26 protein-coding genes and 7 pseudogenes are annotated in these 40,468 nt (G+C 60.9%); 10 read left to right on the forward strand and 23 right to left on the reverse strand.

The genetic code is table 11. From position 1 onward, the window contains the following. The first annotated feature begins 171 nt into the window (after nt 1–171). From AC0V2S_RS24520 to AC0V2S_RS24535, 4 genes are all read left to right on the forward strand, one after another. The gene (locus AC0V2S_RS24520; RefSeq protein WP_475512020.1) at nt 172–795 is read left to right on the forward strand and encodes a cysteine hydrolase family protein; all 624 of its coding nucleotides are present in this window, start codon (nt 172–174) and stop codon (nt 793–795) included. A 58-nt stretch (nt 796–853) separates the two neighbouring features. Next, nucleotides 854–2,443, forward strand: coding sequence for a hypothetical protein (locus tag AC0V2S_RS24525; RefSeq protein ID WP_475511998.1), 1,590 nt, complete (start codon nt 854–856; stop codon nt 2,441–2,443). A 10-nt stretch (nt 2,444–2,453) separates the two neighbouring features. Next, complete coding sequence (gene biuH, locus AC0V2S_RS24530; RefSeq protein WP_475511999.1) at nt 2,454–3,134, forward strand: biuret amidohydrolase; 681 nt, start codon at nt 2,454–2,456, stop codon at nt 3,132–3,134. A 142-nt stretch (nt 3,135–3,276) separates the two neighbouring features. After that, nucleotides 3,277–3,498 carry a cupin domain-containing protein gene (locus AC0V2S_RS24535; RefSeq protein ID WP_475512000.1) on the forward strand — a complete coding sequence of 74 codons (222 nt, stop codon included), beginning with the start codon at nt 3,277–3,279 and terminating at the stop codon, nt 3,496–3,498. Between the two features lie 75 nt (nt 3,499–3,573). On the opposite strand, the gene AC0V2S_RS24540 is transcribed toward AC0V2S_RS24535, so the two are convergent. The 5 genes and pseudogenes from AC0V2S_RS24540 to AC0V2S_RS24560 form a co-directional block, all read right to left on the reverse strand. Next, nucleotides 3,574–3,924: a nuclear transport factor 2 family protein gene (locus tag AC0V2S_RS24540; protein WP_475512001.1), complete on the reverse strand. Its 351-nt coding sequence runs from the start codon at nt 3,922–3,924 to the stop codon at nt 3,574–3,576. An 18-nt stretch (nt 3,925–3,942) separates the two neighbouring features. After that, nucleotides 3,943–5,223 carry an MFS transporter gene (locus tag AC0V2S_RS24545; protein ID WP_475512002.1) on the reverse strand — a complete coding sequence of 427 codons (1,281 nt, stop codon included), beginning with the start codon at nt 5,221–5,223 and terminating at the stop codon, nt 3,943–3,945. Nucleotides 5,224–5,244: 21 nt separating this feature from the next. Next, nucleotides 5,245–6,033, reverse strand: coding sequence for an SDR family NAD(P)-dependent oxidoreductase (locus tag AC0V2S_RS24550; RefSeq protein WP_475512003.1), 789 nt, complete (start codon nt 6,031–6,033; stop codon nt 5,245–5,247). Nucleotides 6,034–6,152: 119 nt separating this feature from the next. After that, nucleotides 6,153–7,183 (reverse strand): annotated as a pseudogene (locus tag AC0V2S_RS24555) (hypothetical protein). 51 nt (nt 7,184–7,234) lie between these two features. Continuing rightward, the gene (locus tag AC0V2S_RS24560; protein WP_475512004.1) at nt 7,235–8,512 is read right to left on the reverse strand and encodes a cytochrome P450; all 1,278 of its coding nucleotides are present in this window, start codon (nt 8,510–8,512) and stop codon (nt 7,235–7,237) included. A 285-nt stretch (nt 8,513–8,797) separates the two neighbouring features. On the opposite strand from AC0V2S_RS24560, the gene AC0V2S_RS24565 reads away from it, so the two are divergent. The 3 genes and pseudogenes from AC0V2S_RS24565 to AC0V2S_RS24575 form a co-directional block, all read left to right on the forward strand. Next, on the forward strand, nt 8,798–9,412 hold the full coding sequence (locus AC0V2S_RS24565; protein WP_475512021.1) for a TetR/AcrR family transcriptional regulator: 615 nt from the start codon (nt 8,798–8,800) through the stop codon (nt 9,410–9,412). Between the two features lie 250 nt (nt 9,413–9,662). After that, nucleotides 9,663–14,048 carry an NACHT domain-containing protein gene (locus AC0V2S_RS24570; RefSeq protein ID WP_475512005.1) on the forward strand — a complete coding sequence of 1,462 codons (4,386 nt, stop codon included), beginning with the start codon at nt 9,663–9,665 and terminating at the stop codon, nt 14,046–14,048. Nucleotides 14,049–14,103: 55 nt separating this feature from the next. Next, nucleotides 14,104–14,589: pseudogene (locus AC0V2S_RS24575) on the forward strand (TetR/AcrR family transcriptional regulator); the annotation flags it as partial. Between the two features lie 154 nt (nt 14,590–14,743). On the opposite strand, the gene AC0V2S_RS24580 reads toward AC0V2S_RS24575, so the two are convergent. The 8 genes and pseudogenes from AC0V2S_RS24580 to AC0V2S_RS24615 form a co-directional block, all read right to left on the reverse strand. Further along, nucleotides 14,744–16,333 (reverse strand): phytoene desaturase family protein, encoded by a 1,590-nt coding sequence (locus AC0V2S_RS24580; protein ID WP_475512006.1) that lies wholly within the window; start codon nt 16,331–16,333, stop codon nt 14,744–14,746. A 74-nt stretch (nt 16,334–16,407) separates the two neighbouring features. Further along, the gene (locus AC0V2S_RS24585; protein ID WP_475512007.1) at nt 16,408–17,178 is read right to left on the reverse strand and encodes an SDR family NAD(P)-dependent oxidoreductase; all 771 of its coding nucleotides are present in this window, start codon (nt 17,176–17,178) and stop codon (nt 16,408–16,410) included. A gap of 96 nt (nt 17,179–17,274) precedes the next feature. Beyond that, nucleotides 17,275–18,093, reverse strand: a complete 819-nt coding sequence (locus AC0V2S_RS24590; RefSeq protein WP_475512008.1) for an enoyl-CoA hydratase/isomerase family protein — start codon at nt 18,091–18,093, stop codon at nt 17,275–17,277. Beyond that, on the reverse strand, nt 18,090–19,061 hold the full coding sequence (locus tag AC0V2S_RS24595) for a VOC family protein (protein WP_271194907.1): 972 nt from the start codon (nt 19,059–19,061) through the stop codon (nt 18,090–18,092). The genes AC0V2S_RS24590 and AC0V2S_RS24595 overlap by 4 nt, the downstream gene beginning before the upstream one ends. Before the next feature lie 48 nt (nt 19,062–19,109). Then, nucleotides 19,110–21,640, reverse strand: a pseudogene (locus AC0V2S_RS24600) (efflux RND transporter permease subunit). 36 nt (nt 21,641–21,676) lie between these two features. Then, a complete protein-coding gene (locus AC0V2S_RS24605; RefSeq protein WP_475512009.1) occupies nt 21,677–22,810 on the reverse strand; it encodes a WD40/YVTN/BNR-like repeat-containing protein in 1,134 nt (377 codons plus the stop codon). Nucleotides 22,811–22,931: 121 nt separating this feature from the next. Further along, nucleotides 22,932–24,295 (reverse strand): annotated as a pseudogene (locus AC0V2S_RS24610) (DUF1329 domain-containing protein). Nucleotides 24,296–24,322: 27 nt separating this feature from the next. Continuing rightward, entirely contained in the window at nt 24,323–25,978 is a 1,656-nt protein-coding gene (locus AC0V2S_RS24615; protein ID WP_475512010.1) for a DUF1302 domain-containing protein, read from the reverse strand. A 409-nt stretch (nt 25,979–26,387) separates the two neighbouring features. On the opposite strand from AC0V2S_RS24615, the gene AC0V2S_RS24620 reads away from it, so the two are divergent. After that, a complete protein-coding gene (locus tag AC0V2S_RS24620; RefSeq protein ID WP_475512011.1) occupies nt 26,388–27,233 on the forward strand; it encodes an SDR family oxidoreductase in 846 nt (281 codons plus the stop codon). Between the two features lie 103 nt (nt 27,234–27,336). Further along, entirely contained in the window at nt 27,337–28,203 is an 867-nt protein-coding gene (locus AC0V2S_RS24625) for a DMT family transporter (RefSeq protein WP_475512022.1), read from the forward strand. Between the two features lie 74 nt (nt 28,204–28,277). Here AC0V2S_RS24625 and AC0V2S_RS24630 read toward each other — a convergent pair whose 3' ends face one another. From AC0V2S_RS24630 to AC0V2S_RS24670, 9 genes and pseudogenes are all read right to left on the reverse strand, one after another. Next, nucleotides 28,278–29,051, reverse strand: a complete 774-nt coding sequence (locus AC0V2S_RS24630) for a tyrosine-protein phosphatase (RefSeq protein WP_475512012.1) — start codon at nt 29,049–29,051, stop codon at nt 28,278–28,280. Between the two features lie 2 nt (nt 29,052–29,053). Further along, a complete protein-coding gene (locus AC0V2S_RS24635) occupies nt 29,054–30,253 on the reverse strand; it encodes a phosphotransferase (RefSeq protein ID WP_475512013.1) in 1,200 nt (399 codons plus the stop codon). Beyond that, nucleotides 30,250–31,287, reverse strand: coding sequence for an amidohydrolase family protein (locus tag AC0V2S_RS24640; protein WP_475512014.1), 1,038 nt, complete (start codon nt 31,285–31,287; stop codon nt 30,250–30,252). Before AC0V2S_RS24640 ends, AC0V2S_RS24635 begins: the two co-directional genes overlap by 4 nt. Before the next feature lie 232 nt (nt 31,288–31,519). Continuing rightward, nucleotides 31,520–32,880: pseudogene (locus tag AC0V2S_RS24645) on the reverse strand (DUF1329 domain-containing protein). Between the two features lie 27 nt (nt 32,881–32,907). Further along, complete coding sequence (locus AC0V2S_RS24650) at nt 32,908–34,569, reverse strand: DUF1302 domain-containing protein (RefSeq protein WP_475512015.1); 1,662 nt, start codon at nt 34,567–34,569, stop codon at nt 32,908–32,910. A 66-nt stretch (nt 34,570–34,635) separates the two neighbouring features. Beyond that, on the reverse strand, nt 34,636–36,126 hold the full coding sequence (locus AC0V2S_RS24655; protein ID WP_475512016.1) for an aldehyde dehydrogenase family protein: 1,491 nt from the start codon (nt 36,124–36,126) through the stop codon (nt 34,636–34,638). After that, a complete protein-coding gene (locus AC0V2S_RS24660; RefSeq protein ID WP_475512017.1) occupies nt 36,123–37,742 on the reverse strand; it encodes a GMC family oxidoreductase in 1,620 nt (539 codons plus the stop codon). Before AC0V2S_RS24660 ends, AC0V2S_RS24655 begins: the two co-directional genes overlap by 4 nt. A 27-nt stretch (nt 37,743–37,769) precedes the next feature. After that, nucleotides 37,770–37,976, reverse strand: a complete 207-nt coding sequence (locus tag AC0V2S_RS24665; protein WP_475512018.1) for a ferredoxin — start codon at nt 37,974–37,976, stop codon at nt 37,770–37,772. Next, nucleotides 37,973–39,240: pseudogene (locus AC0V2S_RS24670) on the reverse strand (cytochrome P450). Before AC0V2S_RS24670 ends, AC0V2S_RS24665 begins: the two are co-directional and overlap by 4 nt. Before the next feature lie 246 nt (nt 39,241–39,486). Here AC0V2S_RS24670 and AC0V2S_RS24675 point away from each other — a divergent pair. Further along, nucleotides 39,487–40,110, forward strand: coding sequence for a TetR/AcrR family transcriptional regulator (locus AC0V2S_RS24675; protein WP_475512019.1), 624 nt, complete (start codon nt 39,487–39,489; stop codon nt 40,108–40,110). Here AC0V2S_RS24675 and AC0V2S_RS24680 read toward each other — a convergent pair. Next, a pseudogene (locus AC0V2S_RS24680) lies at nt 40,107–40,468 on the reverse strand (LysR substrate-binding domain-containing protein); the annotation flags it as partial. The gene AC0V2S_RS24675 and the pseudogene AC0V2S_RS24680 overlap by 4 nt on opposite strands.

A 40,468-nucleotide genomic window follows, 5' to 3' on the forward strand; every position in this document is an offset into this window, starting at 1 on the left:
TTGTTCATCATCGTTGTATACAACAATGAGTTCATGGTTGGACTTTTGCGCACAACAAGCGGGCGCTGAACGGGTTTGCACACCTTACCGTCAGCGCTGATCAGTAATGCCTGGAGGAACTGGAATGGCGTCGATCATGCTGCAGGCCGAACCCGGCCGGTTTCGCTCGACCTGTCGAGCACCGCGCTGGTGATCATCGATATGCAGCGCGACTTCGTGGAGCCGGGCGGCTTCGGCGAAACGCTGGGCAATGATGTGTCGTTGCTGCGCAGCGCCATCGCGCCCTGCGGCCGTGTGCTGGCCGCAGCACGAGCGCTGGGAATGATGGTGATCCATACCCGCGAAGGGCATCGCCCTGATCTGTCCGACGCACCGCCTGCAAAGGTGCTGCGTGGTGAGCCGAGCAAGCGCATCGGCGACCTCGGCCCGATGGGCCGCATCCTCGTTCGTGGCGAGCCGGGCCACGACATCATCGCCGAGCTGTATCCGCTGCCTGGCGAGGTGGTGATCGACAAGCCGGGCAAGGGCTCGTTTTACGCCACCGACCTGGGCGCGATTTTGCTCAATCGCGGCATCAAGAACCTGCTGGTCTGCGGCGTTACTACGGAGGTGTGCGTCCACACCACCGTGCGCGAGGGCAATGATCGCGGCTACCGCTGCGTGGTCCTCGGCGATTGCTGCGCCTCTTATTTCCCTGCGTTCCATGAGTCGGCGCTGCACATGGTGTCGGCCCAGGGCGGGATATTCGGCTGGGTGTCGGATTCAGAAAAACTGCTGGAAGCGTTGGAGCGTTGAGCCGGTAACGCCCTGTGCGGCCGGGTTGGTCTGGATAGTACCATTGGAGGATTAAGGCATGGCAAGCGTAGAAACGTTCAAACCCCGGCTGTGGACCCCAGGCGACTGGAATGCGCTGTTCGGCTTCGGCACGAACATCCTCGTCAACGTATTGGTGATGACTGGCCTGCTGCTTTATGTGGTGAAGATGCCGGCGGACATCGTCTTCGGGCGCATTCTGCCGGCGACCGGCCTGATGCTGTGCCTGAGCACGCTGTACTACGCCTGGCTGGCGTACCGCCTGGCGCAGAAGACCGGGCGCAGCGATGTATGCGCCCTGCCCTCGGGCATCAGCGTGCCGCATATGTTCGTCGTCACCTTCGTCATCATGCTGCCGATTGCACTCACCACCGGTGACCCCATTCGCGGCTGGGAAGCCGGCCTGACGTGGGTGTTCATTCAGAGCTTCGTGCTGATGCTCGGCGCTTTTATCGCGCCAGTTATCCGCAAAATCACCCCGCGCGCGGCGCTGCTCGGCACGCTGGCCGGTGTTTCGGTGGCGTTTATCTCGCTGCGGCCGGCGCTGGAGATGTACATGACGCCGATAATCGGCGTGGTCTGCTTCGCCATCATTCTCGCCAGCTGGTTCGGCAATGTGCGGTACTTCCGCGGCATTCCGGCCGGGCTGGTGGCCATCGCCGTGGGTACGCTGATCGCCTGGGGCAGCACGGCGCTGGGCTACAACTTCGGCGGCATGAGCCTGGCAAAAGTCTCCCAGGCCATCACCAGCTTCGGCTTTTCAGTACCGCTGCCTGCCTTCGGCCATGTGTTCTCCGGTTTCGAGTTCCTCGGCGTAATTCTGGTGACCGCGATTCCGTTCGGTATCTATGACCTAGTTGAAGCCATGGACAACGTGGAGAGCGCCGCCGTGGCGGGCGACAGCTTTCCGACCACGCAGGTGCTGACCGCCGATGGCGTTATCAGCCTGGTCGGCTGCCTGATGGGCAACCCGTTTATCAACGCGGTGTACATCGGCCATCCGGGCTGGAAGGCCATGGGCGGACGGATCGGTTACTCGGCAGCGACTGGCGTCATCGTGCTGCTGCTGTGCACTTTTGGCGTCATCGCGCTGATGAGCTCGGTGATTCCGGTGGTCGCCATTTCGCCGATCCTGCTCTATATCGGCATGCTGATCGGCGCCCAGGCTTTCCAGGAAACTCCGAAAAGCCATGCGCCCGCCATCATTCTGGCCTTGATGCCGCACCTCGCGGCCTGGGGCAAATTGCAGATCGACAATGCGCTGGGCGCCGCTGGCACCAGCGCGGCCGCCGTCGGGTTCGACAAGCTCGGCCAGACTGGCGTGCTGTATGAAGGCCTGGCGGTGCTGGGCGGCGGCGCGATTCTGGGTGGCTTGATCTTGGGTGCCATCGCGGCATTTGTGATTGAGCGGCAGCTCTGGCGTGCTTCGGCGTTCGCCTTGGCCGGCTCGCTGCTGACCTTCTTCGGCTTTATGCACGGCGAACACATCGGCATCGCCCAGACGCCGCTGGTGGCGCTGGCTTATCTGATGGTGGCGGGCACGCTGGCCAGTTGTGCGTACTTTGTCGGTGAAAAGCAGCCCTCCCCCCTGCCGATGCCAATGCATGGCGAAAGCGAAACGGCGGCATAGGAGAGCAGCCATGACCCGATATCTCGAAAGCACGCCCTACGCCTGGCCCTTCGATGGTGACCTGCGGCCGGACAACACCGCGCTGATTATCATCGACATGCAGATCGACTTTTGTGGCGCGGGTGGCTACGTCGACACCATGGGCTACGACATCGCCCTGACGCGCGCGCCGATTGCTCCGATCAACAACGTGTTGCAGCGCCTGCGTGAGCTGGGCTTTTTTATCATCCACACCCGCGAGGGGCATCGCCCGGACCTGGCCGATCTGCCCGCCAACAAACGCTGGCGCTCGCGGCAAATCGGCGCGGGCATCGGCGATGCGGGGCCCTGCGGGAAGATTCTGGTGCGCGGCGAGCCGGGCTGGGAAATCATTCCCGAACTGGCACCTGCACCGGGCGAAGTGATCATCGATAAACCCGGCAAAGGCTCGTTCTGCGCCACCGACCTCGACCTGATCCTGCGCACGCAGGGCATCCGTAATCTGATTCTTACCGGCATCACCACCGACGTGTGCGTGCACACCACCATGCGTGAAGGCAACGACCGCGGCTACGAATGCGTGCTGCTGGCTGACTGCTGCGCCGCGACAGACCCGGCAAATCACCGGGCCGCACTACACATGATCCACATGCAAGGTGGCGTGTTCGGCGCGGTGGCCAATTCAATGAACCTGCTGGCGGCGCTGGCCTGATGGGAGCACGAGCTATGGGAGACTTCCCGCTACTGTGGCGTAACTTGTTGCGCCTTGACCCAGGCGATCCACAACTGGCCTGGGAGCCCTTTCGCGAGGGTGTGGAAATAGTGCCGCTGCACACGGTGCCAGGCCGGGGCGTGTGCTGCGCGCTGTTGCGCTATGCCCCGGTGCCGCCGTGCCAAGCCACACCCACACCGGCCTTGAATACCTGATGGTGCTACGCGGCGAACAGGGCGATGAGCGCGGCAGTTACGGCGAGGGCGCGCTGTGCATCAACGAGCCCGGCACGTCGCATCAGGTCAGTAGCCGCGAAGGTTGCGTGTTGCTGGCGATATGGGAGGCGCCGGTGAAGTTTGATTAGAAAACCGGTGGGCGGTTCGAGCTATGGCGTGCACGCTCTGCCGCCATAACGATCGGACTGAACAACACTCAACCCCTACATATTGATGAAATACCGCACCGCCAATTTCCCCTCTTCAAACTTGTACAACTCAATCGTCTCGATGCCCCCTTCCCCTTCGCGAAACGCGTTGAGGTGGTGACACGCCGCCTCGGTGCCGTTGACGATGCATTGGCGCACTTCCACACGAATTTTGGGCTGTTGCTGCGCCCACATGCCTTCAAGAATCTGCCAGGCGTCGTGTAGCGGTTTGCCGACGTATTCGATGCTCAACCCGTTGGGTGACACGCTGCGGTAGTGGGCGAAAAAGGCTTCTTTGTCGCCGCTATTCCACGCATCGATCTGGCCGTGCAGGAAGTGTTCGATGGCCTGTTTGTCCATGCTCATATCTCGGTCGTCCTTTGCTTAGGCGTGTTGTTGGTGGAGTTGGCGTTGGCGGGCTTGAAAGGCGGGTTCCATTTTCAGCCAGAGTAAAATGCCGGGGCCGATCAGGGCGCAGCAGAAGCAGCACACCAGCACGGCCGAGTAGCTGCCGTACACGTCATACAGGTGGCCGAACAGCATGGGCACCAGGCCGGAGACGATGGTGATCAGGCACAGGTGCAGGCCGAAGATGCGCGCGTAGTCCTTCAGGCCGAAGTAGCGGGCCATCAAGAAGGCCGCCAGGTCGAATTCGGCGCCGGCGCTGGCGCCGATGCACAGGGTGGCGAGTATCAGCAGCGGAATGCTATGCGCGCCGCCGAACAGGAAAATCAGACAGCCCACGGCCGGCAGCGCCAGGCTGATGGCGGCCACCAGGGATGGCGAGTAGCGGTCGAGCAGGTAACCCACCAGCAAGCGCCCACCGATGATGGAAATGCCGAAGGTGCTGAACACCTGGGCGGCGTCCTGCGCGGTCAGGCCTTTGCTGATCAGCATCGGCACCATGTTGGTGACCATGCCGACGGTGAGCGATACCGACAGAATCAGCGCGACGTTAAAGCCCCAGTACACGCCGGAGCGCAGCGCTTCTTTGAAGGTGACGCCGTGCAGTTCTACGGTTTTTTCCTGGGTGACGGCATCCACGCTCACGCGCTCGGCCGGTAGGCGCAGCCACAGCAGCGAGAGCGGCAAGGTGAACAGCAGCGGCATGGCGCCCAAGGCGATAAAACCGGCTTGCCAGCCGTAGGCGGCGATCAGGCGCGAGAGCAGCGGTGGCAGCACCATGGCCATCAGGCCGGTGCCGCAGAGAATCACCGCCAGGGCCAGGCCACGGTTACGTTCGAACCAGAGGTTGACCAGCTGCGTCCAGGTGATGGCGATGGTGCCGGCGCACACGATGGGCATGGTGAAAAACGCAAAATACAGCCAGCCGATCGAGCCCTGAATCTGGGTGATGGCGAAGTAGCCGACTATCTGCAGCACGATGGAAAACAGCGCCACCCGGCGCAGGCCAAAGCGGCGGTAGAGCCAGCCCACCACCTGGGTGGAAATGGCCACGCCGGCGAACAGAAAGGTGATGGAGGCTTGCAGGTCGCCACGGCTCCAGCCGAAGGCTTGTTCCAGCGGAATTACCAGGGTGCCGAAGGCGTAGAGCAAGGCGGCGGTGATGCTGGTGCAGATGCCGAACAGGCCCAGCAGCACCACGCGCCAGCCGCGTTTGAATTCGGAAAAATCGTTGCCGTGTTCGTTCTTGTTGTTATGCATGACCCGTTCTCCTGCAACTGCTTAGTGGCCCTTGAGGATTTCGTCGATTTTCGGCAGGGCAATCATGGTGGCGCCGCCGTCGACCAGCAGCGAAGTGCCGGTGATATACGAGGCTTCGTTGGAGGTGAGAAACAGCACGGCGTTGGCGATGTCTTGCGACTGCCCCAAACGCCCGACCGGAAAGTGCGCGGCGATTTTATGCGGCAGGTCATCGCCCAGGGTTTCGTGCATATGGTCGGTGCCGATCAGGCCGGGCTCGACCACGTTGACGAGGATATTCATCGCGCCGAATTCCACGGCCAGGCCGCGGGCAAAGGCGTTCATAAAGGCTTTGGTGGAGCCGTAGGCGATTAGTCGCGGGGTGTATTTGCGGTTGGCTTCGCCGGAGGAAATAAAGATGAGCCGGCCTTTGTCGACGGCTTTGGACAGGTATGGCGCGCTGTCTTTGGCCAGCCAGAACAGCGATTGCACGTTGCTGCGCACGATATGGTCGAACACGTCGTCGGCCATCTCGGCCATCAGGCCGCTGCTGGTGTCGGCAGCGCAGTGCACCACGATATCCAGGCCGCCAAAGCGCTCGACGCCGCCCTGCACCATGGCCTTGATGGCTTCACGGTCGGCGATATCGCCACCGACCAGGCAGGCTTCGCCGCCGATGTCGATGATTTGCTGGATGGTTTCTTCGCCGTATTTGGCAGTGCGCGCGCTGACCACCAATTTGGCGCCTTCGCGGGCGTAGGCCAGGGCAATGGCCCGGCCCATGCCACGGCCGGCGCCGGTGATGAGGACGACTTTGTCACGGAATTTCATCGCGGGTCCTTGTTGTTATGGTTTGTCGAATGCCGCTAAGAGCATCGAGGCTGAAGCCTCTCCCACAAGAGATTGCGGTCCATTGTGGGAGAGGCTTCAGCCTCGATGTTTTTGATCTTTTACAGATCTTTACCCGGCACATTGCGCGCCGACCCATTGCGCCGATCCGATTCCCCCCAACCCAACCAGTGCGACGGCTCGCGGGTGTCGCCCACTTTGCGCCAGCGCCCTTCTTGCTGCGCGGTAATCGGGAAGCCGCCGACGAAGTCGATCATCTCGCCCTTCTCGTCGGGCAAAAATTCCCACTGCTCGTTGCCTTCCAGGGTGATGACCGCGCTCTTCAGAAAGTAGCTGCCGTCTTTATGCTCAGTCTTGCCTTCGATATCGGTGGTCACCCGCACTTCGCCTTTTTCGTTGTTGAAAATGGCGTAGCCAAGGTGGTCGTGGCCGACCATAACGAGCCGGTGTCCCAGGTGCCGTCTTTGTAAACGGTGACGAACGACCACCAGATCACGTGCTTGTTGTTGTTCACCACCAGGTCTTTCTTGAAGTGGATGGCGCCGCCTTCGGCCATATAGAACTGGTCCAGGGCCATGGCGCCTTTCACTGGGCGGCCTTCGCAAACACCGGCGATGTCCCACAGCTGCGACACGTAAAACGTGCCCCACTCCACGCCCGGCAAATACCACTGCAGGCCCGGGCCGAGCAGACGGCCTTCGAGGTGAAACAGACCCTCTTCTTTCCAGGTCAGGCGCTCGCTGTTGGCGGTGATTTCCCAGCCGTTGCCTTCTTCGCCCGGCTGGTTGGTCCAGCGCACGGTGTCGCCTTCCAGGGTTTGCACCGGCATCGGCGTCAGCGCCTGCTTGGCCATCTTGGGATAGTCCATGCGCAGGTTGACGTTATCGACGTGGTTGTTGAGGTAGAAGAATTTGGTCGGGTTCGGCGTGCCAGTGGGGGCCATCAGCGAGCGCACGAAGGAATAAATGTTGCCCTCCTCGTCACGCACCGAGCCGAACGGCGAACTTTTGCTCAGCTGCAGGCCGAAGAAGCCGCGCTCGGCGGCCATGGAGGCGCCGGTCACCTTGTGCGGGCCGACCAGTTGCTGAAAGCCGAAGTCGCCGCGTTCCGGGATGGTTTTGAACGTTCTCATAATGCCCTCTGTTGTTTTTGTAAGGCTTGAAGGTGAGGTTGTAGTGCGCTGTTAGTCCCAGATCACCGGCAGCTTGGAAACACCGCGCAGTTGCGCGCCGCTGATCACCGGCACCGGCTGGGTCGGGTCCAGGCGCAGGTTGGGGAACAGGTCGAGAATGGCGTTTACCGCGCTGCTGATTTCCAGCTTGGCGACGAATTGGCCGATGCACATATGCGGGCCGAAACCGAACCCGAAGGAGGGTTTTGGCTTGCGGTCGATGTCGAAGGTGTGGGCGTTTTCGAAGGCCTCTTCGTCGCGGTTGGCGGAGATCACCATGCATTGCACGAACGAGCCTTTGGGGATGATCACACCGTGGAATTCCACTTCCTTGGCGGTTTCGCGCACCTTGAAGGTGGCCACCGGTTCAAAGCGGGTGGTTTCGTCCATCAGCTTGTTGATCAGGGTGCGATCGGCTTTGACGCGCTCCAGCAGGCCTGGGGTGGTCAGCAGCAGGGTCATCACCGAACCGAACATACGGGTGGTGGTTTCGCCGGCGGCGGGCAACAAGGAGCGAGTGAAAGTAATCACCTCGTGGTCGTCCAGCGTGCGGCCTTCGTATTCGGCGCGCAGCAGGCGCCCGACTACGTCGTCGCCCTGGCTGCCTTCGGCGCGGCGTTTGACCACCACGTCGGCCAGCGCGTCGTAGAGGCCTTTTACGGCCAGACCCGCCTGGCGACGCGCTTCGTCCATCTTGGCCGGGTCGATCTGGTTGCCGCCGACAATGGCCAACGCCCAGGCGGCGTATTGCTTGTATTTGGACGGGTCGTCGGAGGGAAAGCCCATCAGCGCGTACATCACGCGAATCGGCAGCTCGAGGCCGAACTTCATCAGGTCGGCTTTCTTGTCCGGCAACATTTTCTGGATGTAGTCCTCGCGGATGATCTGGTCGATCTGCGGGCGCCACTTGTTCACGGTCTCTGGCATAAACGCCGGTTGCAGCAGCGCACGCACTTTGCGGTGTTCGTCGCCGTCCATGGCCAGAATGATCAGGCCATCGAAAAACGCGCCCAGGCCTTCGGCGATAAAGCCGCTGGTGTAGGTGGCGCCGTCACGCAGCACGGTCATCACGTCCTGGTATTTGAACAAGGCGTAGGTGGGCTTGGTGCCCTGTTTGGTGCCGGCGTTGGTGGGCACGCCGAACTGGGTAATGAAGTCGCCTTCATAGATCGGCGAAATCTGGCGCTGCTGGCGGCACACCTCGTGAATGTCCAATTCGGTACCGCGGTACAAATCCGATACGGCGGAATAGGCGGTTGCCAGGTCCAGGGCGGCGCTGTCGTTGCTCATCAGGATCTCCTACAGTCTCTTGTTTTTATTGTTCATCGCGCCAAGACTGTCCGCCTTGCGGCGCCTCGGTGCTTGAGCGTGCCAACAGGTGTTGTGGGCAAGCCCGAACCTGTGAACCGATGGTATGCGCATGTGGTTTTGGCGGTGCGGCACTTCGTTTGACCTGGGGTCAAACGATGGCCGGCAAGCAAATGCTTCAAGGTATGAATCACGCGGCACAAGGAGCGCGATGTGGCGGTAAAGGGCAAGACGGCCGAAGGCGGCGAACAGGGCAAACGCAACACCATGAACCGCCTGCTCGCAGCGGCACGCATCGAGTTCGCCAGCAAAGGCCTGGCGGGCGCACGGGTGGAAGAAATTGCCCGCGAGGCCGGGGTGACCAAGCAGTTGGTGTACCACTACTACGGCTCGAAAGAAGGCTTGTTTGTGGCGGTGCTGGATGAATCTTCGGACAACATCATGTCCGAGCTGGTGAACCTCAGCGTCGAGCAACTGCCACCGCCCCAGGCCATGCGCGCCCTGCTCAATCACTTCTTTGACCAGTACCGGTTTGACCCTTTTCTGGGCAGCCTGGCGCTGGAAGGCATCCGCTACCACGACGCCCACCAGACACCGCGCAACCGCTTTCTGGAGCTGGCGCCGGCATTGATTGGCAAGCTGGAAGCGATATTGGTGCGTGGGGCGGCGAGCGGGGATTTTCGGCCGGGGATCAATCCGCGGTTGCTGCTGGCCAGTGCGTCGTTGGTGACCACGGGGTGGTTTACCAACAGCTATTCGATGTCGGCGTTGGCGGGGGTGGATACCGATTCAGAAGAAGGGATGGCGACGTGGCGCGAGTATTCGGCGGATTTTGTGTTGGCGAGTATTTCGTTGGGGCAGGAAGAGCTACCGATTCTTTAAACATGCTTTCATCCACCCGCTAACAAATAAGCAGCGTGACATACCTTATCTATCCTCAGGTTCTAGACTAACGCTCAACTTAGAGAAGACGTGAACGCTTCGGGAATCAGATATGAGAAATGGACGCCATCGACAAAAGTGCCATTCGCTTTTAACTATTACTGGCTCGGTTACAGCGTCTTTCGAAGCATTCTATGATGATCGGCTGAATGTCATTTCGGTCCTAAAAACTCTGGTGCAATAATCTCAAATGTCCGTGCGCGACAACTTCTCGGCAAAAACTATTCGTGCCCTTGCCGCAAGGGTTGGATATCACTGTTCGAACCCGACCTGCATGAGCTCGACGTCCGGCCCTGCCCACGATGAAGAGCGCAGCGTCAACATTGGCGTAGCTGCACACGTCGCAGCTGCCGCTGCAGGCGGCAAACGCTATGACCCGAATATGAGCTCAGGCGAACGCAGCAGCGGATCAAATGGGATATGGCTGTGCCAGAGCTGCTCTAAACTCATCGACTCAGACGATATCCGCTACACAGTAACGCTGCTCCATCAGTGGAAAGCGGATGCTATCCAACACGCCCTCAGCTCCATCTCTGGCGGTCGGCCCCTCGGGCCGGTTAAACCTTCGGACGCGCTAGACGCAGCAGACGAAGAGTTTCTTCGTGGACTGGATTTTCCCAGTGCAGACGCCGTCAATGGAGCTGGGGCGAAGCTTCGCGCGACTACGATCACGGACATTGCATCGTTTCGCGCGGCGCGAGGGCGACCCATAAGAACTATCGAGCGGACGTTTAGACTTGAAAGTGGACTTACGCACTACATCACACTTGATAGTGTGGCGGAACTCACAGCGCTCGCGGAGCCGGTCGCTGTCATCGCGCCAGGTGGCGTTGGAAAATCGACCACACTTGTGCAACTCGCAGAGTGTTTGGTCGCGCAGGACCGTGCGATCCCACTTCTCGTACCGTTAGGTGAGTGGTCAGACCGCCAGGAAGACTTTTTCGATTTTATCTTACGGCGTAACGCCTTCGCAGCCTTCAGACGTCAGCACTTAATGGCGCTAGCCTACCAAGGACAGCTTGTGCTGCTACTTGATGGCTGGAATGAGCTGACTACCGAAGCACGTCTTCGGGCAACAAACGATCTTACCGCCCTGCAGCGTGACTATCCTCAACTCGGTATTGTTATTAGCTCTCGGCGCCAAACCCTGCCAAGCATCGGTCCAATCGTAAAGATCGAAGCATTTTCATATGACCAACAGATGGAGCTTGCACGCTCAGCACGTGGTCATGATGGCGAAGAGCTTGTTGACAGGGCGTGGCGCACAGCAGGCGTTCGTGAACTTGTCGGCAACCCTCTCTATCTGAACGCTTTATTGACCTTACCCCGTGAAGTTGCGTTCCCCGAAACCAAGGAAGCCGTGCTGGGAATTTTCGTACGACACAACGAAGCTCTCCCGGAAAGAGTCGAGCGTCTACATAGGGACACGCTTGGTCATCACGTGACCTTGCTAACCCACCTCGCAGCTGAGGCTAACCGCAGCGCTAGTACGGTTATTCCTGATGAAAAAGCCAATCGTGTCGTCTCAAGCGTTTTGCGCCAACTTTTTGAGGATGGCCAGATCGGCACGCCACCAAACCCTCGCAGCATTATTGACAGCTTGGTGGATGCGCACTTACTGGTACGCATGGCTGGAGCCAATGGCGCAGTTAGCTTTCAGCATCAGCTTTTCCAAGAATGGTACGCCGCCGCAGAAGTCGAAGAACTAATGAAAACTGCGGCGAGAGGAAGTCTTGAGGCTCTCAGAAAGCTGCGCGAGAACGTGCTCAATAAAACAAACTGGGAAGAGTCCGTTCTGTTTGCGTGCGATAGGCTCTCCCGTGCAGACATAGGTGGCCGACAGGCCGTGGCGATCGCCGCTGATGAGACACTAGGCATAGACCCGCTTCTAGCTGCAAAAATGTTCGATAGGAGCATTGATGCTGTATGGCTATCTTTACGTGATCGTGTTTTGCGCTTCATCGGGCGCTGGCATACACCTGGAGTTGTCGACCGAGCTTTACGATTTATGATCACGTCCGGGAAATCGGACTTCTCAGAGTACGTTTGGCCACTTGCTTCGAGCTCAGACCATCAGATTCAGTTTGCAATATTTCGAGCTGCTGACCGCTTTCATTCAGGTGTTTTGGGTCCTGATCGTGAGGCTCGCTTGCGTGCACTTCCCGCTCCCCAGCGAAAAATCGCCCTTGCCGAGATCGCTGGCAACAGTGGTTTCGACGGAATGGAGCTTGCCGCGACGTTGGCAGCCTCCGACCCCGATCCTGAGGTCGTAGTTGCCGTAGTGGTATCGCTCGCATTTCGCGGCGGTGATCGACATGTGAACCAAATCATGGCGGAAGCGCTGGACTCGACCTGGAGCGCGCTCGGTAGAGAGAACTATCCCGAGCACCTGACAGATCCTCACCTTGATGCGCGTCTCACTTCAATACGTGAAACGGCGCTTGGAGCCGATTGCCCTCCAGAACAACTGCTTGATTGGATCGCCAGCCAAAGACCAACGGACGCGGATGAGCGTATATCGCGACTGATTGCGACAGCCGAAATAGGTGCCAATAGCGAACTCTTCGAGCATTCAATTTCACAAGCGTTCTCTTCATTCCCGAACGCCGTAGCAGCAGGACTTATCGCTCGTTTCACCTCCAATTTATCGCTTCCGAATCGCATCGCGGAATACCTCACCGGGGCCCCGCTAGTCGATAGTGGCCCGGTCGCCGAGGCGGCTCTTAATTCCGCGACGTCTACAGTCCGTCAAATTACGGCAGCGGTAATCATCGGACCGACAACCGTTTTGGCACTTTTCGAACAACTGATCGCAATAGAAGCGGAAGTGCAGGAGCGTGGGCGCTACGACAAACAGCTCGCGGACGCCCACTTCCGTTTAGTGCTCGTGCTTTCTGCTACGCGACAGGAAGCCTTCGTTCCGGCCTTGATCGCTAATGCTCGGACCAGCGATCCTCGTCGAATTGGCTTATTAGCTGATGTACTTGCCCGACACGGCAGCAACATTACTGGTTTCAAGCTGCCATTCGACACCGCCCACCGCTCTGTTCTTCGTGATGTCGTCCATAACTGGATGGATTCATTACTCTCAGCCTTGCATCCCACGCGGCAAGCAGCCTCTGAAGTGGCGCGTGCGGCAGGAAGGTTGGCGGATGCAGCACTGGCTGAGCCGTTACTAGCACTTCTTGAGCGAGACCTCGCTGAATACGATGCTGCTCGTAACGCACGGCTTAGTGTTGGTGGCCACAGAGCTCCCATCCCCGTTGGATACACACAAATTTATGCCGACGCTTTCAAGCAGATGCATGATGAGCCGGCAAGCGCCATCCTCATGCGCTGCGTTGCCGATCTCCGCTGGGGCCAAGATGCAGCCGCAGCCTTGCTTGGAATCTGGTCGACTGATAATGCCCCCCAAGAAAAAAGCATCTTCGCTAGTTGGACCGATTACTCGAGTCATCTAGCGCGTAGGGAAGAACGCGCTACGGCGACTCCCCCGACGTCTGACTTTGCCGAAGCGATTTTCGCAGCGGTTGACGCGATTGGCAGCGATACAAGATCCGACGCTGAACAACAGCACGCTCTGACGCTCGCCGCGACCGCTCTTGCCCTTCCGCATGGAGACAAAAGAGCCGAGATTAACCGCCTACTAACGCTGCCTCAGCCCACTAGCTGCAAACACCGGTTACTCGCATGTGCAGCCCGTGCAGGCGAGATTATCCCGGCGCCCCTATTGTTGGAGGGCATACGAGACGTACTTCTCGCTTCCCAAACACAACATTGGCGCCTCGAAGCAAGTCGCGGCGAGTTGATGGGCTGGGTGGATCTTTTTCCCTTTTCGGATGAGCCAGAGAGCGTTCACGACGCTATTGCACTGTTACCAGACCCGTTCCGCCGACCCCATGCGTTAAAGCGCTTGCTCCAGACCTTGCCACAAGGCCCTTCTGACGCAGCTCTGACAGCACTAGAACGTCTCGCCGACGACCCTGCTTTTTTTCAGGACTTCGAATGGATGAGCGCCCTCCTTAAGCTAGATACGGAGGCTTCGGCGATATCTGCGCTTAACCATCTCTGTTTGGGCCATAGCCCCATTGGTGATCGCTATTGGCTTTCGGACAAGATGACTTCATCGGCTTGCAAGTTTCCTAACTTTCGCGCCGCTATGATTAATCGATATCGTACCCTGCCGCCTGGTGAGACCCGGCGTATCGTAGAGGGAGCGATGGCCAACATGCCCGACGAGGAGGTCTTCATGGCGCTCTTCAATAGCCATGCCGATACGGCGCATTCCACTCACGGTATGCAGAGTGTGATACGGAACTTGGCTCTAGGTAGAAGACCCGCAAAAGAATGGGTCGGTGCTTTCGAGGTGTTTGGATTGCCGTTGATTGAATTGCGCGCTCAACTGTTCGCAATGCTTCTAGCAAATGATGGACGCGCATTGCTAGCCAAACAGTGTTTGATCGTAATTGATGAATACAGGGACGAATACGGCCGCCCTACCAGTGAGCCCCGACATCCGGACATTTCCGCAAACCGCCCATGGCCGACCGAAGCCGGCGAGTCTGTGGCGGTGTAAAACCTGGAAAAGGATTAGGGCGATTGGCACCGAGCGGACTAGGCCGTTTTGGTAGAAAGAAGGCCTGTTTGTTGCGGTGCTGGATGAGTCTTCGGACAACATCATGTCCGAGTTGGTGAACCTCAGCGTCGAGCAACTGCCACCGCCGCAGGCCATGCGCGCCCTGCTCAATCACTTCTTTGACCAGTACCGGTTCGACCCCTTCCTGGGCAGCCTGGCGCTGGAAGGCATCCGCTACCACGACGCCCACCAAACACCGCGCAACCGCTTTCTGGAGCTGGCGCCGGCATTGATTGGCAAGCTGGAAGCGATATTGGTGCGTGGGGCGGCGATCGGGGATTTTCGGCCAGGGATTAATCCGCGGTTGTTGCTGGCCAGCGCGTCGTTGGTGACCACGGGGTGGTTTACCAATAGCTATTCGATGTCGGCGTTGGCGGGGGTGGATACCGATTCGGAAGAAGGGATGGCGACGTGGCGGGAGTATTCGGCGGATTTTGTGCTGGCGAGTATTTCGTTGGGGGCAAAGGCGAGCCAATCGTAACGGGGCTAACCGAATAAACCGCAGCCCTCACCCCTAGCCCCTCTCCCGTAAACGGGAGAGGGGAACAGATCGGCGTTCATCCCTATTACGCGATTAAGTCCCCTCTCCCGTGTACGGGAGAGGGTTGGGGTGAGGGGCCGTTGATTTTGATCCCTTACTTCTTCAAATACGCATTAACCCGCGAAGCCGCCAGCTTGCCGGCCATGCCGTTCACCCCGCCACCGGGGTGAATACCGGCGCTACCCAAATACAGTCCCGCCACCGGCAACGTATCCCCGCCCAACCCATGCGCCGGGCGCATGGTGGCCGAGCGCATCGAGGTGGTGTCGATATGCACCACGCAGCCGTTTACGGTGTTCAGCCGTGCGGTGAAGTCTGGCGCCGCTTCAATATGCCGGCCGATCACCTTGCCTTCAATGCCGTCGATATAGGCGTACAGCTGCTCGGTCACCTGATCGGCCACCTTCTCGCGTAGCGCGTCCCAGCCTTCGGTGGGGTTGGTGGGCATTACCGGCGGGTAGATGTACAGCACGTCCTGGCCGGCAGGGGCTTGGCTTGGGTCGGGGCCGCTTGGGGCTGCCACGGTGATATAGGGCAGCTTGGGCACTTCGCCACGGGCGCAGGCGGCGAAGTTTTCCAGTACGCCTTCTTCGGTGCCGATCAGCAACACGGTTTTGCGTAGGTCTACGCCGTCGCCGCGCAGGGCTTCATAGCGCGGCAACGAAATCTGCCCGCTTAGCGCCACGTCGACTTTTAGTGGGCCTGAGCCTTTGGAGTTGGCCGGCGCCATGGCGATACGGGTGAGCAGGTGGCGGGGAATCTGCCCAGCGGTGACCATCTCCAGCGCCGGTTTCGGGTGGCAGCCGGCGATAACGACCCGCGCGGTAAATTCGCGGCCGTCTTTGAGTTTCACGCCTTTGACCTGGCCGTTGGCCGCGACGATTTCGCTCACGCTCGCCGACAGCAGCACCTTGCCGCCCAGTTCTTCAAAACGGGCCTGCATGGCGTTGCTCAGTTGCTGCATACCGCCAATCACTCGGCCCACGCCAAAGCGATGCAGGAAGCCGAGCAAGGCGTAGTAGATGCCGCCGCCGTCTGCGGTGATATCGCCGGCCAGGCCGGTGAGTGCGCACATGGCGGAGATGGTCACCGGGTGTTCGAAACGTTCGCGCGCTGCGGCCTGGGCCGAGCCGGTCATCAAGGCCATCAGCGCGGGCTTATGCGCTTTGTGCTTGATCGCGGTGGCGGCCATTTTCAGCTTGGTGCCGAGGTTAAATTTGGCCGGGTCGACGCGCATCATCGGCAGCGCGATGTCGAGGAACATGTCGATGACTTTCATAAACTCCAGAAACGCTTCGGCATCTTTGGGACTGAAGCGGCGGATCTCGGCGGCGGTTTTTTCGCGGTCGCGCCAGAAGATCAGCGAGGTGCCGTCCGGGTGCAAGTACACATAGCCCGGCGCCACTTCGACCGATTTCAGTCCATGGCGCTCCAGCTGGAGTTCGCTCATGACATGGGCGTGCACGCGCATCGACATCATGTCCAGGGCGCAAGGATGAACCAGGTGCTGCGGTGCTTCGGGAATCAGGTAGCCGGACGAGGCCATGCCGCCGACCTTGTCCAGGGCTTCCACGATCAGCACTTTCTTGCCTTCCATACCCAGGTAGCAGCCGGCCGACAGGCCGTTGGTGCCACCGCCGACCACGATCACATCGAAGTCGGTATTTGCAGTCGTTTGGTTCATCACAAGGCTTCCATGACGTAGCTCGCCCGCGCCCGGATGGGCGTGAACGAAATAATGAAGAGGACAGCGCCGTGTTACATGCCGGTGCGGCCCATCTGCGCGAACAGCGCGCGCATGGCCACCAGCGACGGCGTATGGCTGCTGAAACCGCCGTCGGCCACCAGGGTGGTGCCGGTCACAAACGACGATTCATCGCTGGCCAGAAACGCCACCACATCGGCAATTTGCCGGGGAGTGCCGAGTTCGGCGGTGCAGTGGTTGTCGCGCAGAATTTCCAGCAGCGGCTCGGGCATGGCGTGCTCGGAAGGGGCCAGGCCAATCTGCACGGCGTTGCCGCGAATACCTTGCTTGCCATATTGCGAGGCGACCATGCGCGGCAGCATCAGCAGCCCGGCTTTGGAGGTGGCGTAACCGGTCAGGGACATATCGCCCTGCACGCCCAACCCCGAGGTGGCGAAAATAATCGAGCCTTTGCCGCGTTCCAGCATCACCGGAATCACGTACTTGGTGCACAGCACCGCGCCGCGCAGGTTGACCGCGATGGCGCGGTCCCAGGCGGCCATGTCCAGGTTGACGAAGTCGCGGTCGGCCTGGCGTTGTTCGGCGTTCAGAATGGCGGCGTTGTTGTGCAGCACATCGATGCGGCCAAAGCGTTCCTTCACTTGGGCAACCATGGCGCGCACGTCGTCTTCGCTGGACACGTCGGTGCGAATCGCCAGGGCCTGGTGGCCCTCGGCGATCAGCGATTCAGCCACGGCGGTGGCGCCGTCCAGATTGATATCGACCACGGCAACGCTGGCGCCGTGAGCCGCCAACGCGGGCGCACTCAGCGCCCAGACCGCCACCGGCGCCGGTGATAATCGCGACGCGCCCTGCCAGTTTTCCTGTACTCATGCCCTGCTCTCCTTCTTGTTCTTATTCGCCGGTGCTATTCACCGATGCTATTCACCAGTGAAGCGAGGCTCACGGCGTTCGCTAAAGGCCAGTGCGGCTTCGCGGGCGTCTTTGGTCGGGGCCAGCAGCGCAAACAGGTCCAGCTCCAGGTCCAGGCCGCTTTTCAGGTCCAGTTGCAGCGCGGCGCGGGCCGCTTGTTTCACGAACGCCGAGGCGGTCGGCGGCTTGGCGCCGATGCGTTGGGCGAAGGCCCGTACCTCGTCGACCAGCGTGGCGTTGTCGGTCGCCAGGCGGCTGACCAGGCCAATGCGTTGGGCCTGCTCGGCGGTCATACGGTCGCCGGTCAGCAGCATGTCCAGGGCCTGGCCCGGTGCAACCACGCGGGACAACCGCTGGGTACCGCCACCGCCGGGAATCAGCCCCAGGCCGGTTTCCGGCAAGGCGAACACGGCATTCGGCGCTGCGAAGCGGATATCGCAGGCCAGTACCAGTTCCAGCCCACCGCCCATGCAGTAGCCATGGATGGCGGCAATCACCGGCTTGGCGACCGCGTCCAGCGCTTCAATCCAGCGCACGTTTTCCATGCGTTTGCGCACTTGCAGGCTGGTTTCCGGGCCACGGCGCTCTTTGATATCGGCACCGGCACAAAAGCCGCGCTCGCCTTCGCCGCGAATCACGATCACGCGAATCTCGGCGTCCAGCTGCAACAACGCCAGGGCCTGCGGCACGCCCACGCGGATGTCGTCGTTGATGGCATTGATCTGCCCAGGCCGGGTCAGCACTACCCAGCCGACAGTGCCTTCGCGCTCCAGGCGCACGGCCTCGTTGATCACCACCGAAGCAGGTTGGCTGTGGGCTGCACTCATGCAGGAATCTCCTCGAACTCGAACACCTGACCGTTCAACTCGGCCGGGTCGATCTTGATCAAGGCACGGCCGCCGACGGCTTCCGAGGATTCAATCCATTGGAATTGGGTGCCACGGGCGCGCAGGTCTTCGGCCTTGGCGGCCAGGTCATTTACGCCGATGCGGATGTAGTACGGGCCTGGGCCCCAGTTGTTGACGTAGTGGCCGGCGTCGGTGTTCCAGTAGGTGGCTTCCAGCACATCGAGGGTGGCGCTGTTGGGCACGGTAAAGCCCATGCGCGCACGGCGGTAGCCTTCGCTGCGGATGGTTTCCACCGGGCCGCTCGGCTCCCAGTCAAGGTTGGTCGACACCTTGCGCAGGGTTTCATCCAGGTCGCGCACCAGGAAGCCACGGGCAGTAACGCGCACCATGTCGCCGGGTTTTAGATCACGCGGCTGCATCGGGGGCAGCTGGTAGGTTTCGGCCGGCATCTGCAGCGGTTCGGTCGGCATGATTTCGATGCACAGGCCGCCGTCGACGGTCGGTTTGTAGTACGGCTGCTCCGGAGTGGCGCCGAGCCACAGGCGGTCGAACGGCATTTCCGGGGTGCGCTGGGCCATGCGGAATGGCAGGCGACGGCGCATCAGTTTGTCCACCAGTGCATCGAATTTGTCGCCATGCAGGGCGAGCACGATGGAGTGGGTGATCATCGGCCGGTGGTGGCCCTGGAAGTCTTTCAGGCTTTCCAGAAAGTCGTGGAACAGCGGATCGCCCGGATTGGGGCGGTCCAGGTGCCACTGCGGTTCGATACGGGTCGGCGACACCGCCAGCGATTTATGCACCCGCAGAAAGTGGGCGATATACGGGTGGTTGTCGAAGGCCTGACGCCAGCGTTCGTGTTTGTAGATACCGAGCTTGTCGACCAACATTTCCGTCATGCCGTCCGGGTCCGGAACCATCATGTCGGCACTCATCAATAACTCGAACATCTCTCTCTCCTTGCAATAGCCAGCCGGGGTCTGCGCCCGGCTTGTTAGTCAGCGGGCACGCCGGGGTAAGGCGGGCTCAGTCAATGCGTTGTGCGCGGAATCAGGGGCCGGCTTGCGGGTTTCCTGCTGCGCGCGGGCGTCTTCCAGGTCGAGGGTCACGCCCTCTTTGGAATTGCCTTTGGGGTTGAGCAGGTAGTGCGACAGGGCCGGAATCAGGATCAGCGCGCCGAGCATGTTCCACAGGAACATGAAGGTGAGCAGGATGCCCATGTCGGCCTGGAACTTGATCGGTGACCAGGCCCAAGTGATCACGCCGGCGGCCATGGTCAGGCCCACCAGGGCGACCACGCGGCCGGTGAAGTCCAGCGAGCGGCGGTAGGCCACGGCCAGGCTGCCGCCGCGCTCCTGCACCGCCAGTTGCACGCTGAGCAGGTACAAGGCGTAGTCCACGCCCACCCCCACACCTACGGCAATTACCGGCAAGGTGGCGACCTTCAGGCCAATGCCCAGCCAGACCATCAGCGCCTTGCAGATCACCGTGGTCATCAGCAGCGGAATCAACGCGACAACCGTGGCGCGCCAGCTGCGGAAGGTAAGCAGGCACAGCAACGCGGTGGCGCCATATACCGCGAGGTACATGGTGATGATGCCCTTCTCGACTTCGATATTGGTCGCCGCCTCGATGCCGGCATTACCGGCAGCCAACAGGTATTCCACCGGGTTTCGGCGTCCTTGGCGGTGTTGTTCTGCGCGGCGAAGTCTTCGGCCACCTTGAGCACGCGGGTCAGGGTGTCGGCTTTGTGGTCGGCCAGGTAGGCGACGATCGGGGTCACCGAGCATTTCTGATTGGTGATGCCGGGCGCGGAAATCATCGCCGCATCCACTGCCGAGTTGGTGATGGCCTGGTCACGGCTGATGCTCAGCCATTTCGGGCTGCCTTCGGCCATGCCGGAGCTGATCATCCGCACGGTTTCAGACAGCGACTGGGTAGTTTGCACGCCCGGTGTCTGGCGCAAGGTCCAGGCCAGCTTGTCCATACTTTTCAGCGACTGGTACAGGCGGCAGCTGTCTTCGTTGGTTTTAACAATCACCACAAACTGATCGCTGGAGAGCCCGTAGTTGCTGGTGATATAGGCGTTGTCGCGGTTGTAGCGCGAGTCGGCACGCAGCTCCGGCGCACCGGGGTCCAGGTCGCCGACCTTGAGGTGCATCATCACGACGCTGCCGATCAAGGTGACCACCAAGGACAAGGCGATGACGGCGGTGGCCATCGGGCGCTCAGTGAAGCGGTCCAGGCCATGCCAGATATGCCCGAGAAAGCCGCGACCGGCTTCCCCGGCCTGGTCTTTGGCGATCGCAATACGCGCCGCTTTTTTGCTGACGCCGAGGTACGACAGCGCCACCGGAATCAGCAGCAGTTTGGTGAAAATCAGCACGGCCACGCCGATGCTGGTGGTGAGTGCCAGGTCGCGAATCACCGGAATGTCGATGATCACCAGCACCGCAAAGCCTACGATATTGGTCAGCAGCGCCGTCAGCCCGGTGAGGAACAACCGGCGGAAGGTGTAGCGCGCCGCCACGTATTTATGGGTGCCACGGCCGATGTCTTGCAGGATGCCGTTCATCTTCTGCGTGCCGTGGGAAATACCGATGGCGAAGATCAGGAACGGCACCAGAATCGAGTACGGGTCCAGGTCGTAACCCAGAATCTGCATCAGGCCCAGCAGCCACACCACGCCGGCCACGGCCACGCTCACCAGCAGCAGAGTGCTGCGCAGGCAGCGGGTGTAGAAGTACACAAACAGGCCGGCGATAACCACCGAGGCGCCGAAGAACAGCATCACCGAATACAGGCCGTCGATCAGGTCGCCCACCAGCTTGCTGAAGCCGACGATATGGATGCCGACCTTGTCACTTTCAAACGAGCGGATCTTGCTTTCCAGTTGCTTGGAGAAATCGCCGTAGTCCAGCGGCTTGCCGGTCTGCGGATTACGGTCCAGCAGCGGCGCCACAATCATGCTCGACTTGCTGTCGTTGGCCACCAGGTTGCCGGTGATGCCGGCGCGCATGATGTTGCGGCGCAGGGCCTTGATCGATTTCTCGCTGCCATCGTAGTCAGACGGCATCACGGCACCACCGTCGATACCCTCCTCCGTTACTTCTTTCCAACGCACAATCGGCATCCACAGCGACTTCATCCACGAGCGGTCGACGCCGGGAATGAGGTACAGGGTGTCGTTTACTTTCTGCAGGGCCAGCAGGTAGTCGGCGTCGTAGATATCGCCGGTCTTGTTCTCGACCACGATGCGAATGCTGTTGCCCAGGCCCGGCAGCTGATCTTTGTTGGCCAGGTAGTTTTTGATGTACGGGCTGGAGCTGGGGATCATCTTTTCGAAGCTGGCGTTTACTTCCAACTTGGTGGCAAAGAAACCCAACACCAGGGTGGCGAGCAGGCAGAACACCACCACCAACACGCGGTTGTGGAAAATCACCCGTTCAAACCAGCCGCCGGAGCTCTTGTCGAAGTCCTCCAGGTTGGCTATCACTGGCATCCCGCTGTTGAATTTTTGCTCGACCATATCGTTTGTCTCGTAGGGGAATCGTGCCGACGGCGCTTAGTTGGCCTGGGCGATATCGATGACCTTGGCGCCGCTGAAACGCGTAACCACTAAACTGCCGGCCTGCTCGGTGGCGCTGGCGGCATACACCTCACCAACGCGCGCATCGGCCAGTGGCGTGACCTGCAAACTGCTTCGGTCCACGCTCACCAGTTGCCCGCCCTGGCTTACTACCAGAAGCGCATTGCCCTGCTCGATCACGCTGACCAGGCTGCTGTTGAGGGTGGTGTCCAGTTGCTGCCATTGCTGGCCGTCGTCACGGCTGGCGAACAGGTTGCCGCGCAGCCCGTAGGCCAGCAGCAGGTGGTCGAACGCGGCCACACCGAAGTAGGTGCCGGTGTACGGCGTTTCGATTTGGGTAAAGCGCTGCTGATCGCTCGGCTGGGTGCTGTCCAGGCGCATCAGCAGCCCTTGTTCGCCGCTGATATAGAAGCTGCCATCGTGCTCGGCCAGGCCGTAGAGGTGCATACGGCGGTCGTTGTCGGCGCGCTCGATATAGGGCTGCCAGGTTTGCCCGGCATCGTCGCTGCGCAGAATCATGCCGAAGGCGCCGACGGCAAAGCCGTGGCCCCGAGCGTCGAACAGCACATCGAGTAGCGGCGCCGGCAGCACGTCGGGGCTCGCCGAGGAGCCCATGGCGCGGCTGACTTCCTGCACCATATCGGCAGCGGCTTCATCGCCCTGCTCGGCGCGTTTGCCGTAGAAATCGTTGAGCAGGGTGAGCAGTTTGCGGCCGTCCATCTGCACGGCCCAGGTGGCGCCGGCATCGCTGCTGTGCAGCACTACGGAGTCGTGGCCGACGATCCAGCCATTGGTGGCGTCGCTGAAGCGCACCTGCACAAAGTCGCTGGCGACCGGGCTTTGCACCTGCTGCCAGGTTTTGCCGTTGTCGCTGGAGCGTTGAATCAGGCCATGCAGACCGACGCTGACCAGCACAGAGCCGGCGCGCGCCACGCCAATCAGCGGCGCGCTCAGCGGGCCCTGCAGAAGTTGCGACTGCTCGTTCAGCGGGTCGATGACGGCGTCTTGCGCACGTACTTCGCCAGGGCTGACCAGCAGTAAAGAAACCAGAGTGGCGCAGCACAACTGCGCAATGGAACGGTTGGAGCGTACTAGGCGTTGGCTAATCATTATTTTTGTCCTCACCAGCCAGGTGGCTTGCTCACGTCACCGCCGCAAAGACGGTGGCGTGGCAGATACAGCCTTTACAGCCAGGCTCGGGCACCGGGTGCCGCGAGCCGTTGAGCCAGACTCAGCGCTGGGTTTCGCGGGCCACGATGGCTTCGGGGTTCATGTCCCGTTCGCTGCGTGGTTTGTCGATAAACTTGTAGCCGCCCTTCAGGCCATCGTTGAGCAATGCCCACATGCCTTTGTTGAAGTCGTACACCACGTTTTTCACGTTGTACGGCAGGCTTTTGTCGTAGATCTGCACACCGCTCAGGAAGATGCTGCGATACAGCGTGCCGCCTTGGTCCCAGGCGTCGTACAGGCCGATACCGTAGTTGTCTTCGTCAAGGTAGTAGGTGCGTTTGCTGTACACGTGGCGCTTGCCAGGTTTTAGCGTGGCTTCCACCACCCACACGCGGTGCAGTTCCCAACGCTCGCAGGCCGGGTTGGCGGTGCTTTTGAGGAATTGCTCATCCTGCTTGCACTCGAAATAGAACTTGTAGGCGTTGGCAGGAATGAACATTTCCTTACGGCCGACCAGTTTGTAATCGAAGCGGTCCTGGCTGCCGGAGAACATTTGCAGTTCGTCAAACAGGTCACGCCACCCTGGCTCGGAACGGGGGTATCGAAGGAAAACTCGGGCGCCAACTTCACGCGGCGTTGGCCGGGCGAATAGCTGAATGCGCGACGTGGTTTTTCCGTCGGGTCCAGGTAGTCGTTGATGCCAGTGACTTCGCCAGAGCGACGCGCCGGGTAGTTGTTCAGCGAGTACACGCGCGCATACATGTTGGGGTCACGGTCGGTCTGCGCGGTTTGGTAATACGGCTGCTCTTCAAACGTGGCTTGTTCAGCTGCTTTGGTGCGCTGACCGTTGGCATCCATTACCCAGCTATTGGACGAGCTGGTGGTGGAATAACCGTGGCCAATCTTGTAGCGCAGCTGCTGGTTCCAAATCACCTCGTTACCGGTTTTTGGAATCGGGAATGGCAGGCCGCCACGGCATGCCACGTCCACTGCCAAGCCGTCTTTCAACGTGTTGCAGGTGGTGGCATTGCGGGTGGTGGCGTCCAGCACGTCTTGCGGGTAAGCCGTGGTGCGGTGGCTTGGGTAGATGTCGAAGTAGTAGTCCGGGTTTTTCTTCAGGACTTCTTTCTGCCCTTCGCTCAGCTTGTCGGCGTATTGCGCCACATTTTTCGAGTCGATACGAAACAGCGGTTTTTCATCGCGGAAGGGGTCGGCCCAAAAGCCGCTATCCGGTTTGAAATCGGCAGGCGCCTTGGTCAGGCCACCTTCATAAGGCGGAATGGTGCCTTCGGCATTACCGGCCTGAATCGCGCCAAAGGCGGTCAGGGTTTTGCCGATCTGTGCGGCTTCCTCCGGGCTGACGGCGGCCATGCTGCAGGTAGCAAAGCCAAGCAAGGCGACGGATAAGGCTAATTGTCTTTTCATTCAGACGGTCTCCGTTTTTATAGTTGTTCAGAAGGAGGTTTTGAACGTGAAGGCTAGCCAGCCGCGATCGGTGTTGCCGATGCCGCCGTTACCGCCTACGCGGTCACCAGACAGGTTCTTCGACTGGGCACGGGTGTCAGCGTAACGCAGGCTGAACTCGTACTGCTGCTGGTAGGTGAATTTCACCCCGGTGGACCAGGCCATGGCGCCTTCACTGCCACCACCGGCGGTCGCGGCGTTACCGTGAATGCCGTAGTTGATGGTCAGCGGTACATCCATATCCCACGACGGGAAGATGTTCAGGTACTGCGGCGTGTAGTTCACCGCCACCGCATAGTAGTCGCGGGTGGAGCAGCCGTCGGACTCATCGCCAGAGCCGGCAATGCCCGGGGTGCGCGCATCGGTACAGGCGGCGTTGCCTTTGTACTTGAACAGCTCTTCGTGCTCGGTGACTTTGTCCAGGTGGCTATAAGCGAACTCGCCAACCAGGGTGCCGTTGTTGGAAATAAAGTTACGCGGCACGCCGTACACGGCGTTGGCGATAAAGTGAATGGTGTCACCGCGCGGACCTTCATCATCCACGGCACTCACACCGGTGGCGTTCAACGCACCGTTTTTGCGGTACGACAGTTCGCTACCAACAGCGACCGAATCAAACACGCGGGCAAAGCTGATACCGGCGAGTTTCACCCCACGTGGGTACACCACGCGGTAGTCGCCTTTGGTGGCGCGAATTTCAGGCGCCAGCCAGGGCTGGTAGTCATCGAACTGGCGGTAGTAGAAGCCGAAGGTCGATTCGATCTCCTCCAGGTTGTACTTGGCCATCACACCCCAGTTGGCATTGTTGTCGCGGCCGTATTTGGACGGCGAGCGTTTGAGCGCACCTGGGCCAGCGGGCAATTGGTCCGGGCCTTCGAACAGGAAGTCGGCGGCGCCGAAGTAAGTGCCGCCGTATGGGATACGGGTGTAGTCCCATTCATAGAAATACTGACCGGCAATCGACAGGTGATCGCCAACCTGAGCCTTGGCCGAAACCTGGCCGATAGGCAGAAACACTTCTTTTGTCTCGATACCTGGGCTAGTAGCGGCTTTTACGCCGTCACTTGGCGCTTGCGAGTAAGAAACCGAGTGGGCGCCGAACAACAGACCTTCACCCCAGTAGTTGGTGTGACGACCGATTTTGACGTTGACCGGGGTTTCGCCCAGCTGGAAGTTTTTCCACACGAAAGCATCGAGAATTTCGCCCGACGGACCGTTTACATAGCGCTCTACTTCGTCGCTGTAACGGGCGCGGTCGTAGCTCGTCTGCCCGCCCACGTTGCTTTTGACCGTGGTGTCGTCATAGGCGTTGTCGTACCAGCCGGCGGCGCTAAGGCGTGCGCCCCACTCGTTGAGGTAGGAGAAGTCGATCTCGCTCAACACATCGAGACGATTTGTCACGATATCGCCTTTATCGAACTTGCCGTCCGACTCATCGTTGGCGGCGTTGTTCATGATGCGATCGTCTTGCCCTTCCATGCGCATACCGAGGTTGTAACGCACGGTGTTGTCCCAGCGCAGGCGGTAATCGGGGTTGCTTAGATCGAACGAAATTGCCTGGGCGCAACTCATGCTGCCGAGCACCGCAAGCGCAACAGCGCTACGGCTGAACATGTGCCGACCATGCTTGGTCATGTCTTTCATACGAGCCACCTTTTATTTTTATTTTCAGTCGTTTATGTGAGGTCGGGTGAACGATTGCTACCTCTGTAACGTGCGGGTGCTGTGCACCTCGCCTAAGCCTTCGCGGGTGGTATTGCTTGTGCTCCAAGCGGTGTTACGCCCTCGCGGCTTGAAATTAAATTAACCGAGAAAAAATAATAATTCCATATAAAGATTTGATTCTGTATTCAGAACGCAATGTCGATTCGCCATTCTGAAACCTTCCCAGGCTGGCAGTGCCCGGAAAAACCTTCCGACGCATATTGCACACAACATGGGTAACTGTTCAATTATGTTTTGCACTTGTGGCACTTTGCGCTTTAAATGAGCCACCCGAGGGCGGCGTGCGTGCCCCTGCCGAGCCTACAAGAACAATAGGAGCTGGCCTGAAATGAACATCAATCTAAGCGGCAAACGCGTGATCGTCACCGGCGCCTCACGGGGCATAGGCCTTGCCATAGCTCGTGCGTTCGCCCTGGAAGGAGCCCGAGTGGCGATCTGCGCCCGTAGCCAGGAAGCGGTAGACGCGGCTGCTGCACAGCTGCAGCCGAACGCCCAGGCCGTGCTGGCCCGCGTGGTGGACGTAACCGACACAGCGGGTGTTCAACACTTTGTGTCTGAAGTGGTCGAGGCCTGGGGCGGCGTGGACATTTTGGTTAATAACGCCGGGCAAGGCCGCAGCGGCAACCTCGATACCCTCACCCCGGAAGCCATTCTTGAACACGCCAATGTGCTGCAAATGGGCCATTTCCGCTTCGTTCAGGCCGTCGTTCCGCATATGCGCTTGCAGCGCTGGGGACGAATTATCGAGATCAACGCCTTGGCCGGCACCGTGCCGACGCCCGATGGCATCCCTTCAGTGATCAACCGCGCCAGCTGCGTGGCCCTCTCTCGCTCGCTGGGTATGTCGCTAGCCAAGGACAATATTCTGGTCAACAGCCTGAACATGGGCTGGATCGACACCGGCCAGTGGGACCGCCATTACAAGGAAATGGGGCCGGGCGTGAGCCGCGAAGAATTCGATGAGATGGTGATGAAGGTGGTGCCGATTGGGCGGTATGGCAAGCCGGAGGATGTGGCGGGGATGGTGCTGTTTCTGTCCAGCGAGTACGCGAGTTTTATCAGCGCGGCGTCCATCGATATTGCCGGCGGGATGGGTGGGCAGATTGCTTACTTCCCAACGTTGAAGCGCGATTTTGCGGCGTCGATCAAGGCGCGTAATGAAGCGGCGCAATAAAGCCAGCCCCGTAGGATGGGTAGAGCGCAGCGAAACCCATCAATTCGCACCCGGCACAAATCGCGATGGGTTTCGCCGTCGGCTCGCCTCGGCGGCCCCACCCATCCACGGGTTACTTTTCCCCATCCTCGCCACTCTCATCTGGGCGGCGAGCACCGTGGTCAATCGCCTCTCGGTGGGCGTTATCGACCCGGCCGCCATCTCGTTCTACCGCTGGCTGGTCGCGCTGCTGGTGTTATCGCCCGTGCTGCTGCCACGCGTCTGGCGCCTTCGCCGGGCCATCCGCCCGCATCTGGCCAAGTTGTTTCTGCTCGGCTTGCTGGGCATGTCGCTCTATCAATCGCTTGCCTACTTCGCTGCCCACACCGTCAGCGCCACCTCCATGGGGCTGATTCTGGCGACCTTGCCGCTGCTGACGGTGGCGCTAGCCATACCGGTGCTGCACACCCGCCCTACCCGGCTATTTGTAATCGGCGCGCTGATTTCCTTCGCTGGTTTGGCGTGGCTATTGGCCGCCGGCGACTTGCCGTCCCTGTGGCAGCACGGCGTCGGCCGTGGCGAGTGGCTGATGCTGCTGGCGACCTTGTCGTACGCGCTGTATTGCGTACTGGTAAAGCGCTGGCAGATTCCGCTGCCGACCTGGGAATGCCTGTATGTGCAGATTGTGTTTGGCACGTTGCTGCTGGTGCCGCCGTTTCTGCTGGCGCCCGACATCGCCCTGACGGCGAAGAACATTCCCCTGGTGCTGTTTGCCGGGCTGTTTGCCTCAGCCATGGCGCCGGGGTTGTGGATGCGCGGGTTGGAAACGCTGGGGCCGGAGAAGACGGCGGTGTTGATGAATCTGGTGCCGTTGTTTACGGCGGTGCTGGCGATTTTGATGCTCGGCGAAACGCTACACCTCTACCACGCCGTCGGTGGCGGAATGATTTTGTTAGGCATAGGTTTGGCCCAGCGCAGATCCAAACCGTAGGAGCCAGCTTGCTGGCGAACCCTGAAAACGATATTCCGGATCTTCGTTTGCAGGGTTCGCCAGCAAGCTGGCTCCTACGAGAGCAAAGCGTTGCGTAGCTGCTGCAAGCCTGTTTCATCCAGCCCACTAAAGCGCTGGATATAGCTATCAATGCCCCCAAACTCGGCATCAATCGCCGCATACGCCGCCAGCAAATACTCCGGCCGCGCATCCAGCACCGCGTCAATCGCCGCCACGCTGACCGGCTGGCGCACCAGGCGGTTGACGGCGTTGCTCATCGCTTCCTGCCGTTCGCCATCCAGCTCGCTGAAGCTGCGGGCGGACAGCAGGTAGTCGAGCAGAATGCGCTGCGGCGCAACCCCCAGCGCGTGTAACACCAGCGCCACCATCACGCCCGTGCGGTCTTTGCCCGCCGCGCAGTGAATCAGCACCGGCGCGCGGCCGGCGGCAAACAAACCAAACAACTCGGGCAAGTGCGGCGCCAACATCGCCGGCAGCCGTCGGTATACCTCCAGCATCATGCGCCGCGCACCCTCCGCCACCGGGTTGTCAGCCAGCATGGCGGCGATCTCCGGGTCGGCCCGCACATCGCCGACCACTGCCAGGTGCAAGTGCTGCATATCCCCCGCCGGCAGGCGACTAGGGTAGCGCTCGCGCTCCTCCAGGCTGCGCAGGTCGCAAACGGTCTTGACCCCGAGTTGCTCCAACCGCTGCCAGTCTTCGAACGACAGGCGATACAACTGATCGGAGCGCACCAGGTGATGGCCGTTGATACGCCGGCCGTCTTCTGTGGGCATGCCTTTCAAACTGCGCACGTTGTCTGCGCCGCTCAAACTCAACACCACCATGCTTAGCCCTCCAGCAAATGCTGATACGCCGCCGTCAGCGGGCGCGCGCCCTCGCCCAGGGTCGGCGTACGCCGTGGCCTGCGGCCGTGGGTGAGCAGCTTGATGGTGTCGAAGTCTTCGGCAGCGGCAAAAAAGCGTTCCACCATCGGCTGCCCGGCCTGGCCCCAATCGTCCATGTTCGACATCCAGGTCTGCATGCCCCACACCGGCCAGCGGCGCAGTTGTTCCCAGGCGGCGTTCTGGTCAAGCACGCCTTCGGCACCCAGGCTGATCAGCTTCTCGCGGTACACCTGCACCAGGCGTGGTGCCTCGGCCCGGCGTTCCTCCACGGTGAGCGCGCCAAGCATAAAGTAGGCGATATCGCGCCACGGTCGGCCACGGCGGGCCAGTTGCCAATCCAGCCAGATACGCTGGCCATCGGCACGCAGAAAGCTGTTGCCTTGGTGCGAGTCACCGTGAATCAGACAGCTGGGCGACGTCTGCTCTTGCTCGAACGCCGCCAGCTCGTCAAAGGCGTGGCTGAACAGTTCCGGCGTCTCGTACATCCACTTAGGTAGCAGTTGCTGGTATTCGGGGCGGCGCAGGTTTACGCGGATGTAGTTGTACATGCGCAGCAGGCCGTTGCTGTCCACCGGGTTGTCCATGGACACCGGCAACCAGGCCTGGCGCTGCAACTGGGCATTGCCCCAGGTGGCTGCATGCAGGGTGGCCAACGACTCCAGCCCCGCCGCCACGCCATCCACGCCAAGGTGGTCGGTGCTATGGCCAAACTGCCCCTCGGCCACGCCAAGGTCTTCCATCAGCACCACGCCACGGCCACCGCCATCGGCGTCCCAGTCGGTGAAGTAAGTAGCCGGCAGCGGCGCGTCGCTCCAGCTGCGCGCCAGGTGATAAAAGCGCGCTTCCAGCTCGCAGATATCGCCGCTCTCAAAACCTTCGGACCAGTTGGATTTCAGGCACACGTGCTGGGGAATGCCGGCACGCCGCCCTACCTCGTTGAGCTCCAGTTTGGCGCGGTACTTGGTGGTATGGCCGTTGCGGATTTCCACGGTGCTCAGGGCCAACACCTCGACGCCCGGATAGCGCGGCTGCAGCAGCCGCGTGAGCCAGGCGGCAGTGATATCGCGCAGTTGCCGGGGCAACTGGCCCTGGCGCTGCGGATACGGCCGGCCTGCGGCCATGGCCAGCAGGCTGTCGGTCATGGCGTGAGCACCGGCTTGGCGCTCACCGGCATGCTCAGTTTGAGCAGCTCGATGGCATTGCCGCTGCGAATGCGCTCGCGGTCTTCGCTGGACAAACCGATGCCTGCGGTCAGGTCGCCATGGTCATAGGCGCCACCGAAGTTGGTGCCGTACAGCAGGCGTTCGGCGCCAACCACTTCGGCCACGCCACGGCGCAGGCCGGGGGCATGCACGTCGAGGTCGAAGTAGAAGTTTTGCATGTAGTCCATCAACGGCCGCTGGTTGCGCGAGTCCGGCGCCATGGCGCGATTCAGTTCGCTCAGGCGGCCCAGCTGGAACACCGCCATGCCGCCGGCGTGGGTGATATAGGTTTTCAGGGTTGGGAATACATCCAGCGCGCCGCCGCAGATCAGGTACCAGAAGAACAGGGTTTCATCCACGCAGTCGCCGACGATGGAGGTGGTTTCGAACTTGTCGTCGGTGTGTTTTTCGCCCCAGTAAATGGACTGGTTGAAGCCGTGCACCATGATCGGCACGTCGAGCTGGGTGAGTTTTTCCCAGACCGGAAACAGGCGTTCGTCGTGGGCTTCCAGGCCGTTGAAGTTGGCCCCGCCGACGCACACGCCCTTGGCGCCCAACTGGGTGACGGCGCGCTCGATTTCTTTCGCCGCGTTTTCCGGGTCGGCCAAGTTGGCGTGGGCCCAAAAGTCGAAGTGATCCGGGTCAGCGCGGCAGAAGGCGGACAGCTCGTCGTTGCAGATGCATGCGTATTCGTTGGCGAAGTCGCCGGCCCAGTACATAAAGCAGTGCGAGGGCGTGGACATCACCAGCTTGTCGACGCCGCGCTCGGCCATCAGCTTGCGCCGCGCCGCGTGGGTCATGCGCGCGAGGATATTGGCCTGGGCTTCGGCGTCGTTGGCGGCCTTGGCCGGTTGTTTGGTGCCGAGGGAAAAGTGCCCCACGGTGAGGCCCTGCACCTTCATAAAGGGGCCCCAGAATTCGTGACGGTTGAGCATGCCTTCGGTCAGCAGGTGGGCGTGGACATCAATCAGCATGGCGTTCTCCTTGTTTTAATGGGCCTGCGTGGCGATGAAATAATATAAACACATTTTGTAATTGTGTTCATTTAATTGTGAAAAAAGATCAAAGGCATCGAGGCTGAAGCCTCTCCCACAGGGGATCCTGGTTCTTTGTGGGAGAGTCTTCAGCCTCGAGTTCTTGATCCTGAAAACAGCCAAAAAAAACGGCCCACTAGGGGCCGCAAAATGCATGGTCAACTCGTTCCAATCAGCGCTGCGTCTCTTCCGACACAATCGACTCCGGTTTCATATCCCGCTCGGACTTGGGCGTGTCATGCACGATATAGCCGCCCTTCAGTCCGTCATTCAGCAACGACCAGATCCCTTTGTTGAAGTCGTAACTCACGTTCTTCACGGTGTACGGCAGGGTTTTGTCGTACAGCTGCACGCCACTCAGGAACAGCGCGCGGTACAGCGTGCCGCCCTGGTCCCAGGCGTCGTACAGGCCGGCGCCCCAGGTGTCTTCGTCGAGGTAGTAGGTGCGCTTGCTGTACACGTGCCGTTTGCCCGGTTTCAGCGTGGCTTCCACGACCCACACGCGGTGCAGTTCCCAACGCTCGCACGCCGGGTTGGCGTGGTGCGGGGTGAATTGCTCTTCCTGGCCACAGGTGAAGTAGAACTTGTAGGCGTTGTATGGGATGTACATTTCCTTGCGGCCGACCAGTTTGTAGTCGAAGCGGTCCTGGCTGCCGGAGAACATCTGCAGCTCATCGAACAGGTTTACCCCGCCCTGGTTCGGCACCGGGGTGTCGTAGGCGAACTCGGGGCCAACTTGATCCGGCGCATACCGGGGGTGTAGCTCCAGGCGCGGCGCGGTTGCACGGTCGGGTCGAGGTAGTCGGCAAGAATCACCAACTGGCCAGCACTACGGGCCGGGTAGCTGTCCAGCGCCCAGGCGCGGTAGTACAACTGCGGGTCGCGGTCGGCCTGTTTCACCTGGTAGTACGGCGCTTCTTCGAAGGTGGCCGATTCGGCGGTTTTGGTCACCGTGCCGCCGGAGTCCACCACCCAGCTATTGGACGACGAGGTGGTGGTATAGCCCGGGCTCTTGTAGCGCAGTTGCTGGTTCCAGATCACCTCGTTGCCGTTTTGCGGCAGCGGAAACGGAATACCGCCGCGGCACACCGGGTCTACCGCGAGGTTTTCCTTGATGGTGTGGCAGGTGCTGGCGTTGCGGGTGGTGGCATCCAGCAGTTCTTGCGGGTACGCCGCGGTGCGGTGGCTGGGGTAGATGTCCAGGTAGTACTCGGGGAATTTGCTCAGCAGCAGTTTTTGCCCGCCGCTCAGACGGTCGCCGTACTGGTCCATGTTTTTCGAGGTGATGCGAAACAGCGGCTTCTCATCTTTGAACGGGTCTACCCAAAAACCGCTGTCCGGTTTGAAGCCGGCGGGAATCGTGCGCAGGCCGCCTTCATAGGCCGGAATGCTGCCGTCGGCATTGCCGGCGATGATGGCGCCAAAGGGCGTCAAGGTTTTACCGATCTGGGCGACCTGATCGGCCGGTGCCGCGCCCAGGCTGCAAGTGGCAACGCCCAGCAGCGCGATGGCCAGTGCAAGTTGTCCTTTCATAAATACGTTCTCCGCTTTTTGGCGTTGTTAGATGGAGGTTTTAAAGGTGAAGGCCAGCCAGCCACGGTCGGTGCCGCCCACGGCGCCGTTACCGCCGATGTTGTTGCCGGGCAGGTTTTTCGATTGGGCATCGCTGTCGGCATAACGCAGGCCAAATTCATAGCGCTGGGCATAGGTGAAGTTCACCCCGGCCGACCAGGTGAGCGCGCCTTCGTTGCCGCCGCCGGCGGTGGCGGCGTTGCCGTCCAGGCCGTAGTTGACGGTTAGCGGCACGGTGAGGTCCCACGACGGGAAGACCGACAGGTATTGCGGGGTGTAGTTAACCGCAATGGCGGCGTAGTCGCGGGTGGAGCAGCCGTCGCTTTCATCGCCGGAGCCTGGCGTGCCTTTGCGTGGGTCGATGCAGTTGGCGGTGTTGTCGCCCAGGTACAGCTCTTTATGGTCGGTGACTTTGTCCAGGTGGCTATAGGCGAACTCGGCCACCAGGGTGGCGTTGGGGGCGATGAAGTTGCGCGGCACGCCGTACACGGCGTTGGCCACGAAGTGGTAGCTGTTACCGCGTGGGCCTTCGTCGTCGGCTTCGTCCACGCCCACCGCGTTCAAGGCACCGCCTTTGCGATAGGAAATCTCGCTGCCCACCGACACGGTGTCGAGCACGGTCGAAACGCTCAGGCCAATCAGCTTGACGTTACGTGGGTACACCAGGCGGTAGCTGCCGGTAGCGGCCGACACCTGCGGCGCCAGCCACGGCTGGTAGTCGTCGAACTGGCGGTAGTAGACGCCGAAGGTGGATTGCAGCGCTTCCACGTCGTACTTGGCCATCACGCCCCAGTTGCCGCTGTCGCGACCGAACTTGGAGTCTTCGCGTTTAAAGGAGAAACCGGGCGCCACCGGCAGGCGATCCGGGCCTTCAAAGAACGGGTCCGCCGCACCGAAGTAGGTGCCACCATAAGGAATGCGCGTGTAGTCCCACTCGTAGAAGTACTGCCCGGCCAGGCTGAGGTTTTCGGTCACCTGCGACTTGGCGGAAATCTGCCCGATTGGCAAAAACACTTCCTTGGTTTCGATGCCCGGGCTGGTAACCGCTTTGGCGCCGTCCAGCGGGGCTTGCGAGTAGGAAATCGCGTGGGCGCCGAACAGCAAACCTTCGCCCCAGTAGTTGGTGTGACGGCCGGCTTTGACGTTGACGGTGGTGTCGCCCAGGCGGAAGTTTTTCCACAGGAAGGCGTCGAGAATTTCCCCCGACGGGCCTTCGGCGTAGCGCTTGGTTTCCGAGCTGTAGCGGTCATTCTCGTAGCTGGTCTGGTAGCCGGCGACATTACTGTGCACGTCGTTGTCGTGGTACGCCTGGTCATACCAGCCGGAGGCGCTGAGGCGCGCGCCCCACTCCTTGCGGTAGGCGAAGTCCAACTCGGTGAGGATGTCGACGCGGTTGGTGACGATATCGCCCTTGTCGAACTTGCCGTCCGACTCGTCGTAGTTGGGGTTGTTCATGATGCGGTCGTCTTGCCCTTCCGTACGCATGCCGAGGTTGTAGCGCACGGTGTTATCCCAGCGCAGGCGATAGTCCGGGTTGGGCAAATCGATAGACGCTGCCCACGCACTGCCACCCTGCCCCAACGCCAATTCGCCGAGCACCAACAGCGCCATGGCCCGGCGCGTACGCACCGCTTTACTCATCTGTTTCATGCAAACCACCTTTTGTTTTTATTGTCAGTCGTTTTGTGTTGTTGCCCCGCGCACGGGGCGCCCTGGCTAACGCCCGATTGGGTAAATGATGGATTTTTCCTGAGTGAACTCTTTCAGCCAGTTGGGCCCGAACTCGCGGCCGATACCGGAGCGTTTGAAGCCGCCGATGGGCGCATACGGCAACCCGCCGCTGCCGCCATTGAGGTACACGCTGCCGGCACGAATACGCCGAGCCAACGCATAGGCGGTCGCCGCATCGGCAGACGCCACAGCGCCGTTCAAACCAAAGCGCGAGTCGTTGGCGATGGCGATGGCTTCGTCGTCGGTGTCGTAGCCGATTACCACGCCCACCGGGCCGAAGATTTCTTCCTGGGCGATGGTCATGTCATTGCGCACGTTGTCGAACAGGGTCAGGTCGCTGAAGAACCCTTGCTTCAAGTGCGCCGGCCGCCAGCCGCCACACACCAGGGTGGCGCCGGCATCGCGGCCGCTGGCAATAAAGTGCTCGACCTTGGCACGCTGCGACTCACGAATCAGCGGGCCCATCATCACGCTCGGGTCGGCCGGGTTACCGACCTTCCACTGCCCGGCCACGGCGGCAGCAATCTGCACAAACTGTTCACGAATCGAGTTGTGCACCAGAAACCGCGTCAGCAGCGCACAGCCCTGCCCGGCGTTTACCGCGAGCCCAGCCACGGCGCCGAGGGCGGTGCCTTGCACGTCGGCATCGGCGCGCACGATCAAGGCGGACTTGCCGCCCAGCTCCAGGTGCACACGCTTAAGGGTCGGCGCGGCCTGGCTCATGATGCTGATGCCAACGGTTTCCGAACCGGTGAACGACACCATGTCCACCCGCGCATCGCTGCTGAGCAAACTGCCCACTTCGACGCCGCCGGTGACGATATTCAACACACCTTTGGGTAAGCCGATTTCCTCGGCAATTTCACCGAACAGCAGCGCCGAGTACGGGGTAAATGGCGAGGGTTTCAGCACCAGGGTGTTGCCGGCCAGCAGCGCCGGAAACACCTTGGCCAGGTTGAGCAGAAACGGGAAGTTGTAGCCGGTAATGCCGGCCACCACGCCGATGGCTTCGCGCTCCACGGTACCGCTGCCAAGAATCAGCGGACCGGTCGGGTTGAATGGGTTGGGGTTGCTGTGCACCGGAATCTGTTGGCTGTCGCTTTGAATCGACTGCTCGATGGCGGTCAGCACATGGCCCAGCGGCATATCCACTTGCATGGCGTAGGTCACGCCTTGCGAGCAGCCGACTTCGGCGACGATCAACGCGGCAATCTGCTCACGTTTGGCCACCAGCGCGGCATGCATACGGCGCAGGTAACCGGCGCGCTCGGCCATGCTCAGCCACGGCCATGGGCCGTTATCGAAGGCCTGGCGGGCAGCGGCAATCGCGGCATCGGCGCTCTGCACATCGCCGACCGGGGCGTGGCCGATCACTTCTTCGGTAGCCGGGTTGAGCACTGGCTCACGCGGGCCATCAGCGGCGACCCACGCGCCGTCGATATAGAGTTTGTCGAGATGGGTAAACGGAATGCTCATTGCGCTGCCGCTCCTGATTGTTTGCCGGTGATAAATTCCGCGGCGCGCATGGCGATCGCCATGGCCGGGGCGTTGGTGTTGCCGGAGACCAGACACGGCATCACCGAGGTGTCGACCACCCGCAGGCCCTCCACGCCGCGCACACGCAGTTGCGGATCGAGCACCGAGGCGCTGTCGGCGCCCATGCGGCAGGTGCCGGAGACGTGGTAAGCGGTCTGCCCGTAACGGCGGAAGGCGGCGAGAATTTCGTCGTCGGTTTGCACCTGGGCGCCAGGGGTCAGTTCGTTGACGATAAAAGGCTTGAGCGCCGGTTGTGCCGCCAGACGCCGGAACCAGCGCACCAGGGCGATGGCCGAGCGGCGGTCGATGTCGGCGTTCAGGTAGTTGCCGTGGATTTGCGGCGCCACTGCCGGGTCGGCCGACTGAATGCGCAACTCGCCCTGGCTTTGCGGACGCATAAAGTAGCCGCCGAGGGTCAGGCCGGGCTGCTTGTCGATTTCCACCTTGTTGCCGTCGCCGTCCATGGAATACAGGCTGACGCCGATCTGCGCGTCCGGGCGGTCCAGCTCGGGGCTGGTCTTGATAAAGCCGCCGGCTTCGTGGGCGGCGTGGGTCATCGGGCCTTTCTTGCACACGAAGTAGTTGGCCACCGCACCGAGCAAACCCAGGCCATGGAAACAGTGGTTGAAGCTGCCGCTGGTGACGCGGTACTGCATGGCCATGTACACGTGCTCACGCAGGTTGCGGCCGACATCCGGGGCGTCTTGCACCACGGCGATACCGTGTTGCTGCAACAGCGCCGCCGGGCCGACGCCCGACAGTTGCAACAGCTTCGGCGACTCCACGGCACCGGCGCACAGCAGAATTTCGCGGCGCGCTTCGATGCGCTCGGCACCGGCGCTGCTGGTGAGTTGCACGGCCGAAGCACGGCGCTCAGTGAACTCGATGCGCTGCACCTGGGTATTGGTGACAATGGTGAGGTTGGCGCGCTCGCGCACCGGGTCGAGGAACGCCTTGGCCGCGCTGAAGCGCTGGCCCTTCCAGGTGGTTTGCGGCTGGTAACCAAAACCGCCGTGGGTGACCGAATCCACATGGTTGGTGTCATTGGTGCGCTTTACGCCCATGGCGCCGGCCGCGCTGATGACCGCGTCGCACAGCGCATCGCCGGAGGGGTGCACGGTCACCTTCAAGGGGCCGCCCACACCGCGCCATTCGCTTTTGCCCAATTGGTGATCTTCCAGGGCAACAAACTGCCGGCCCATATCGGCCCAGCCCCAGCCGGTGCAGCCCTGGGCTTCCCAGTTGTCGTAGTCGGCCGGCGCGCCGCGCACATACACCATGCCGTTGACCGAGCTGGAGCCGCCGATGGTTTTACCCTTCAGCCACTGCTCATCGCTCATGCCCTCGCCACGGGAGATCTTGTAAGTCCACACGTGCGGGTTGCCGGGATTGAGCAATTTGCCGATGCCACGGGGCATGGCGATCAGGGCGCTGGTGTCATCGGGGCCGCTTTCAATCAGCAGCACCGACACCGCAGGGTCGGCAGACAGGCGGTTGGCCAACACGCAGCCAGAAGAACCGGCGCCGATGATGATGTAGTCGTAGCTCTTGTTCATTGTTGTTCTTCTTTTACGGGTTGCATTTCAAGTCGGTGTGTCGTCGGTGTGAACCGTGATCGCCCGCTCCGGACACGCCCGCGCGCCGCGCTGCGCCAAGCCTTCCTGGCCCGGCGCAACGATGAAGCCGCTGCTGGCGATATAACCGTTGTCGTCGAGGGCATAGAGCTCGGGTGCCACGTGGTTGCAGCGGGCATGGCCGACGCAGGCCGGCTGCTGGATAACCACTTTCATGCGCTGACCGCCGCTTGAGTGCTGCTGGCAGCGGCGCCGGCCGGCAGGTCCCACTGCAGTTCCAGCTCCTCCATGCCGAACACGCCGAACGCGTTGAACTTCGGCGTGCTGCCATCGGCCACGCGAAACGGCGGCAGGCGTTCCAGCCACAGTTCCATGGCGATGCGCAGCTCGCGGCGCGCCAGGTGGGAACCCACGCAGCGGTGCACGCCGTAAGAGAACGCCATATGCGGCGCAGCGGCGGCGTTGCGCTGCAAATCCACGGTGGCGGCAGCGTCGAATACTTCCGGTCGAGGTTGGCCAGCTCGGTGCTGATCAACACGAAGTCGCCCTTCTTCATGGTCGCTTCGCCGATCTGCACGTCCTTGGTGACGGTGCGGCGCATGTTCACGATGGAGTACGAACGCAGCAGTTCTTCCACCGCATCGCCAATCTGCTCCGGGTGGGCGCGCAGTTGCGCTTGCTGTTCGAGATTACGCGCCAGGTGGCGGAAGAACAGGCCGAGGCACGAGGTGACGGTGTCCAGCCCGGCGATAAAGATCAGAAAGTTGATGCCCAGCATCTCGTCGTCGGTCAGCGGGCGGCTGTCGATTTCGCTGCGCAGCAGGTAGCTGGTGAAGTCGTCGCCGGGGTTGGCGCGGCGTTCGGCGATATGGGTGCGAATCCAGGTGGTGATGGCCCGGGCGTTGTCGGTGACCACCTGGATATCGAAGCTTTTGATCAGCGTCTGGGTCCAGTGCTGGAACAGCGGCCGGTCTTCCAGCGGCCAGCCCATCAAGGTGAGAAAGATCAGGGTCGGAAACGGTTTGGCGAAAGCCTCGTTGAAGTCGCAGCTGCCCTGCTCCACCACCGCGTCGATCAGTTGGTTGGCCAGGGTGCGAATGTCTTGCTCCAGCGCTTCGACTTTCTTCGGGGTGAACAGCGGATTGAGCAGCGCGCGGTATTTGCCGTGTTCGGGCGGGTCGATTTCCAGCGGCGCCAGGCGCCAGCTTTCGCCGAGCAACATGGCGTAGGGGGTCAGGCCCACGCTGCTGAAGGTTTCCGGGTCTTGCAGAATGCGGCGCAGGTCTTCGGCGCGGCGTGGCACCCAGGTGCCAGGCAAAAAGCTTAAGCGCGGAATCCAGAAAATCGGCGGCGTGGTGTTGTGCAGCTCGGCGGCCCAGGCATAGGCATTTTCGTTCTGGGCGGTGAGTTCGGCCCAGATGTCGATATTGCGCACCAGATGCGGCGGTATGTGTGCAGGTACGGCTGGATCATGGCTCATTGTTATTGTTCTCCAAGGTCTCTAGCGGACTGGAGAAACGGTACGAGCCAGGGGCAAAACGCACAACGAACAGAACGGGCAAAGTGTTCGATTTCACGCCTTGAAATTAACACTTCCGTAAAAAGTGTCCTACAACATATAGTGCATGGGCAGATCTGCTCAGGTCACTGTTCAAGCCTCACCGCCGTGCGCCCTCTGGGTTCACAGCGCTATGACTCCATAAAAATAGCTTTGCAGAGGTACAGGATGTCTCACGTCGCTCCCGTACAAATGGTCAATGAAAACTTCGCCAAAGAACGTCACGCCCCGCGCTCCCAGCGCGCCCGAGACCTGTTGTTAGACAGCATGTACAGCTTGGCGCTGGAGAAGGACTACGCCGATATCACGGTGCAGGAACTGCTCAACCGCACCGGGGTGTCTCGCTCCACCTTCTACGCCCACTTTCGCACCAAGGAAGACCTGATTCTCGCCGGCTACGAGGCCATTGGTGTGCCCAGCACCAAGGTCACCGAAGTACGCGGCGACCAGCGCGTGGTGCTGGATGTGTCCACCTGGCTATTCAGCGCCACCGAGCGCCATGCCAAGCTCACCACCTCGTTTTTCAGCGGGCCGGGACAAAGCGTGATCCTCGCCCACCTGGAAAATATCCTGATCATTCAAGTGCGCGAGCACTACCGCAAACACGGCCTGTATCAGAACGCAGACATGCAAGGCGAGGTGGCCGTGCGCTGCTTCGTCGGCGCGTTGATCGGCCTGTGGCTGTGGTGGGTACGGCACGACTACCCGGCCAGTGCCAAACAGATGACCGAATCATTCGATGCCCTGATGAACAACGGCACCTGGCCGCCGGAAAGCCCCGTTCGGCGTTAAGACGCGCAGGCCATGATCAGAAACTGTCGGAACGCTTGCGCCGGTTCCGACAGTTGTTTGTCCGGCAGCCAGACCAGGCCCAGTTCCATCGGCGGAATCACGTCCACCAGCGGGCGGATCTCGATCTTTTTGCCTTCCAGCGACCAGCGCGGTAGAGCATGTCCGAGAGAATGGTCACGCCAAAAAAAACCATGGGCCACCAACCACGCAGCGCCTCAGGATGAGGTGCGAAAGGCAATCTGCGGCGCCAGCCCACGCGACTCCCAATAGCGCAAGGTAACGCATCGCCCTCGTCCACCGTGGCAAGGATATAGGCGTGTTCGGCACGTCCTCGAGGTTGATCGAGGTGGCCTGCATC

Source organism: Pseudomonas sp. CC11G, assembly GCF_056174845.1.

Coding starts and splice junctions, on each gene's coding strand:
- AC0V2S_RS24525 (WP_475511998.1), top strand. CDS start 854: ATGGCAAGCGTAGAAACGTTCAAACCCCGGCTGTGGACCCCAGGCGAC.
- biuH (WP_475511999.1), top strand. CDS start 2,454: ATGACCCGATATCTCGAAAGCACGCCCTACGCCTGGCCCTTCGATGGT.
- AC0V2S_RS24540 (WP_475512001.1), bottom strand. CDS start 3,924: ATGAGCATGGACAAACAGGCCATCGAACACTTCCTGCACGGCCAGATC.
- AC0V2S_RS24545 (WP_475512002.1), bottom strand. CDS start 5,223: ATGCATAACAACAAGAACGAACACGGCAACGATTTTTCCGAATTCAAA.
- AC0V2S_RS24550 (WP_475512003.1), bottom strand. CDS start 6,033: ATGAAATTCCGTGACAAAGTCGTCCTCATCACCGGCGCCGGCCGTGGC.
- AC0V2S_RS24560 (WP_475512004.1), bottom strand. CDS start 8,512: ATGAGCAACGACAGCGCCGCCCTGGACCTGGCAACCGCCTATTCCGCC.
- AC0V2S_RS24565 (WP_475512021.1), top strand. CDS start 8,798: ATGAACCGCCTGCTCGCAGCGGCACGCATCGAGTTCGCCAGCAAAGGC.
- AC0V2S_RS24570 (WP_475512005.1), top strand. CDS start 9,663: ATGTCCGTGCGCGACAACTTCTCGGCAAAAACTATTCGTGCCCTTGCC.
- AC0V2S_RS24580 (WP_475512006.1), bottom strand. CDS start 16,333: ATGAACCAAACGACTGCAAATACCGACTTCGATGTGATCGTGGTCGGC.
- AC0V2S_RS24590 (WP_475512008.1), bottom strand. CDS start 18,093: ATGAGTGCAGCCCACAGCCAACCTGCTTCGGTGGTGATCAACGAGGCC.
- AC0V2S_RS24595 (WP_271194907.1), bottom strand. CDS start 19,061: ATGTTCGAGTTATTGATGAGTGCCGACATGATGGTTCCGGACCCGGAC.
- AC0V2S_RS24605 (WP_475512009.1), bottom strand. CDS start 22,810: ATGATTAGCCAACGCCTAGTACGCTCCAACCGTTCCATTGCGCAGTTG.
- AC0V2S_RS24615 (WP_475512010.1), bottom strand. CDS start 25,978: ATGAAAGACATGACCAAGCATGGTCGGCACATGTTCAGCCGTAGCGCT.
- AC0V2S_RS24620 (WP_475512011.1), top strand. CDS start 26,388: ATGAACATCAATCTAAGCGGCAAACGCGTGATCGTCACCGGCGCCTCA.
- AC0V2S_RS24630 (WP_475512012.1), bottom strand. CDS start 29,051: ATGGTGGTGTTGAGTTTGAGCGGCGCAGACAACGTGCGCAGTTTGAAA.
- AC0V2S_RS24635 (WP_475512013.1), bottom strand. CDS start 30,253: ATGACCGACAGCCTGCTGGCCATGGCCGCAGGCCGGCCGTATCCGCAG.
- AC0V2S_RS24640 (WP_475512014.1), bottom strand. CDS start 31,287: ATGCTGATTGATGTCCACGCCCACCTGCTGACCGAAGGCATGCTCAAC.
- AC0V2S_RS24650 (WP_475512015.1), bottom strand. CDS start 34,569: ATGAAACAGATGAGTAAAGCGGTGCGTACGCGCCGGGCCATGGCGCTG.
- AC0V2S_RS24655 (WP_475512016.1), bottom strand. CDS start 36,126: ATGAGCATTCCGTTTACCCATCTCGACAAACTCTATATCGACGGCGCG.
- AC0V2S_RS24660 (WP_475512017.1), bottom strand. CDS start 37,742: ATGAACAAGAGCTACGACTACATCATCATCGGCGCCGGTTCTTCTGGC.
- AC0V2S_RS24665 (WP_475512018.1), bottom strand. CDS start 37,976: ATGAAAGTGGTTATCCAGCAGCCGGCCTGCGTCGGCCATGCCCGCTGC.
- AC0V2S_RS24675 (WP_475512019.1), top strand. CDS start 39,487: ATGTCTCACGTCGCTCCCGTACAAATGGTCAATGAAAACTTCGCCAAA.